Source organism: Bradyrhizobium manausense (genome assembly GCF_018130615.1).
Classification (GTDB): Bacteria; Pseudomonadota; Alphaproteobacteria; order Rhizobiales; family Xanthobacteraceae; genus Bradyrhizobium; species Bradyrhizobium manausense_A.
Genome location: NZ_JAFCKB010000014.1, coordinates 1 through 57671, shown reverse-complemented (window position 1 = coordinate 57671; position 57671 = coordinate 1). Strand labels below are relative to the sequence as shown.

46 protein-coding genes (1 of these 46 running past the window's edge) are annotated in these 57671 nt (G+C 64.5%); 22 read left to right on the top strand and 24 right to left on the bottom strand.

What is annotated here, in order from left to right; translation table 11 throughout:
• On the top strand, positions 1 to 701 hold the 3' portion of the coding sequence (locus JQ587_RS24090) for an NAD(P)/FAD-dependent oxidoreductase (RefSeq protein ID WP_212299946.1). The gene continues 625 nt to the left of window position 1, outside the view; 701 of the gene's 1326 nt are visible here — the last part of the coding sequence; its start codon lies off the left edge, out of view; it ends in the stop codon at positions 699 to 701.
• A gap of 47 nt (positions 702 to 748) precedes the next feature.
• Here the strand turns inward: JQ587_RS24090 and JQ587_RS24085 are convergent, their stop codons facing one another.
• Positions 749 to 1483 carry an IclR family transcriptional regulator gene (locus tag JQ587_RS24085; RefSeq protein WP_212299947.1) on the bottom strand — a complete coding sequence of 245 codons (735 nt, stop codon included), beginning with the start codon at positions 1481 to 1483 and terminating at the stop codon, positions 749 to 751.
• A gap of 239 nt (positions 1484 to 1722) precedes the next feature.
• Here JQ587_RS24085 and JQ587_RS24080 point away from each other — a divergent pair, with 239 nt between their 5' ends.
• The 5 genes from JQ587_RS24080 to JQ587_RS24060 all read left to right on the top strand — a co-directional run bounded on the left by JQ587_RS24080 (position 1723) and on the right by JQ587_RS24060 (position 11576).
• On the top strand, positions 1723 to 3069 hold the full coding sequence (locus JQ587_RS24080) for an MFS transporter (RefSeq protein ID WP_212426930.1): 1347 nt from the start codon (positions 1723 to 1725) through the stop codon (positions 3067 to 3069).
• Positions 3070 to 3072: 3 nt separating this feature from the next.
• On the top strand, positions 3073 to 4392 hold the full coding sequence (locus JQ587_RS24075; protein WP_212426929.1) for an NAD(P)/FAD-dependent oxidoreductase: 1320 nt from the start codon (positions 3073 to 3075) through the stop codon (positions 4390 to 4392).
• Positions 4393 to 4447: 55 nt separating this feature from the next.
• A complete protein-coding gene (locus tag JQ587_RS24070; RefSeq protein WP_212426928.1) occupies positions 4448 to 6499 on the top strand; it encodes a hydantoinase/oxoprolinase family protein in 2052 nt (683 codons plus the stop codon).
• A 12-nt stretch (positions 6500 to 6511) separates the two neighbouring features.
• Positions 6512 to 8518, top strand: coding sequence for a hydantoinase B/oxoprolinase family protein (locus JQ587_RS24065; protein WP_212426927.1), 2007 nt, complete (start codon positions 6512 to 6514; stop codon positions 8516 to 8518).
• A gap of 97 nt (positions 8519 to 8615) precedes the next feature.
• Positions 8616 to 11576 (top strand): tetratricopeptide repeat protein, encoded by a 2961-nt coding sequence (locus JQ587_RS24060; RefSeq protein WP_283815662.1) that lies wholly within the window; start codon positions 8616 to 8618, stop codon positions 11574 to 11576.
• A gap of 26 nt (positions 11577 to 11602) precedes the next feature.
• Here the strand turns inward: JQ587_RS24060 and JQ587_RS24055 are convergent, their stop codons facing one another.
• From JQ587_RS24055 to JQ587_RS24020, 8 genes are all read right to left on the bottom strand, one after another.
• Positions 11603 to 12955, bottom strand: coding sequence for a carbohydrate porin (locus JQ587_RS24055; RefSeq protein WP_212299953.1), 1353 nt, complete (start codon positions 12953 to 12955; stop codon positions 11603 to 11605).
• Positions 12956 to 13214: 259 nt separating this feature from the next.
• The gene (locus JQ587_RS24050; protein ID WP_212426925.1) at positions 13215 to 14012 is read right to left on the bottom strand and encodes an adenylate/guanylate cyclase domain-containing protein; all 798 of its coding nucleotides are present in this window, start codon (positions 14010 to 14012) and stop codon (positions 13215 to 13217) included.
• Between the two features lie 101 nt (positions 14013 to 14113).
• Positions 14114 to 15319, bottom strand: coding sequence for an adenylate/guanylate cyclase domain-containing protein (locus JQ587_RS24045; RefSeq protein ID WP_212427002.1), 1206 nt, complete (start codon positions 15317 to 15319; stop codon positions 14114 to 14116).
• Positions 15320 to 15421: 102 nt separating this feature from the next.
• Positions 15422 to 16006 carry a HutD/Ves family protein gene (locus JQ587_RS24040; RefSeq protein ID WP_212426924.1) on the bottom strand — a complete coding sequence of 195 codons (585 nt, stop codon included), beginning with the start codon at positions 16004 to 16006 and terminating at the stop codon, positions 15422 to 15424.
• A gap of 60 nt (positions 16007 to 16066) precedes the next feature.
• A complete protein-coding gene (locus JQ587_RS24035; protein ID WP_212426923.1) occupies positions 16067 to 17221 on the bottom strand; it encodes an ABC transporter substrate-binding protein in 1155 nt (384 codons plus the stop codon).
• Positions 17222 to 17249: 28 nt separating this feature from the next.
• Positions 17250 to 18083: an amidohydrolase family protein gene (locus JQ587_RS24030; RefSeq protein WP_212426922.1), complete on the bottom strand. Its 834-nt coding sequence runs from the start codon at positions 18081 to 18083 to the stop codon at positions 17250 to 17252.
• Between the two features lie 26 nt (positions 18084 to 18109).
• The gene (locus JQ587_RS24025; RefSeq protein ID WP_212299958.1) at positions 18110 to 18952 is read right to left on the bottom strand and encodes a shikimate dehydrogenase; all 843 of its coding nucleotides are present in this window, start codon (positions 18950 to 18952) and stop codon (positions 18110 to 18112) included.
• Positions 18953 to 19128: 176 nt separating this feature from the next.
• Positions 19129 to 21225 (bottom strand): adenylate/guanylate cyclase domain-containing protein, encoded by a 2097-nt coding sequence (locus tag JQ587_RS24020; RefSeq protein ID WP_212426921.1) that lies wholly within the window; start codon positions 21223 to 21225, stop codon positions 19129 to 19131.
• A gap of 307 nt (positions 21226 to 21532) precedes the next feature.
• Between JQ587_RS24020 and JQ587_RS24015 the strand changes: the two genes are divergently transcribed.
• The 4 genes from JQ587_RS24015 to JQ587_RS24000 are packed head-to-tail and all read left to right on the top strand — an operon-like array spanning position 21533 to position 24078.
• The gene (locus tag JQ587_RS24015; protein ID WP_212299960.1) at positions 21533 to 21838 is read left to right on the top strand and encodes a BufA1 family periplasmic bufferin-type metallophore; all 306 of its coding nucleotides are present in this window, start codon (positions 21533 to 21535) and stop codon (positions 21836 to 21838) included.
• A gap of 53 nt (positions 21839 to 21891) precedes the next feature.
• The gene (gene bufB / locus JQ587_RS24010; RefSeq protein WP_212426920.1) at positions 21892 to 22800 is read left to right on the top strand and encodes an MNIO family bufferin maturase; all 909 of its coding nucleotides are present in this window, start codon (positions 21892 to 21894) and stop codon (positions 22798 to 22800) included.
• The gene (locus tag JQ587_RS24005) at positions 22790 to 23572 is read left to right on the top strand and encodes an HvfC/BufC N-terminal domain-containing protein (RefSeq protein ID WP_212426919.1); all 783 of its coding nucleotides are present in this window, start codon (positions 22790 to 22792) and stop codon (positions 23570 to 23572) included. The genes bufB and JQ587_RS24005 overlap by 11 nt, the downstream gene beginning before the upstream one ends.
• Positions 23569 to 24078: a DoxX family protein gene (locus tag JQ587_RS24000; protein WP_212426918.1), complete on the top strand. Its 510-nt coding sequence runs from the start codon at positions 23569 to 23571 to the stop codon at positions 24076 to 24078. The genes JQ587_RS24005 and JQ587_RS24000 overlap by 4 nt, the downstream gene beginning before the upstream one ends.
• 10 nt (positions 24079 to 24088) lie before the next feature.
• Here JQ587_RS24000 and JQ587_RS23995 read toward each other — a convergent pair whose 3' ends face one another.
• From JQ587_RS23995 to JQ587_RS23985, 3 genes are read right to left on the bottom strand one after another with little or no spacing between them, the layout of a single operon-like run.
• Positions 24089 to 24934, bottom strand: coding sequence for an SDR family NAD(P)-dependent oxidoreductase (locus JQ587_RS23995; protein ID WP_212426917.1), 846 nt, complete (start codon positions 24932 to 24934; stop codon positions 24089 to 24091).
• A gap of 9 nt (positions 24935 to 24943) precedes the next feature.
• On the bottom strand, positions 24944 to 25495 hold the full coding sequence (locus tag JQ587_RS23990) for a carboxymuconolactone decarboxylase family protein (RefSeq protein ID WP_212299965.1): 552 nt from the start codon (positions 25493 to 25495) through the stop codon (positions 24944 to 24946).
• Positions 25473 to 26168: a TetR/AcrR family transcriptional regulator gene (locus JQ587_RS23985; protein WP_212426916.1), complete on the bottom strand. Its 696-nt coding sequence runs from the start codon at positions 26166 to 26168 to the stop codon at positions 25473 to 25475. The genes JQ587_RS23990 and JQ587_RS23985 overlap by 23 nt, the downstream gene beginning before the upstream one ends.
• A 214-nt stretch (positions 26169 to 26382) precedes the next feature.
• Between JQ587_RS23985 and JQ587_RS23980 the strand changes: the two genes are divergently transcribed.
• A complete protein-coding gene (locus JQ587_RS23980; protein ID WP_212426915.1) occupies positions 26383 to 26940 on the top strand; it encodes a VOC family protein in 558 nt (185 codons plus the stop codon).
• Between the two features lie 79 nt (positions 26941 to 27019).
• On the top strand, positions 27020 to 27832 hold the full coding sequence (locus JQ587_RS23975) for a class I SAM-dependent methyltransferase (RefSeq protein WP_212426914.1): 813 nt from the start codon (positions 27020 to 27022) through the stop codon (positions 27830 to 27832).
• Between the two features lie 195 nt (positions 27833 to 28027).
• On the opposite strand, the gene JQ587_RS23970 is transcribed toward JQ587_RS23975, so the two are convergent.
• Positions 28028 to 29584: a L,D-transpeptidase gene (locus JQ587_RS23970; RefSeq protein WP_212299969.1), complete on the bottom strand. Its 1557-nt coding sequence runs from the start codon at positions 29582 to 29584 to the stop codon at positions 28028 to 28030.
• 253 nt (positions 29585 to 29837) lie between these two features.
• On the opposite strand from JQ587_RS23970, the gene JQ587_RS23965 reads away from it, so the two are divergent.
• Both JQ587_RS23965 and JQ587_RS23960 read left to right on the top strand, forming a co-directional pair.
• A complete protein-coding gene (locus JQ587_RS23965; protein ID WP_212426913.1) occupies positions 29838 to 30092 on the top strand; it encodes a hypothetical protein in 255 nt (84 codons plus the stop codon).
• The gene (locus tag JQ587_RS23960; RefSeq protein WP_249149219.1) at positions 30089 to 30280 is read left to right on the top strand and encodes a hypothetical protein; all 192 of its coding nucleotides are present in this window, start codon (positions 30089 to 30091) and stop codon (positions 30278 to 30280) included. Before JQ587_RS23965 ends, JQ587_RS23960 begins: the two co-directional genes overlap by 4 nt.
• 52 nt (positions 30281 to 30332) lie before the next feature.
• On the opposite strand, the gene JQ587_RS23955 is transcribed toward JQ587_RS23960, so the two are convergent.
• The 6 genes from JQ587_RS23955 to JQ587_RS23930 form a co-directional block, all read right to left on the bottom strand.
• The gene (locus JQ587_RS23955; protein WP_212426912.1) at positions 30333 to 31028 is read right to left on the bottom strand and encodes an ABC transporter ATP-binding protein; all 696 of its coding nucleotides are present in this window, start codon (positions 31026 to 31028) and stop codon (positions 30333 to 30335) included.
• The gene (locus JQ587_RS23950) at positions 31028 to 31798 is read right to left on the bottom strand and encodes an ABC transporter ATP-binding protein (protein ID WP_212299972.1); all 771 of its coding nucleotides are present in this window, start codon (positions 31796 to 31798) and stop codon (positions 31028 to 31030) included. Before JQ587_RS23950 ends, JQ587_RS23955 begins: the two co-directional genes overlap by 1 nt.
• Positions 31795 to 33087 (bottom strand): branched-chain amino acid ABC transporter permease, encoded by a 1293-nt coding sequence (locus JQ587_RS23945; RefSeq protein WP_212426911.1) that lies wholly within the window; start codon positions 33085 to 33087, stop codon positions 31795 to 31797. The genes JQ587_RS23950 and JQ587_RS23945 overlap by 4 nt, the downstream gene beginning before the upstream one ends.
• Positions 33084 to 34031: a branched-chain amino acid ABC transporter permease gene (locus tag JQ587_RS23940; RefSeq protein WP_212299974.1), complete on the bottom strand. Its 948-nt coding sequence runs from the start codon at positions 34029 to 34031 to the stop codon at positions 33084 to 33086. The genes JQ587_RS23945 and JQ587_RS23940 overlap by 4 nt, the downstream gene beginning before the upstream one ends.
• Before the next feature lie 121 nt (positions 34032 to 34152).
• Complete coding sequence (locus tag JQ587_RS23935) at positions 34153 to 35385, bottom strand: branched-chain amino acid ABC transporter substrate-binding protein (RefSeq protein WP_212426910.1); 1233 nt, start codon at positions 35383 to 35385, stop codon at positions 34153 to 34155.
• Positions 35386 to 35637: 252 nt separating this feature from the next.
• Positions 35638 to 37077, bottom strand: coding sequence for a lipopolysaccharide biosynthesis protein (locus JQ587_RS23930; RefSeq protein ID WP_212426909.1), 1440 nt, complete (start codon positions 37075 to 37077; stop codon positions 35638 to 35640).
• Positions 37078 to 37333: 256 nt separating this feature from the next.
• Between JQ587_RS23930 and JQ587_RS23925 the strand changes: the two genes are divergently transcribed.
• Positions 37334 to 38422 (top strand): glycosyltransferase, encoded by a 1089-nt coding sequence (locus tag JQ587_RS23925; protein ID WP_212426908.1) that lies wholly within the window; start codon positions 37334 to 37336, stop codon positions 38420 to 38422.
• A 100-nt stretch (positions 38423 to 38522) separates the two neighbouring features.
• On the top strand, positions 38523 to 39590 hold the full coding sequence (locus JQ587_RS23920; protein ID WP_212426907.1) for an endo-1,4-beta-xylanase: 1068 nt from the start codon (positions 38523 to 38525) through the stop codon (positions 39588 to 39590).
• A gap of 22 nt (positions 39591 to 39612) precedes the next feature.
• Here JQ587_RS23920 and JQ587_RS23915 read toward each other — a convergent pair whose 3' ends face one another.
• Positions 39613 to 40407, bottom strand: a complete 795-nt coding sequence (locus JQ587_RS23915) for a protein-L-isoaspartate O-methyltransferase family protein (protein ID WP_212426906.1) — start codon at positions 40405 to 40407, stop codon at positions 39613 to 39615.
• Positions 40404 to 43868: an ATP-binding protein gene (locus JQ587_RS23910; RefSeq protein WP_212426905.1), complete on the bottom strand. Its 3465-nt coding sequence runs from the start codon at positions 43866 to 43868 to the stop codon at positions 40404 to 40406. The genes JQ587_RS23915 and JQ587_RS23910 overlap by 4 nt, the downstream gene beginning before the upstream one ends.
• A 135-nt stretch (positions 43869 to 44003) precedes the next feature.
• On the opposite strand from JQ587_RS23910, the gene JQ587_RS23905 reads away from it, so the two are divergent.
• From JQ587_RS23905 to JQ587_RS23890, 4 genes are all read left to right on the top strand, one after another.
• Positions 44004 to 50432 carry a non-ribosomal peptide synthetase gene (locus JQ587_RS23905; RefSeq protein ID WP_212426904.1) on the top strand — a complete coding sequence of 2143 codons (6429 nt, stop codon included), beginning with the start codon at positions 44004 to 44006 and terminating at the stop codon, positions 50430 to 50432.
• 140 nt (positions 50433 to 50572) lie between these two features.
• A complete protein-coding gene (locus JQ587_RS23900; protein ID WP_212426903.1) occupies positions 50573 to 50740 on the top strand; it encodes a hypothetical protein in 168 nt (55 codons plus the stop codon).
• A gap of 227 nt (positions 50741 to 50967) precedes the next feature.
• On the top strand, positions 50968 to 51699 hold the full coding sequence (locus tag JQ587_RS23895) for a 4'-phosphopantetheinyl transferase family protein (protein ID WP_212426902.1): 732 nt from the start codon (positions 50968 to 50970) through the stop codon (positions 51697 to 51699).
• On the top strand, positions 51696 to 52676 hold the full coding sequence (locus tag JQ587_RS23890) for an LLM class flavin-dependent oxidoreductase (protein WP_212426901.1): 981 nt from the start codon (positions 51696 to 51698) through the stop codon (positions 52674 to 52676). The genes JQ587_RS23895 and JQ587_RS23890 overlap by 4 nt, the downstream gene beginning before the upstream one ends.
• 43 nt (positions 52677 to 52719) lie before the next feature.
• Here JQ587_RS23890 and JQ587_RS23885 read toward each other — a convergent pair whose 3' ends face one another.
• The 3 genes from JQ587_RS23885 to JQ587_RS23875 form a co-directional block, all read right to left on the bottom strand.
• On the bottom strand, positions 52720 to 53745 hold the full coding sequence (locus tag JQ587_RS23885) for a histone deacetylase family protein (protein ID WP_212426900.1): 1026 nt from the start codon (positions 53743 to 53745) through the stop codon (positions 52720 to 52722).
• A 130-nt stretch (positions 53746 to 53875) separates the two neighbouring features.
• Positions 53876 to 54817 carry an SMP-30/gluconolactonase/LRE family protein gene (locus tag JQ587_RS23880; RefSeq protein WP_212299986.1) on the bottom strand — a complete coding sequence of 314 codons (942 nt, stop codon included), beginning with the start codon at positions 54815 to 54817 and terminating at the stop codon, positions 53876 to 53878.
• Positions 54774 to 56849, bottom strand: a complete 2076-nt coding sequence (locus tag JQ587_RS23875; protein WP_212426899.1) for a PQQ-dependent sugar dehydrogenase — start codon at positions 56847 to 56849, stop codon at positions 54774 to 54776. The genes JQ587_RS23880 and JQ587_RS23875 overlap by 44 nt, the downstream gene beginning before the upstream one ends.
• 207 nt (positions 56850 to 57056) lie before the next feature.
• Between JQ587_RS23875 and JQ587_RS23870 the strand changes: the two genes are divergently transcribed.
• Positions 57057 to 57290 (top strand): DUF6894 family protein, encoded by a 234-nt coding sequence (locus JQ587_RS23870; RefSeq protein WP_187437037.1) that lies wholly within the window; start codon positions 57057 to 57059, stop codon positions 57288 to 57290.
• Between the two features lie 9 nt (positions 57291 to 57299).
• Positions 57300 to 57473, top strand: a complete 174-nt coding sequence (locus JQ587_RS23865; RefSeq protein ID WP_212299988.1) for a hypothetical protein — start codon at positions 57300 to 57302, stop codon at positions 57471 to 57473.
• The last annotated feature ends 198 nt before the right edge of the window (positions 57474 to 57671 follow it).

The following is a 57671-nucleotide window of genomic DNA, read 5'->3' as shown; positions in this document are numbered from 1 at the left end:
TCGCCATATTGGCAGGCGGCGCGTGGTCCTCGTCCTTCTGCCATCAGGCCGGCATCCGCCTTCCGCTGGCGTCGATCCGATCGTCCATTCTGTCCGTCTCCGGAGGCGCGAAAGGTCTGCCGGACGCGCTCCACACCTCCGCCGTTTCGGTGACGAAGCGCGGTGACGGCGGCTACACGCTCGCCATCAGCGGCCGAGGCCGCGTCGATCCAACGGCGCAGCAGCTCCGCTTTGCCCCGCAATTCCTGCCTATGTTCCTGCGCCGGTGGCGCAGCCTGCTCCCCGGCGGCCTTGAAGGCGTGAGGTCCGGACATGAGACGCTCCAACGCTGGCGCGTTGACGAGCCGACTCCGATGGAGCGCATGCGCATTCTCGATCCCCGGCCCGATCAAGACACGATCGAACTCACGCATCGGCGCGCGCTGGAATTGTTGCCGGCGCTGAAGGGCACGGCCATCAGCGCAGCATGGGGCGGCTATATCGATTCGACCCCCGATGGCGTGCCGGTCATCGGAGAGGCGTCCGGCAGGCCCGGATTGATCCTGGCTGCAGGGTTCAGCGGCCACGGCTTCGGCATCGGCCCAGGATCGGGGCATCTCGTCGCGGATCTCGTCACTGGCGCCGCACCGATCGTCGATCCGGAGCCTTATCGGCCCGAGCGCTTTGCAGGACTTGCAGTTGGAAAGGTCTCGGATTTCTAGCAGGCTCGGCTGCGCGGCGCGTTGCAGCGAAGACGTGAAGCGCAGGCTCAGCCGACACTGATCTTGCGCGCCGTCGCATTGACCAATCCACCCCAGACCTTCTCGTTGTGTTCGACGTAACGGGAAGCTGGCATCGAGATGCAGAGGCCGCCGACGGGCCGGCCCTGGGAATCGAGAATGGCGGCGCCGATGGCGCAGACGGCCGGGCGATAGCAGCAAAGATTCAGCGAGTAGCCGCGCTCGCGCACACGACCGAGCTCCGCACGCAAGTCCTCGGGGTCCGTGATCGTGCTCTCGGTATAGCGCGTCAGGCCGCGGTTGATGATGGCATCGACCTGGTCGGGCGCGAGGTGTGCCATCACCGCCGTGCCGATGGCCGTGGCGTGAATCGGCGATCGATCGCCAATCGGGCTGAAGGTCCTGACATTCTGGGTACAGTCCACGCGATCGATCAGCAGCATGGCGTCGAGCCCGTCCAGGATCGACAGATGCACGGTCTCGTTCACCTGATCGCGCAACTCCTGCATCGGCTTGCGCGCCGCGACATAGAGTTGGCCGGCCTGCAGCTCCGGCACCTGAAGATGCAGCACGCGATGGCCGATCTGCCAGCGCGTCGCCTCCCCGCCGACCGGACGCAGCCAGCCGGTCGTCGCAAAGGTCTGCAGAATGCGTTGCGTGGTGGATTTGGGCAGATCGAGACGGCGCGCAAGCTCGCTCACGCCGACCGGCTGCATCTCCGCGACAGCTTCCAGAACTTCCAGGCTCTTCAGCAGACTCTTCATCACCCTGATCGCGATTTCTGCGGAGCGTCAGCCCCCGGCAAGGGGCACGAGCGCCGCCCATAGCACAAGGCCGGCTTTTCCCGACAGCGCTTGCCATCCTCCGGCTTCCTTGCTAGCTTCAAAAATGGAACGACGTACCACAATGTGGCACACTTGCCGAGCCGGGGCAACAGAAACATGCGGCGTCTGCTTCCGACGGTCCGCGCGAGCGGGCGGGCCCAACAACAGGAGTAATGGCTTTGACCCGAGATGGAGCGACCGCCCCCGGCCCAATGATCCACCGCCTGCAACTGAAGGCGATCTCCGGCGCCGTGGCCGGCAACCTCATCGACTTCCTGGATTTCGCGATCTTCGGCCTGCTCGCGAAGGTGATCTCCACGACATTCTTCCCGCCCGGCGATCCGACCGTGGCCTTGCTGCAAACGATGATGATCTACGCCTCGAGCTTCCTGATCCGGCCGCTCGGCGGGATCGTCATGGGACGCGTGGGTGATCGGCTGGGACGCCGCACGGCCCTCTTCATCTCGGTGAGCGGCATGTGCGTGGTCACCGCGATCACGGCATTTCTGCCGAGCTACGCCGTCGCCGGCAGCTTTGCCACCGCGTCTCTCGTCCTCTGCCGCCTGGCGCAGGGCTTCTTCGCCGGCGGTGAGTACACGGCCGCGACCGCCTATATCGTCGAGCAGGGAGGCAGCAAGCACCGTGCGCTCAGGGCCTCTTTCTCACCGGTCGCCGCCTATGCCGGCACCGCGATCGCGGTCGGCATCTTCACGCTCGTTTCGGCCATCATCGGCGCGGAGAGCATGGCAAGCTGGGGCTGGCGGCTGATGTTCGGGCTTGGCGTACCGCTTGGGCTGCTCGGCCTTTGGATCCGCACCCAGCTCGACGAATCGCCGGAGTTTCTGGCCATCGAGGAAGAACGCCGCCGTCTGCGCACGGAAGCACCGCCGCTCTCGGCCGTGGTCCGCAGCCAGTGGCGCCGCATGCTGTTCTTCATCAGCATCCTCATGAGCCACACGCTGTCGAACTATCTCGTGCTCGGCTTCCTTGCGACCTATCTCACCAACTTCGTGAAGATCGGCGAGACGCACGCATCCCTGGCGATCTTCATCGCCCAGCTGGTGCTGATGGCGACCACCGTCACCTACGGCTGGGTCAACGACACCGTAGGGCGGCGGCCGACGCTGCTCGCCGGCTGCATCCTCGTAATCCCCGCGATGTTCCTTTCCTTCTATGTCGCGAGCTTCGCAACGCCGGCGAGCGCGATGGCCGCCGCCGTCATTCCCGTGCTGGTCTATCCGCTGATCACCAGCGGCATGACGATCGGGCTCGTCGACATGTTCCCGCGGGAGATGCGGGTGACCGCGAGCGGAATCGCCTACAACACCGGCACCGCGCTGTTCGGCGGCACCGCCCCCCTGGTTGCGGCATTCCTGATCGAACGCACGGGAACACCCTACGCCGTTCCCTGCTATGTCGCTGTTATCGCGACCATCTCCTTCGTCAGCGTCTTGCTCTACTACGACCAGCGTCGCTCCACGCCCTACGTGGTCCCGGCGGTCGCGGTCGCCGATCCCGTGGCATAGACGATGACTCAATCCTCCATCTTCGCTCCGGATTTCTCCGAGACCCCCTATTGGTGGGATGGCTGGCGTCCGAACGACGCCAGCGACAGCGGTCTGCAGCGCGAGGTCGACGTCGCGATCATCGGCGCCGGCTATGCCGGCCTCTCCTGTGCCCTCGAACTCGCCGCGCGCGGGACCGAGGTCATCGTGCTGGAGGCCGAGCTTCCCGGCGTCGGCGCCAGCACGCTGAGTGGCGGCCAGGTCACCGGCGGCGTCAATGTCGGCAAGAGCATGTCCAAGCGCGTCAGTGCGGCGGCCGGCAATACCGCGATCGAGGACAGGCTGCGCGAGGCGGCGGCCGGCTACCGCTTCCTCGAGACGTTGATCGCGCGCCACAGTATCGACTGCGACTACCGCCGCAACGGCCGCATCGCCGCCGCCTGGACCGCGGCGCAGGTCCGCAGCTGGGAAGGACGGATCGCCAGGCTGAACGCACATACCGACAGCGACGTGCGCATCCTGGACCGCAATGAGCTGCGCCGCGAAGTGGCGAGCGAGGTCTATGTCGGCGGCGCGCTGATCAACGGAGCAGGACATCTCCATCCGGCGAAATTCTTCGGCGGGCTGCTGGCGGCCGCGCTCGCCGCCGGAGCGAAACTGGCTTGCCATGCGCCCGTCACGTCGATCGCGCGCGCGGGCGCCGCCTACCGGATCGCGACCGGCCGAGGCGAGATTTGCGCAAGACGCGTCGTGATCGCGACCAACGGCTACACGGGCCCGGCGACGCCCTGGCTCAAGCGGCGACTCGTTCCGGTCACCTCACATCAGATCGCGACCGAAGTTCTGCCCGCGGAGCTGCGGACATCCCTCATCCCCGGCGATCGCGGCGTCGCCGAGGCGAACCGGGTGACGGCCTATTACCGCTACTCCCCCGACCGACAACGATTTTTGTTCGGGGGCCGTGCGCGCTTCTATCCGCTCGACCGCAAGGCCAGCGCCAAAATCCTGTTTGCACAGATGACGGAACGCTTCCCGCAACTGCGCGACGTCAGGGTGAGCCATAGCTGGGGCGGCAAGGTTGCCGTGACGCTGGATGCCCTGCCGCATCTCGGACGCGATCCGCAAGGTTGCTACTACGCCGCCGGCTGCAACGGCAGCGGCGTCACGACAATGACCTGGCTCGGCCATCGGCTGGCACGTCATCTGCTGGGCGAGCACGATCTCGCGTCGGATGCCTTCGGCACGCCGTTGCCGTCCCATCCGCTCTATCACGGCCAGACATGGTTCATGCCGATCCTCGGCAGTTACTTCCAGCTGCGCGACCACATGGAGAAGCGCCGCTGACGCGTTGCCCGCCCCCGCGGGCATGTTCGACACGATGCAGGGAGACACCTGGACGATGGGTTTGAGAATTGGCGTCGATATCGGCGGATCCTTCACCGACTTCGCGGTCCTCGACGAAAGCAACGGCACCGTGCGCAGCCTCAAGGTGTTCTCGCGGCCCGACGCGCCGGGCCGCGAGGTCGCCGACGGCATGCGCATGCTCGGCGAACGCTACGGGATCGACCCGGCGGAAGTCGTGCATTTCACCCACGGCACCACGGTTGGCGTCAACGCGGTGGTGCAGCGCAAGGGCATCCGTCTCGGGCTGATCACCAACCGCTATTTCGAAGACGTCCTGGTGCTGGCACGTCTCAAGACGCCCGACATGTATCACCTGATGTCGTCGCGGCCCGAGCCGCTCGTGCCTCGTTACCGCACGTTCGGGATCGACGGACGGCTGGACGCCGAGGGCAAGCAGCTCGAACCCGTCGACGCAGCGAGCGTGCGCGAGGCGGTGGCAGGATTGAAGCGAACCGGCTGCGAGGGCGTCGTGATCTCGCTGCTGCACGCCTACCGCAATCCCGAGCACGAAAGACAAGTGCGGGCGATCGTCGCCGAGACCGCGCCGGAGCTCTTCGTCTCCTGCGCGAGCGAGGTGTGGCCGATTATCCGCGAGTATGAGCGCACCAACACGGCCGTGATCGGCGGTTACGTGCAGCCGGTGGTCTCGAACTATCTGACCTCGCTGCAGGAGGCACTGCGCCACTCCGGCGTCACCGCGGATCTCAAGGTCACCAAATCGAACGGCGGCGTGATGAGCGCCGAGCGCGGCAAGACGGACTGCGTCCAGATCGTGCTGTCGGGCACCGCGTCCGGCGTGATCGGCGCCGCCTGGGTCGCGCAGCTTTGCGACCTGAAGAACGTCATGAGCCTCGATATCGGCGGAACGACCGCGGACGTCGCGCTGATCGCCGGAGGTGAACCGCAATACGCGACGGGCGAGTATATCGGCGATCACCAGATCCACATCCCCTCCGTCTCCGTCACCTCGATCGGCGACGGCGGCGGCTCGATTGCGCGTGTCGATCCATTCGGCGTGCTCAAGGTTGGACCCGAGAGTGCGGGATCGACGCCGGGCCCGGTTTGCTACGGGCGCGGCGGGCGCGAACCCACCATCACGGACGCCTTCGCCGCCATCGGCGTGCTCGGCCAGACGGCGCTCGGCTATGATTCAGTCCGGCTCGATGTCGCAGCCGCGCGCGAAGCGATCGCTCCCCTCGCCGCCCGGCTCGGCGAATCCATCGAAGCCGTTGCCGAAGCGATCATCAATGTCTCGATCTCGGGGATGTATTCCGGCATCAGCCGGCTGATCTCGCGGTTCGGAATCGATCCCAGGGAATTCGCGCTGATGGCGTTCGGCGGCGCGGGTCCGATGCTGGCCTGTCACCTGGCGCGGGCCCTCAACATGGAACGAATTACCGTACCCCTGACACCCGGCGTGCTCAGTGCGCTCGGCGGCCTGATCGCAGACACGCGCAACGATTTCGTCGCGGTCGCCTGGTGCGCGCTCGGGGATGAGGAGTGGGCCTCGCTGGAGCGCACGCGGCAGGCACTGGAGCAGGAAGCGATCGGCTGGGTACGCGCCGAGGTCGGCGCCATGGCGCAGCCGGAACTGACCTATACCGCCGAGATGCGTTATCAGGGCCAGTCCTTCGAGATCGAGACCGCCTTCGACGCGGAGGCCATGCGCACGAAGAACCTAGCCGCCTTGCGCGAAGCCTTCCATCAGGCCCATGAGCGTCTCTATCGCTACCGCGACGAAGCGGCCGTGATCCAGGTGGTGGCGCTGCGCGTCGTGGCCAAGGTGCGCACGCCACGTCCGGTGCTCACGCCGGTCCCGGATATGGCCGAGCCCGCGAAGCCCGCCGCCGTCGTGCCGTGCTGGATGGACGGCGCGATGCGGCAGATGCCGCTCTACCGGCGCGACGTGCTGCGCGCCGGCGACCGCTTCGTGGGTCCCGCGATCATCGCGCAGGACGACACCACCACCTGCGTACTCCCCGACTTCGAGGTGAACGTCGACCGCTGGGGCAATCTTCACATCATCAATCTCGCCGCGGCGACCTAAAGGATTCGGATTATGGCACTCAGTGGTTCCGCTCTTCAGATCTTCGCCAATTACTGCGTCGCTGCCGCGGAGAGCATGGCCTACACGCTGATCCGCACGGCGCATTCGACCTTCGTGAAGGAGACCGAAGATTTCTCTTGCGCCCTGATCACCCCGGAAGGACTCGCTTTCGCCTCGCCGAAGACGCTGGGAGCGACCTGGTACATCGGCCTCGACTACGGCCCGGTGCTGGGGTTGATCAAGGAGTATCGCCCCGGCGACATCTGCATGACCAACGACGCCTATAGCGGCAGCGTGGCGACGCATACGCCCGATATCCTGATGTGGAAGCCGGTCTACTACCGCGGCGAGATCGTCTGCTATGTCGGCGGCCACATCCACAACACCGACATGGGCGGCGCGGTCCCGGCATCGCTGTCGCGGAGGCTGACCGAGATCCAGCAGGAGGGCATCCGCTTTCCGCCCTGCAAGATCGTCGATCAGGGCGAGCTCGACGAGGGCCTGCTCGACATCATGGCCATGAACGTGCGCGCGCCGTCGCAGAATCGCGGCGATCTGCAGGCGCAGATCGCCATGCTGGTGAACGGCGAGAAGCGCGTGCTGGAGATCATCGAGCGTTTCGGCATCGACGACTTCAAGGCCGGGATGTACCAGGTGATGAACTACGCCGAGAAGCAGGCCGAGGCGGTGCTGAAGACCATTCCCGACGGCGAGTACTTCTTCGCCGAATATGCCGACGAGGACAGCGAGAACGGCAAGCCGATGCGGCTCGCGCTGACGCTGACGATCGACAACGGCCGGGCCGTCATGGACTATACCGGCAGCGACCCGCAGCTCGCCTCCTCCCTGAACATGCCGACCGGCGGCATGCCGCGCCATGCGCTGGCGCTGGTCGGATTCCACTACGTCCTCTACACGCTGAACAGCGACATCCTGCTCAACTCCGGGCTCGATCGCGTGGTTCGTTGCATCCTGCCGGAAGGCACGGTCGTCAATGCGACGGCACCGGCAGCGGTCGGCATGCGCAGCCTGACCTGCAAGATCACGCACATGCTGACCTTCGGCGTATTCTCCCGCGCGATCCCCGAGCGCATGCCCGCCTGCTCGGCCGGCGGAATGGCGATCGTCACAGTCAAGACCATGGACCACGCCGGGCGCGGCGTGATGGCCTCGCTCGGGCCGGTCGGCGGCGGGGCGGGCGGCGTGGCCACAGGCGACGGCAGCGACGGCTCGGGCGCCAACAACGCCTTCCTCCGCAACACGCCGGTCGAGATCAACGAGCTGGAAGTGCCGATCCGGATGCGGCGCTATTGCCTCGCGCCCGACTCAGGCGGCGCCGGAACCCATCGCGGCGGGCTCGGCCTCACGATGGAGTTCGAGGTGTTCACGCCGGGTACCACCGTGACCGCGCGCAATCGCGATCGCACGTATTTCGCCTCTTGGGGCGTCCTCGGCGGTGGCGCCGGCGCCAACGCGATCTTCACCAGGAATCCCGACGGGCCGGACACCGAGGCGCTGGGCAACACCGATGTCGTGCCCTGCAAGCCCGGCGATCGCATCCGTCTCGTCGGCGCGGGCGCCGGAGGATTCGGCGATCCGCTGTTGCGTGAGCCGCGGCGGGTGCTGATCGACGTTCTCTCGGGTTACGTCTCGCTCGAGGCCGCGCGCCGTCTCTACGGTGTCGTGATCGACGGCAGCCGCATCGACGAGGACGGCACGCGCAGGCTGCGCCAGGACATGCAATGCGCACGACCGGAACGCCAGGCGGACGTTTTCGATTTCGGCAGCTATCGCACCGCCTTCGAAGCACGCTGGACCGAGGCCCGCTATCGTGAGCTCACCACCATCTTGGCACGCCTGCCGGTCGCATGGCGGTTCTTCGTCAAGCACCAGCTGTTCGATGCGCTCGACGCGCGCCTCGAGGCCGGCGGGCAAGAGGACGATGCCGCCCTGGTGCAGGAACTCTTCGCGGACTTGGCGAAGCGCTACCCCACGCTGAAGTCGCAGGCCACCGGCTAGCCGAAGGAAGCCATTGGAGGTCACCCGCGCCAGCTTCGCACCAGCTTCCCACCAGAAATTGCCCTGACGGGACGTCGTCCTCATTTCTGGTCAGCTTATGAATCACCAAGAGCGCCCGGCCGCAGCCGCGGGGACGATTGCACCGCAAGATCTGGAGGCCGTGAGACAAAGCCTGGAGGCTGCGAAGCAGGGCCAGGCGCTGTTCAATCTCGGCCGATATGCCGAAGCGCTGGAATGCTTCAATATATTTGCCAGGCTCAATCCAAATGTCGCTCCCTTGTATCAGACGCGCGGCCTTTGCCTGCAACGGCTCGGCCGGTTCGAGGAGGCGCAGGCCGACTTCGAGCGGTCGATTGCGCTGAATCCCAACGAGGCCGAGACGCACAAGAACCTCGGCACGCTTCATTCGAGATTTGGCCGGATGCAGCAGGCCTTCGCGAGCTTCGATCGCGCGCTCGCGCTTCGGCCGGATTTTTCCGCAGCGCTCAACGAGAAGGCGCGGGCGCTGTGGAGCGTGCAATTGCTGGATGAGGCTTTCGCGGCCTTCCGCCGATCGCTGACGCTCGACCCTGGCAATGCAGACACGATCTGGAATCTCGCGCTGCTCCAGATGCTGACCGGAGATTTCGAGCAGGGCTGGGCGGGACGCGAGGCGCGCTGGAAGGCGCCGTCCCTCGGCCTCCCCGGCCGCGGCTTCTCGCAACCCCTGTGGCTCGATGACCGGCCGATCGAAGGCAAGACCATATTGCTTCATGCCGACGAGGCGTTGGGCGACTCCATTCAATTTGTGCGCTACGCACCCATGGTGGCCGCGCTCGGGGCAAAGGTGATCCTGGAGGTCAGGCCTGCGGTCCGGCCGCTCCTGGCGGGGTTGAGCGGCGTCGCACATTGTGTCGACCGATCGTCGACGCCGTCGCTGGCGTTCGACCTGCATTGTCCTCTCGGTAGCCTGCCGCTGGCATTCGGGACACGGCTCGATACGATCCCGCTTGCGGAATCGTACCTTCCTGCACCTCCGGCGGCGCGCGTGAAGGCGTGGGAAGACCGGCTGGGCCCCCGCACGCGTTTCCGCGTCGGCCTGGTCTGGTCGGGAGATCCGGGGCACAGCAACGATCACAACCGGTCGATGGCGCTGCGCGCACTTGCGCCTCTGCTCGATTGCGACGTCCAGTTCGTCTCCTTGCAGAAAGGCATCAGGGATCGGGACCGCGCCTTCCTCGGCGAACGCAAGGACATCGTCGACCTGACGGACCAGCTCACGGATTTCAGCGAGACCGCGGCGCTGATGAGCTGTCTCGATCTGGTGATTTCCGTCGACACCAGCGTCGTTCATCTCGCTGGCGCGCTCGGCGTCCCGGTCTGGACGATGTTGCCGTTCAATCCGGATTGGCGCTGGCTGCTCAACCGCGACGACAGCCCGTGGTATCAATCCATGAGGCTGTTCAGGCAGCCCAAGCGGGGCGACTGGACGAGCGTCGTGGACAGCGTTCGCCTTGAACTCGAGCGGTTGGTTTCCGCATCGCGGTCAGGCGCACAGCAGCATCAGAGCAAGGCCGCGACCACCACATCGCAGGACGCGATCCTCTCGAATTGTCTCGGCAAACTGCTCTGGCAGCGCAAGCGGATGGAAGAGGCTGTGCGGCATTTCGAACGGGCGTTGAAGCTGGATTCGCAATACCTGGAAGCCGCGAACAATTGCGGTAGACTGTTGTTCAATCTCGGCCGGTATGCGGAATCCCTCGAATGCCTGAACGTTGCCGAGCTACTGGAATCAAAATCCGCAGCCCTGTATCAAATGCGCGGCGCGTGCCTCCAGGAGGCGAACCGGTTCGCCGAAGCGGAAGCCGACTACGAGAGGTCCATCGCGCTGGACCCCAGCCAGGCCGAGACGCACAACAACTTCGGCCTGCTTCATGCGAGGTTAGGCCGAACCGAGCAGGCAGTTGTGTGTTTCGACCGCGCGCTTGAACTTCGACCGGATTTTTCTGCCGTGCTCAACAACAAGGCACTGGCCTTGATGAATCTTCAATTGCTGGATGACGCCTTCGCGGCCTTTCACAGATCGTTGGCGGTTGATCCGGGCAACGCGCCGACGACTTATAACCTGGCGACGCTTCAGCTGTTGACCGGAGATTTTGAGCGAGGCTGGCTTGGACGCGAAGCACGTTGGAAACTTCCTGTCGGCTTGCCCGAACGCGGTTTCTCCCAACCGCTCTGGCTCGGTGACCGGCCGATCGAAGGCAAGACGCTGCTGCTTCACGCCGAAGAGGGATTGGGTGACGCAATTCAGTTCGCGCGCTATGCGCCCATGGCGGCCGCGCTCGGCGCGCGAGTGATCTTGGAAGTTCAGCCGCCGATCCGGCAGCTCCTCGCTGGCGTGCCTGGCGTCGCCGATTGTATCAATCGACCATCTGCATCGTCGCTGGCGTTCGACCTGCACTGCCCTCTTGGCGCCCTGCCACTGCTGTTCGGGACGCGGCTCGATACGATCCCGCTGGCGGAGTCCTACGTTCCAGCGCCTCCGGCGGCGGATGTGAAGGCCAGGCAAGACCGCCTTGGCCCCCACGATCGCTTCCGTGTCGGTCTTGTCTGGTCGGGAAATCCGGACCACAAGAACGATCACAACCGCTCGATGGCCCTGCCTATGCTCGCGCCTCTGCTGGATTGCGACGCTCAGTTCGTCTCCTTGCAGAAGGGCATCAGGGATCAGGACCGGGCCTTCCTGGGCGAACGCCCGGATATCGTCGACCTGGCGGCGCAGCTCACCGATTTCAGCGAAACAGCTGCGCTGATCGGCTGCCTCGACCTGGTGATCTCGGTCGACACCAGCGTCGTTCACCTCGCCGGCGCGCTTGGCGCGCCGGTCTGGACGATGTTGCCGTTCAACCCGGACTGGCGCTGGCTGCTCAACCGCGACGACAGCCCATGGTACCGGTCGATGCGACTGTTCAGGCAACCCAAGCGCGGCGACTGGGCGAGTGTCGTCGACAGCGTCGGGAGCGAACTGGAGAGGCTGGTTTCCGCGCGGCGCGGCAGCGACAAGGCGACCGGCGCCTGACCTCCCCGTCGCAGACGATCCTCGCCTCAGAAGTGGACCAGAGTGCGCAGACCAAGCACCCACGCATTCTCGGTCTTCACACCGGCGGCATTGAACCCGCGCCCGCCGGGATTGATCACGTATTGCGCGTCGAACTTGAGATTCATCCAGCCGGTTGCCTGCAATCCGTACCAGACTTCGAACGGAACCTCGTTGCCGCCTGCATTCGGACTGAGGGCTGCCGAATTCACGTGGGTCGTGCCCACGGCGAAGCCGACTTCGTCATCGGGTCGCGAGGCGAACGTTCCGGTGTGCTTGACGCCCCAGGAGATCTGGTAGTCCTGGAACGAGGTCCGGTGGTCGGCCACGGTCGTATTGAAGAACGTGTACCAACCCTGCGCCTTGGGGCCGTCGACGGTCAATCGCTGCAGGATCGACTCATAAAGGCCGAAGCGACCTCGCTGATTTCCCAGATTTTGATCCGGGACACCACCGACGCCCGGAACGGTCGCAATGATGCCGGGAAGACCGCCATCGATCGTCGACGCACTGTCATACCAGCCGCCGAATCTCCAGGTCCCGTTCAGGGGACCACCCGGTGTCCAGGTCAACTCCACCGGCACCATCACGCCCGCCGCAGGATTTGAGGCGGGAATGCCGGGCAAGAAGTAGACGGTGGAGTCTGACGTCGTCAGATAATTCGGATTGGCGTCGTAGACGCCGACTGAGATCTTCCATTCCTTGGTCAGGTTGAAATGAGCGAGAGCAGCCCATTGGCTCACGGGCCAGTTGAAGATGTAGCCGCCCTGGATGTTGCCGGGTTGACCGCCGCAGAAGGTCAGGTTGATGAACTCGCACTCGCCAAAGAAGAAGTCGGAGCCGACAGGAAGACGGCCGCCCTTGAGTTCAAGGCGACCGTCGAAAAGCTTCTGCGAGTAGTAGAGTTCGGTCAGGCGCAGAATGCTTCCGCGGCCAAAAACTTCATTGGTGAGCTGCAGGGCAGGAATATCCGCCTCGGTATTCAGATTGTGGCCAAAGCGGTCGACCAGCGTGAGGCCGACCGTGCCGCCCTGGAGGCCGGCCAGCTTCGCCAGGTCGAATTTTGCCTGAAACGCCAGCTGACCGGCGTTAGCGGCGGTGTTCCTGGCTCCGCCCGACAAATTCGTAACGGCTTCGTCGCCGAGCGTCAGCGCCAGAGAGATGCCCTGCTCCTGCAGCCTCGTCCTGCCGAGATCGCCGAACAGATACGGTCTCGTCCAGACATCGTCGGCCGCGGCATAAGGAACGGGCGGAGCTTTCGTCCAAAGATCCGCCGCATGGGCTCCGCCGCCCAACAATGATGACAAGATAATCCCCGCGCCGCACACGCGTGCGGCGCTTGCAGACCGATGCAACGACATTTTCCGGTACTCCCAGGGTCTCAGGCTTCTTCTGTTTTGTGTCGCGTTCCTGCCCCGTCGCGACACCGCGCACGTCAAATCGCGCCGCTGCCACGCCGGCCCTTGGTGAGGATCGATTCGATATTGTGTTTATTCCCGGCCGGCAGCCGTTCGGCTCACGGCACGTGATCGAGGCGTATTGGACGCCGCGATGGCGAGAGAACGCATCGAGAAGGACGCCAGATGGGCGAAGAATACGGTGAGTGGGGCATCGCCCCCTTCAACCCTCCACGCGATACAACCGCCACCGCGCCGGCACGCCCTTGAGCTGATGGCTGCCGTGATCCCTGAGACGGATCTGGGATTGCGCCGCGAGCAGCTCTTTCACGGCGCTCGAGACCAGGACTTCGCCGGCCCGCGCCTTCGCCGCGATGCGGGTGCCGATGTGGAAGGCAAGACCGACCATCTCGCCGCCGCTCACCGTGTATTCGCCAGCATGCAGGCCTACCCTGATATCGAGGCCGAGCGTGCGCACGGACTTTTGGATCGCGGTCGCGCAATTGATGCCGGCCGCCGGCGCCTTGAAGGTCGCGAGCACGCCGTCTCCGGTCGTCACGACCTCCTTGCCGCGCGAAGACTTCAGCTCTTTGCGGACCGCCGCGTAGTAGAGGCCCATCACCTTGGTCCAGCGCGCATCGCCGAGCTTCGCGGCCTTTGCCGTGGAACCGACGATATCGACGATCAGGATCGTGGCGAGCGCTTGCTTGAGGTCGGCACTCCCGTTGGCGGATTTGCGCCGGTTTGCGATAGCCCCACTCAACGGCTCATAATCATGGCTGCGCCGCCGCGCGATCGCAGACTTCGTGTAGTCCTGGGCGCGCTGCGCGGTGCCGCAACGAATGGTTTTCTCTTGTGGCAGGCGTGTCCAGTAAACCTGGCGTCCCTTGCCGGCGCCCTGCACCTCCACGGCGCCCCATTTCAGGAACACCGCCGAGCCGACCCGCCGCACGCACCACGCCTTTGACGTGTATCCGGATACATTGGACTGATGCAGGCCGATGCGAAGAAATTTTGGCATGAACTTGCGGCCGATCGCTGGACCATTTTGGCGGACCTGAGACTTGAGCGTAATTGGACGCTCGCGCCTTGGCAACAGCGTGCGATCAGGTCACCCGGCCGCTACGCGCCAGCGCCCGGCTGAAATGCGAACAGCTCGATCGGCTCATTGAAACCCCGCACGGCGTGCTGACCGACCCGCTCAAGCTCGAACTCCGGCGTCACCAGCTCCGCAAAATCGCGCGACAGCAGCACCGGCTTGCCGATCTGCTTGGTGAGCGCCTCGAGCCGAGAGGCCATGTTGACGGCGGGGCCGATCACCGTGAAATCGAGCCGGGTGGTCGAGCCGATATTGCCGTACATGACGTCGCCGACATGGACGCCGATGCCGTAGTTCAGCGGCGCGCGGCCTGTGCCGTTGTTCCGCTCGTTCAGCGCGGCCATGGCCTGCCGGGCCTCGGTCACGGCACGCAGCAAGTTGGCGCAGGCATTGGGCTGGCTCAGCGGGAAGATCGCGAGCAGCCCGTCGCCAATGAATTTCAGGATCTCGCCGCCATGCCGCGCGATCGGGTCGGACATCGCATCGAAATAGTCGTTGAGGAGATCGATGACGTCGTCGCGCGGCCAGTTGTCGGAGATTTTCGTGAAATCGCGCAAGTCGCAGATCATGATCGCGGCGCGCACCGTCGTTCCGGTGCCGCGTCGTGTGGCGCCGGCAAGAATGAGCTCGCCGGCATGAGCGCCGACATAGGTTTCGAGCAGCGTGCGTGCCAGACGATTCTTGATGCGGATCTCGCTGACCAGCGCCAGCACCGGCAACACTTTCTTCAGCGCAGCAATATGCGCGTCGTCGAAGCCGCCGGGTCGGTCGGTCGCAAAGGTGATGAGATGGCGCTTGCCGAGGGTATGGTAGAGCGGCCAGGCGACATAGTCCGTCAGGCCCGACGCCCGCATTTCGTCATAAAGCGCATGCTTGCGGCCAAGCGCCGGATCCTGCTCCAGATTCTCGCGCACTTCGATTGCACCGTCGAACATTTCGTTGGCGGGGCTGCCGATAAATTCGGGGCGTCCCATGACATCGAAGTCGACCCGCCCGATCTCGGCCTCACGCATGCCGTCGGACCACATGAAGCGAGCCCCCAGCCATTGCGGATGCTGGATGCGGACATGAAGCGTGGACCGCTTGAGCGGAACTCCGGCCTGCTGTAGGCGGATGCACATCTCGGCAAAAATATTGTCGATGAAGCGCTGGTCGCGTGTGCCGTTGGTCAGCCAGTCGACGACGCCGTCGGCTTGTGTGGCAGCGGGAAACTTGTCTGGCGCGTTCATATCCTGGCCTTCGGCGGTACTCTGCATCGCAGCAGATATCGTGTCCCGGATCGGCCGCGTCAACCTAGCCAGTTGCACGGATTGTGCGCAAGCATCCGCCGTCTAGCCTATGAGCTGGATCGACCCCAGCACGGCCAGTCCCGAAATCAGCGTCAGCCTGGACGCTGCGGTCAGCTCGGCCTTCAGCGTGCTGCCGCCGGGAATGATGAATTCCTCGTTATTGAGACGAATGCCGCAATTGCCGGACACCGCGTAAAGCAGATGGGTGCCGGCGGACAGCGGTCTCTCGCCGGGCTGCCTGAGCGCGGTAAGCTCGATTTCCGCCGCACCGCGCCGCGCCATCAGATTGACGACCTCGACCGGGCCGGCTTCGAGCGCGGTCACGATCTCCATCTCCCCGGTGAAGCTGACGGTGGTGAAGGGCTCACGTTCGTCGAACTCCTGCCCGGGCGCTTTCAGCACTAGCCCGCGCCCACGGACCACCATCTGCAGGCGGTCGATGCCCGGCATGTGCGAGAATGGCCCCGGCGCCACAATCGGCGTGGAGGCAAAGCGCCACAGCAGGCTGTCCCAATCCTTCGCCGTCGCGCCGGGACGATGCGCATCCGCGATATCGGTGAAGATGCCGCCGCCGTTCTTCCAGGGTGAGCGGGTGTAGTCCTGGGAGTTGAGCAGCTTGGTCTTCATGTCTGGGATCTGTTCCGGAGCGACGCGTGTGCCGATGTGTTAGCACATCATCGTCGCTCCTCACTCGCCCTTTCTGCTGTTCAACTTCGGCAGTGTCTCGACGATCTTCTGCTTGCCGTCGACGATCTCGGCCAGAAAGCTGGCGCGATCGATGTCACCGTTCTGGTCCCAGCTCGCTTCCATCAGCATGCCCGGAGCCTTGTCGGGCGTCAGTGTCAGGCCCTTCATCGCCGCGCCAAAGGCCTTGCTGTCGAACTTGCCAATCTTCTCGGTGACGTATTTGACGAGATACACCGCGGTGTATCCCTTGATGCCGTTGTGGTCAGGCAGATATTTGAAGCGCGCGGAAAACTTCTTCGCAAACTCCTCGATCGCCGGCACCGGCGCATCGGCGGAAAGTCCGACATGGCCGCGCACGCCATTGGCGGCAGGACCGGCGAGCTCGACCACCTTCTGGCTGAGCAGCGTGGTCTCGCCGAACAGCGGCGTCGAGAGGCCCTGCCGCTTCGCCTCGATCAGGAAGCGGGCGCTCTCCTCCTCATTGGTGTAGACGAAGACGGCATCCGCCTTGGCGCTCTTGAGCTTGATGACGTCGGAGCCGAAATCGACCTGGCCCTGCTCGGTGGAAATATCGACAGCGACCTCGATGTTGCGCGTCTTCATCTCCTTCACGAAATTGTCGTGGCCGCCCTTGCCGAAATCATTGTTGACCCAGACCACCGCAACGTTCTTCACCTTGAGCTTGTCGTGCAGATAGTTGGCGATCTTCGGCATGGAGAATTGCTGGCCGAAGGCGGTGCGGAACACCCAGGGGTTGCCTTGCGTGGTGATGTCGGCGGCCTCGGCGCCGACGATCTGCGGGATCTCGGCTTGTTGCGTCAGCGCCATATTGACCTTGACCGAGCCGGAATAGATCGGCCCGAGCACGACATAAGGATCCTTGTCCAGGACCTTCTGCACCTGCGCGCGCGAAATGCCGGGATTGCTCTGGGTGTCCAGATGCTCGGTCTGGATCTTGCGGCCCAAGATACCACCGGCGGCGTTGATCTCGTCGACCGCGAGCGCGACGCCGTCACGCCAGTTGGTGCCGGAGACGGCGCCGGGACCGGAGAGCTCGACGACATCAGGGATGTAGACGGTGCTCTGCGCGCGGGCCGCGACCGTCGTGAGCGATGCGGCCAAGGCAATCGCGAGCGTCCCTGCAAGATGCCTCATAGTGTCCTCCTCCCCTTTGCTTTCGTTTTTATGATCCATCGAAGCCGAGCAATTTCGCCGGCGTTCGCCACAGCAGGCGATGCTGATCGCGCGGATCCGGAAACAGCTTTGTCAGTACCGCGAGCAGTGGCCCATAGTCGAGCCGCTCAGCTGCGCGCAGGAACGGATAGTCCGATCCCCAGACGCAACGATCGAGCGTGAAGGCCTCGACCAGCGCTGCGATGAACGGCCACGTGTCCTCATAGGGATGCGGCTGCTGCGAGAATTTGTAATAGCCGGACAGCTTGATATGCGCGTCGCGCTCGCGGCCGATCGCAAGCAGCGCCTGGAAGGACTTGCCTTTGAGCCCCTGCGTGACCGCCGGCCGGCCGCAATGGTCGAACACCAGGCGCACAGGCGACTTGTCGATCAGCGGCAGCAGATCGAGCAGCTGGTCCTGCTCGACCTGGATCTGGAGGAACAGGCCGAGGCTCGTCAGCTTCTCCAGAAGCGGCGCGGCGTTGCGATAATAGCCGGCGCCGTGGAACGGCACGTTGAAGGCGACGCCGATCACGCCAGCGGCTTTCAAGCGTTCGAGCTCGCGGATATCGACGTCGTTCTCGACGACGGCGACGCCCCTGAAGCGACCGCTACCCTGCCTCAAGGTGTCGAGCAGGATGCGGCTGTCGCTGCCATAGCCGGTGTTGGTGGCAACTACGAGCGCATGGCTGACATCAAAGACGTCGAACACGCGGAGAAGCTGCGCGGCCGGCGCGATCTCCTGCCCGCTCGGCCGATACGGCGTATCGGGACCGTAGGGAAAGCGGACGGGATCGATGGCATGGATGTGGCAATCGATCTTCGGGCCGGCCGGCAAGGACATGGCGAAAGACTCCCCCGGCGCGCGGTTCAGAACGTGGCCTCGATGGCCTTGATCAGCTCCGATGTCACATCCGGCATGACGCCGAACCAGGCCTTGAAGGCGAGCCGCGCCTGGTTGAGCAACAGGCCGAGCCCGTTCACCGTGACGCAGCCGCGCGCGCGGGCGGCGGCCAGGAATGGTGTTTCCAGCGGCGTGTAGATGAGGTCGGCTGTCAGCGTTTCGCTCTTCAGCCGCGACAGGTCGATCTCCAGCGCGCTCTTGCCGACCATACCGCGATCGGTGCAGTTGACGAGCAACGCGACATCACTGAGCGCCGCAGCGCGATCGTCCCACGCAACTGTCTTGATCGCGGAGCCGAATTCCCTGGCGACCGCCTGCGCCTTCTCGGCCGTGCGATTGGCAATGCGGATCTCGCGCGCGCCGTTTTCGAGCAGTGCGACGACCACCGCGCGCGAGGCGCCGCCCGCACCGAGCAGCAGGATCGGGCCGGCATCGCCGCGCCAGTCCGCCTTGGCGTCGCGCAGGCTCTGCACAAAACCGTTGCCGTCATTGTTGAAACCGGACAGCGTGCCGTCTGCCTCGACCACGATGGTGTTGACGGCGCCGATGCGCTTGGCGGTCTCGTTGACCCGGGCGAGCAGAGGCATCGCCGTCTGCTTGTGGGGCATGGTGACGTTGCAGCCGCGAAACCCGAGCGCGACAAGCCCGCGAAGCGCATCCTCCAGCCGCTCCGGCTTTACTGCGAGCGGCACATAGGAGCCGCGGATGCCGTGCGCCTTCAGCCAATAATTGTGAATGACCGGCGAGCGCGAATGCGCGACCGGCATGCCGATGACCCCCGCCAGCCCAAAACCATCCGCTTGCGACATGTTGCGTTTCCACCCTCGAGCCTCCCAGCGGTACGCGCGCCGGCGGCTGCTCCTCCATGGCGGCACCTTTCGGTACTCGACCATGCTATTTGGTCATTTGTCCAATTCTATTAGGAGGAATGGCCATCGCGTGCAATCTGAATCTGGCGATCGCGCGAAACGCCGGCTTGCCGCCGCTATTTCGACGTCAACGCCGCCACGGGCCGCCAGGTCGCATCAGGGGCGGCGGCGGCGAGATGTCGGCAGCGGTCGCGCATCAGCTCGGCCGGGCGGTCGTGGCCGCGCTGCTGCAACACGGCTTCGAAATCGGCGAGCGCGGCGACAAACCGGCGTGCGCGATAGCTGGCGAGCCCCCGCTCGTAGTCCGCGATCCAGCCGATCGCTTCACCGTCGACAGAGCCCTCGTTTGCGACCCCGATCAGCTCGTGGACGGAAAGGCCCTCCTCCCGTCCGTACACCGCGATACTGTCGATCTCACGGGTAATGACCGCATCCCGTGCCAGACGTACCGTGGCTTCGCCGACCAGAATCTGCGTTCGATAGGATTTGTTGGCGCCTTCCAGCCGGCTTGCGACGTTCACGGCATCACCGATCACGGTGTAGTTCAGCCGCAGTTCCGAACCGATATTGCCGACCAGCATACGGCCTGAATTGATTCCAATCCGGATCTGGAGCGGCTGGCCGAGATCGTCGGCCAAGCCGGACTGCTCGATCGCCTTGCGGCACGCGAGCGCCGCGCGACAGCATCGCACGGCATGATCCGCCTGCGGCTGTGGCGCGCCCCAGAACGCCATGACGGCGTCGCCGATGAACTTGTCGATGGTGCCGCCATTGGCGACGATGATTTCCGAGGTGATATCGAGATAGCGCGACAGGAGCGGCACGACGCGATCGCCGAGTCGCTCGGACAGTCCAGTGAAACCGGCGATGTCGATGAACATCACGCTGAGCTCCTGGATGCTGCCGCCGGGCCTTGCCTCGACGCCCTGGCGCAGCAGGGCACGGACCAGGTCTGCCGGGATGAACTTGCGGAAAGCGGAAAGGCCGGCTGCCATCTCGGCGATGGCGCCCGACAGGCTCGCAATCTCCTTGAGGCGAGACGGATGGCGGCGGACCTGCTCCAGCGCGAACGCTTCGACATGACGAAGCTCGCCGGCGACGCGTGACAACGGCGCGGCGATGACGGAGCGCGCCAGCACCGCCGACGCCAGTGCTGCGAGCACGACGCCGACGGCCAAGCCGAGGATCAGGCGATGAAGCGTCGTCTCGACCGGACCGAGGAATTCGGCTTCCGGGATCACAGTCGCGAGCGACCAGCCGGGAAACGGCAGCGGCGTCAGCGCAACCTCGTACGCCGCACCGCCCGATGTCAGGCGGCTGCGCCACGCCTCCTTGCGGCCGGACTCGCCCGCATTTTCGAGCGCGAGGCGTGCCAGCGAGAGCAGCGTGGTGTCACCGCGCGCAGAGTGCAGCTCGTCGGCATCCTTGTCCGGCGCGGCGACGAGTTCGCCGCTGTCGTCGACGATGAAGGCGGTCCCCGTGCGCCCGACCTCGAGCTGCGACAGGAAGCGCGCGAGCCTCGTATATTCAATGATGACGGCCAGAACGCCCTGCCGCTCCTGATAGACGTCGATCGGGCCGGCAAAGGCGATCGACGGCCGCTCGCCGATGGGATGATCTACCACCCTGAACCATTGCGGGTCGTCCGCGGTAAGTCCGGCCTTGAACCAGGCCTGATCGGCGACGTGGAATTCGGTCGGCTCGAACCGACGATTGGCGAATTCGATATCGCCGGGCACGACGTCATATTCATCGACGCGACGCTGACCGGGATGATCGGTCAGCGAAATCTCCATCATTTCCAACCGGCGATCGCCGAGCTTGTGCGCGGCGAAGAAGGATCCGTCGGGCCAGCCGAAGGCGACCCAGGAGATCGTCGCCTGCGACTGCAACTGCGACAGAAAGACGAATTCGCGCTTGTCGGCCTCGCGGGTATCGAGCACGTTCTGGAGGAACAGCGTGCGGATCGCCGTATGCGCGGCGCGCGCCTCGTCTACGATGGCGGAGACCTCCTTGCGCACCGCCGCCACGATCTGCTCGTTGATGGTGGAGGCAAGTTGCCGGCTGGTCGCCTCCGCCGTGCGCCACCACAACAGACTGGAGAGGGCAGCCGTCAGCAGGATCGCAGCCAGGACCAGGGCCGACACCGCGAGGCGGATGCTGACTGTCACCCTCGCAATGGCCGCAAGCCGCCTTTCGGGATCTACAATCATTACGGTTTCGCCTTCGCAAGTGTGCGCATCATCTGCAGCGCTCTACGCCGCCGACCGTGCTTCGTTACGTCTGGCAGCTGCGGGCCGTCCCCACCAATGCCCTGCGGCTAACATCTCGATAGAGCCAAGGCATTGGATTTGCGCCGGCGCTTGCCCGTTAATCCCTGCCAAGCGCACCACCGTGCGCCCGATCAACCGGTCTCACGGACTCGTGAGCATGCCGGCGGTAACGCCGGTTGCGTACGGGGCGAACGAGACCATGCGCCCTCGCCTGCCAGGCGATGCCATCTCGAACAGGAGAACTCCAATGTCTGCCAAACAACTTGTCACAACGCTCGCCCTCGCCGGCGCCATGTCGACCGCGCTTGCGACCCTTGCCGCCGCCGGCCCGCTGACCAAGGCCGAGGCCGATGCGGCCATCGCCGCCAAGAAGGAGAAGTGCTTCGGCGTCGCGCTGAAGGGCCAGAACGATTGCGCGGCAGGCCCGGGCACGACCTGCCAGGGCACTTCGACCATCGATTTCCAGGGCAACGCCTGGAAATTCGTCCAAGGCGGCACCTGCACCAACATCGACCTGCCGGGCGGCAAGAAGGGTTCGCTCAAGCCGGTCTGACGCGGCCGGCCGACCGGAACATCACGCCAACAGTGAGGAAGCGGAGAAGCACCATGATCCCGGCCACCAAGCCCGCCACCGTGCCGATCCGCTTTTCGCTGCCAATCGGCGGCGTCGCCGGGACCAGTTTCAAACCCGAGCACCTTCCGGCGATTCTCGAAGCCGGCTCGCAAGCCGGCTTCTTCGAGGTGCACGCCGAGAACTACATGGGGGCGGGCGGAGCGCCACATCGCGCGCTGGAAGCGATCCGCCGCGACCACCCGCTGTCCCTGCACGGCGTCTGCATGTCGATCGGCGGGCCACAGCCGCTCGACAGAACACATCTGGCGCGCTTTCGGAGCCTGGTGGCACGCTATCAGCCGGCGCTGGTCTCCGAGCATCTCGCCTGGTCCACGCATGAGACCAGCTTCTTCAACGATCTGCTGCCCCTGCCCTATACCGAGGCGACGCTGGCTTGCGTCTGCGATCACATCGACGAGGTGCAGGAGGTGATCCACCGCCCGCTGCTGCTGGAGAACCCATCGACTTACGTCACCTTCCGCGAGTCCACGATGAGCGAGACCGACTTCATCCGCGCCATCACCAAGCGTACCGGCTGCGGCCTGCTGCTCGACATCAACAATTTGTTCGTGTCCGCCACCAATCACGGCTATCCCGCGCTGGACTATCTCGCCGATTTTCCGCTTGCGCACGTCGAGGAGATTCATCTGGCCGGCCACGCGGAGCAGACCGACGATGACGGCAATCGCCTCCTGATCGACAGCCATGACGGCCCGGTCGCGGATGCCGTATGGCAACTATTCGAGATCATCGTGGGGCAGCGCGGCCCCGTGCCGACGCTGGTCGAATGGGACAGCAGGATCCCGGAATGGCCGGTTCTGTTGGCCGAGGCCGCCGCCGCGCAGGCGATCCTCGATCGCGGCCAGACGGCCTCAGCGGCGGAGGATCGCCGTGCGGCCTGAAGCTGACCTCGGATTTGCCGCGCTCTTCGCGCCGTCGCTGCTCGACCCCGCTCGCGACGCTCCATCGACCGTCGCCGGCCGAAACGGCGCGCCGGCGGGCCGACGCTATGATGTTTACCGCAACAACGTCACGGTCAGCCTGATCGAGGCGCTGGTTGCGATCTATCCGGCGGTGCAGCGCATCACCGGAACCGATTTCTTCCGCGCTATGGCGCGCTTCCACGTTCGCAATACCCCGCCGAGCTCACCGCTGCTGTTCGATTACGGCCGCGACTTCCCGGAGTTCGTCGCGAACTACGCGCATGCGCAAAACATACCCTGGCTTGCCGATGTCGCCCGCATCGAGCGCGCCTGGCTCGATGCCTATCATGCCGCCGACGAAGTGCCGCTGGCACCAGTGCGGCTGTCCGCCATCGCGACGGAGCGGCTTGGTGATCTCGTCTTCGCGCCGCACCCCGCCGCACGAATCGTGCGATCGCAATATGCGGCCGTGACAATCTTTGCAGCTCATCGCGACAGCGCGCCGGTGGCACGCATCGACGCGTCCACTCCGGAAGACGCCCTGATCACCCGGCCCGAGTTCGACGTCGTCGTGCGCCACCTTCCGCCCGGCGGCGCCGTCTTTGCCGCGAGCCTGATGTCCGGCCAGCCGCTCGGCGCAGCCGCGGCGGCCGCACTCGAGGCATCGGCCGAATTCGACATCGCCACGAACATCGCCGGCCTGATCGAGGCCGGCGCATTCACCTCGATTGCTCTTGGAGATGCAGGATGATCACGGACCAACGCGTGACCGCAGCTAACGGCCTTCCACCGCTCGGGCTGCTCATCGACAAGGCAAATCATCTCGTGCAGATGCTTGCCGCGCCCTCCCTGGCCCAGCTCGTGCTGCGTGTCGCGCTGGCCGTGCCGTTCTGGCGCTCGGGCATGCTCAAATGGGGCGGCTTCCTCAAACTGAATGACACTGCGGTGACGCTGTTCAGTGACGAATTCATGCTGCATCTGCCTGGCGGGCCGTATCATTTTCCGGCTCCGACGGTGATGGCCTTCCTGTCGGGCTCAGGCGAGATCGGGCTTCCAATCCTGCTCGTGCTCGGACTAGGCACGCGGTTCGCAGCGCTCGGACTGTTGTTCATGACGGTGATCGTCGAGCTCACGGTGCCCGACGGATGGCCGATCCATCTCACCTGGGCGTCGATGGCGCTCGGCATCATGGCTTACGGACCCGGGCGCGTCTCGCTCGATCATCTCCTCGGGCACGCGGTATCGCCCGGGCGATAGTGTCGTTCGCTCACATCCCGCTCAAGCCGCTATCCACCGCGAGCGTTTGCGCGGTGACGTAGACGCTTTCGTCGGAGAGAAAGAACAGCACGGCATAGGCGACCTCCCAGGCGGTCGCCTGGCGGCCGAAGGGGATGTGGCCCTTGCCGCGGTTGGGACGACCGGCGCCGGCCTCACGGCCGTTGGGGGTGTCGACGAGGCCGGGATAGACGAGATTGGCGCGGATGCCGCGCCGAGCGCCGAGATGGGCGATGTTGCGCATCAGGCCACCGAGCGCGGCTTTCGAGGAATCATATACGGCCATCTGCGATCCGGCCTTCAGCGCCGCGATCGAGGAGATGAACACGATGGCGCCGCCATCGTCGAATTTTGGCATCGCGGCGCGGCAGCACAGCATGGGACCACGAACATTGACGTCGTAGATCCTGTTCCACTCCTCCGGGCTGACATTGTCGAGCCCGGTCTTGCCGAAGGTGCCGATGTTCAGCACCATGCCGTCAAGACCGCCCGTGGCGCGGTGAGCTTCCTCGATCATCCGCTGAACGTCGGCCTCGCTCGTGACGTCGGCCGCAATCGCAAAGCCCTCGCCGCCTTCGTTCGTGATGTGCTTGACGGTCTGCTGCGCGGAAGTGCGGTTGAGGTCGGCCACTGCGACTTTTGCACCCTCCCGCGCACACAAAATGCTCATGGCGCGGCCGTTGCCGATGGGGTCGGTCGCGGCATCGAACACGCGCTGGCCGCCGCCGACGATCAGAATGCGACGGCCCTTGAGGCGGCCTCTGCCCGGCGCTTCGCCCAATGACTCTGCGCTCGGCGGGCGGACGTAGCGCTCCGGTTTGATTTCGGTCTCCGCCATCTCAGCCGCCTACTTCTTGCCGCCGTCATAGACCTTCATGCCGGCCGCGGGATCGAGATCGGTTTCGGTCGCTTCGGTGACGCGCGCCATCATCATGTAGAAGCCGAGTGCGACGATGGCTTCGACGATTTCCTGGTCGCTGAAATGGTTTCGCGCGGCATCGAAGATGGCCGCTTGGACGCGGACATTCTCGACCACCTCACGGCCGAACTTCAGCAGCGCGCGCTCTGCTTCGTTGAGCGCGGCGGCGTCATAGTCGCTGCGCCCCACCGCATCGATCTGGGCCTGTGTGCAGCCGACGCCGAGCGCGATCGGCACGTGCTGGCGCCATTCATAGGCACCCCCTTCGAGCTGAGCCGCCAGGAGGATCAGGAGCTCGCGGTTGACGGCCGAGAGCTTCTGCTTGTGCAGGATCGAATTGCCGAGCCGCATCGCCGGGATCATGTTGGCCTCGGCATGGGCCATCATGCGAAAGATGTTGAGCTTGACCGGCATGCGGTCGAACGAGGCGCGGATGTCGCCGCTCGTCGTGTCCGGATCAATCAGGGGCAGCCTTGCCACGGTTCTCTCCCTTGGGTTTTCTCTTCTTGTTGTTGTCAGCACCCGCCGCGATCAGCGACAGGAAGAAGGCGAGATAGCGGTCGATCGCCTCATTCACCTTCGGCCGCGGCGACGGCGCCGCGCCCATCACATAATGCTCGAGGCGGATGTAGATGAGGCCCGCCGCGAACAGCCGCGCGGTCTCGCGCGGGTCCGGCGTCATGATCAGGCCTGCGCGCGCGAAGCCGCGGAAATAGTCGGTCATCATGCTCTGTTCGCGCGCGTAAAAGTGGTCGGCGAATTTGGCACGAATGCCCGGCACGCGATTGCGCTCGGCAGTGATCACCTTCTGGAACTGATGCTCGCGTGGATCGGACCATTGCTCGACCAGATCGCGCGCAAACTGCCGACAGAACGCTTCGGGCTGGCCCGCGAGCTGCTCGTAGCGCGGCTCCTCCAGGCGACTCGCGGAGCTTGCCGGGCCGTGCTCGCTGACGATCGCTTCCAGGATCGCGGCCTTGCCGGAGAAATGATTGTAGAGGCTGCTCTCGCGGATGCCGACGCGGCGCGCGAGCTCGCGCATCGAGGCGCCGCCATAGCCGCTCTGCGCGAACAGATTCAGCGCTTCGTCGAGAATGCGACGGCGCGTCGTGGGCGCAGCCGCTTCAGCTGCGCTGGAGGTGTGGACAGCCATGTGCTTGACTAACGAACGATCGTTCGCTAGTCAAGCAGACGAACGATCGTTCGTCTTATATGGCGATCGTCGGTCGCGGCCGCACGACGCTGCAAGAGCGGGCCGCATTCAACTCCGCTCGACATCAATGCGCGCGACATCACGGCCTGGAAGCGGGTTGCCAAGGACGCCGGGATCGAAGTCAAGTGAGCAGGCTGAGAAGAGGAGCGCGGGCATGAGCCGCATCTTCGGCGCGGTGCGCCAGAACGGATATGTGGTGCGGGACATCCAGGCCGCGATGAAGCACTGGATCGAGGTGATGGGCGTTGGCCCCTGGTACTACATGGACCGCGTCACAACCGACTGGTTCCGCTATCGCGGCCAGGATTCCGCGGTCGAGATGAGCATTGCGCTGGCCAATTCCGGCGATCTCCAGATCGAGTTGATCCAGCAGCGCAACGAGGTACCCTCGCTGTACAAGGAATTCCTGGACGCCGGCCACGAAGGCCTCCAGCACATGTCCTATTGGAGCCACGACTATCAGGCGCTCTACGACAAGGCGATCAGGATCGGCTACAGGATCGGCCACGAGGGGCAGATCGGTGGCGACAAGGGACGCTTTGCCTATTTCGACACGCAGGCCCATCCGGGCACGATCATCGAGATCTCCGACATCAGCGGCACCAAGGGGCCGTTCTTCGAAAAGGTCCAGCAAGCGGCAGCGAACTGGGACGGCACGCGGCCGATCCGCGAGGTCGGGAACGCGAAGCCATCGACTTCCTCTGCTGAATGACAGGACGAGCCACGCCGTTGCGGCCCCGACGATCCGTGGTAGCGTAGCCCGTCCTGTTCCAGTGTTCAGCGAGGCAATCATGTCCAGCACTGACAAGGTTTTCGCGGGCTCGGTTCCAAAGCTCTACGACGAATATCTGGTTCCGCTGATCTTCTCCGTCTATGCCGACGACCTTGCCAGGCGCGTTGCTGCGCTCTCCCCCTCGGACCTGCTCGAAATCGCCGCCGGCACCGGCGCCGTCACGCGGGCCGTGGCGGCGCTGCTGCCTGCCGGTGTCCGCTTCGTCGCGACCGACCTCAACGAGCCGATGCTTGAAGTCGCGAAGCAACGCCAGGGCGATGACCCGCGCATGACCTGGCGTCAGGCGGACGCGCTGACGCTGCCTTTCGACGATGCCGCGTTCGACGTCGTCTGCTGCCAGTTCGGCGCCATGTTCTTTCCGGATCGCAGCAAGGGCTACGCGGAAGCGAAGCGGGTGTTGAAGCCTGATGGCACGTACCTGCTCAGCATCTGGGACCGCATCGAGGACAATGTGTTCGCGGATGACGCGACGACCACGCTCGGCACGATGTTTCCCGACAATCCGCCGCTGTTCATGGCGCGAACACCGCACGGCTACCACGACAAGGCCGTCATCAAGGCCGACCTCGAACGGGCGGGCTTCGGGGACATATCGATCGAAACAGTGACAGCGACGAGCCGTGGACCTTCGGCCGAATACGTGGCGATCGCGTACTGCCAGGGAACGCCGCTACGCGGCGAGATCGAGGCCAGGGATGCAAGCAAGCTCGAGGCTGCGACCGACGCCGTTGCGCAAGCGATCCGAAAACGCCACGGCACTGGACCGGTCGAGGCCAAGATTCAGGCTTTGGTGATCACCGCCCGGCCGTAGCGACAGGAGCCGCTAGACCAAATAGGTCGGATTGCTCAGCAATCCCGGTAAGGGGCCGCAGCGATCAGTGAGACTGTAACCCCTCACCGGGATGGCATTTTCAATGCGATCCGACCTCTCCCTTCGGGAGAGGTGCCCCTCTGGCGCGCATCGCTTCAACCACAACTCATCCCGCTTTAGGCTCCCGCCTCATCCTTACCAGAAGCTCCGCTGCATCGGCTGCGCCGGTTGATAGTACTGGTACTGGCCGCTGCGGCGGCGCGGATTGACGGGTTGCGGGATGGGATCGCGCTGCCCAAAGAAGAAGAAATTGTTGCCGCCCCAGCCGTCGTCGCTGGCCATCTCCACCGGCGGCGCGGTCGGCTTACGGGTGATGAAACCACCCTGAGGATGGTTGCTCAAGACAGCGACGAACTCGGTGCGGTAGTTGGTCTCGGCGCTCAGCGGCTCATCCGAGATGATGATCGACGAGCGCGGCAATGCGGTGGGTCCGATGCGATCCCACACCTCCTGCGGGATGGTGACGCGGTCGAGCGCGTCCTTGGCGCTGTCGCCATCGTCGATCGTGACCACGCTCCAGCGCAGGCCGGTATCGTTCTTCGCCATCGCAGTGAAGATGTGCGTGCCGAGCGGCTGGTCCGGATTGCGGATGGTGACGGGAACCTCGATGCTGGTGTCGAACACCTCGCCGCCGCCATCGGGCGCCGGCTTGTGGGTGTTGCGCCGAACATAGAGCTTCTGTGTCGAGCGGCTGATGTAGACCGAGACCGGCTCCAGCGCGAGCTTGGCGTCGGTCGCAGCCTTGACGGCCTCGGCCTTCTTGGCCGTGGCGACCTTGGCCGCTTCCTTGGTGGCGGCAACCGCATCGCGCTTCGGCTGTGCCGCGGCCTTGGCGGCGTCCAACTGAGTCGCTGCATCCGCGGCCTTGGTGGCGGCCTTCTGCTTCAGCTCGTCGGCCTTTGCCTTGGCCTGGTCGTTCTTGGCGTTGGCGACCAGCTTGTCGGCATAAGCGTTCTCGGCGTCGGCGCGGGCCTTCTGCTGCTCGAGCTTGCGCAACGAAGCGGGAAGCGATTGAGCATCCTTGGCGGCTGCCGTCGCGGCCTTCTTGGCATCATCGGCCGCGCTCGTGGCTTCCTCCGCCTGAGCGGAGAGCCTGTCGGCACGCGCGGGGGCCGCCGAAATAGCCTCCTTGCTGGGCACGAACAGCGAGGGATGCGAGAAATCGACGGGGGCGGCGTCATTCGGCGAGATGATCACCCGCATGCCGATATTGGTCTTGTCGAACAGGCTCTCGGCGAAACCGAACGGCATGCGCACGCAGCCGTGCGAGGCCGCGTAGCCGGGCAGCGGTCCGCCATGCAGCGCGATGCCGTTCCAGGTGATGCGCTGCATGTTCGGCATCCAGGCATCGTCATACATGGTGGAGTGATGGTCCTTGTCCTTCTCGACGACCGCGAAGACGCCGGCAGGCGTCTCGCGTCCGGTCGTGCCGGTCGAGACCGGCGCGCGCAGGATCCAGCCCTCGGTGTCATAGAACGTGACCTGTTGGCTCTTGATCGACACGATCGCCATGATCGGTTCGCCCGCCTCGCGCTGCGCCACCGCCTCGGCAGTCTGCCGCGGCTGTTTCGCGGCCATGGCGCCCGAGGTCAGCGCAGTCAGCGCAATTGCCGCCGCGAACATTGCAATTCCCGGAGGCCCCCAACGCCGCATCGCTCTATTGGATTGCGCCGTCGTCATCAGGTCTTTCATGCCATTCCCCGGTTGCCTGTCCGCACTTTCGATCATCGATCAGATTGCGATCTTTGGATTAAGAATTCGCAGCCACCATCTGTTCCGTTTCCGGCAATATTCGGTCCGTTCCGGCGTCGAAACTCTCATATACGACGGTCCACGCGGGCGGAAGGGCGGTCCGTGGCCGGGCCTGGCCTAGCGCTGGCGAACGCGCCGCGGCGGAATGGTCCGCCCTGGAGGGCCGCAGGGGTGTGACGGGAATCACAGAGCATTGCTTCATATCCCGGCAACGGTGGCCGTAAGCTCGATCGCCAGCGCATCGGAGGATGAACGGGTGTCCTCAACTCTCTCGCAGATTGCCGCGGCAGTGGCCGGACTGGCGCTCCTCACCACAGGCTTCGTTGTCTTTCCCGAAAGCCATACCAAGGGCTTGGCGAAGGGCCTGACCATCTCAGTCTCGCTAGCCATCCTCGCAGCCGTCCTGATCACCTTCGCGCGCGACCTTGGTTCTTGGGCGGGCAGGTGACTGCGAGCGCGGACTGGACGGCGGACAAGGATTTCCATCGCGTCCTCACCAACGCGCCGTGCGAGGATGCCGATCCGATCACGGCCACGACATTCATGGTGATGACCAGGCAGCCGAAATCGCCGGAAAGATCAACCGCAGCCATCGACTTCGTGCGCTGGACGGCGTCCGCCGGCGCCAGGCGATAGCGTTCGAGGCGATGGCGCTCGCCTTACGCCAGTTCGCCGTCTGACAACGGCGTCAGACTTCGAGCCATTCCTGCCGTACGGCCGCGTTGGCCTTGAGCTCGTCCGGCGTGCCTTCGAACACGACGCGGCCGTGGCCCATGATGTAGACGCGCTTGGAGATGCGCATCGCGATCGAGAGTTTCTGCTCGACGAGGAGAATGGCGACGCCCGCCTGCGCGATCCGCGCGATGAGGTCGCCGACCTGCTGCACGATCAGCGGCGCGAGGCCTTCGGTCGGCTCGTCGATCATGATGAGGTCCGGATCGCCCATCAGCGTCCGGCATGTCGTCAGCATCTGCTTCTCGCCGCCGGACAGCACGCCCGCGGCCGTATCGGCGCGCGCGGCGAGATTGGGGAACATGTCGAGCATGTCCTGAAGCCGCCATTTGCCGGGATGGCGCGTATCCTTGATGCCGAGCAGCAGATTCTGGCGCACCGTCAGGCTTGGAAAGATATCGCGATGCTCAGGCACATAGCCGAGCCCAAGGCGCGCGATCTTGTAGCTCGGCAGGCCTGCGATGTCCTTGCCCTTGAAGCGGATCGTGCCTTGCGGGGCGACCTCGCCCATGATCGCCTTGACCGTGGTGGAGCGGCCAACGCCGTTGCGACCGAGCAGGCTGACGACTTCGCCGGCGGCCACGTCGAGATCGACGCCCTGGAGGATGTGGCTCTTGCCGTAATAGGCGTGGAGATCCCTGACCTCGAGCATCAGTGCGCTTCCTCGCCGAGATAGGCTTCCTTGACCTTGGGATCGCGCCGAATCTCTTCCGGCGTGCCCGAGGCGATGATGTGGCCGTAAACCAGGACCGAGATGCGGTCGGCAAGGCCGAACACGACGCTCATGTCGTGCTCGACGATGACGAGCGTCTTGCCCTCGGTCAGTCGTCGGATCAGCGATACCGCGCGGTCGGTCTCGGCGTGGCTCATGCCCGCCGTCGGCTCATCCAGCATGACGACGGTGGCCCCGCTCGCGATCGTGATGCCGATCTCGAGCTCGCGCTGTTCGGCGTAAGTGAGCAGGCCCGCCGGAACATCGCGACGATGCGTGAGATGAATGTCGTCGAGGATCTGCGCGGTACGCTCGCGCACCTCGGGCAGGCTGTCGACGTTCTTCCAGAACGCGTAGCGATGGCCCGTCGCCCACAGCACGGCGCAGCGCACGTTTTCCCAGACCGTCATGCGCGCGAACACGTTGGTCACCTGGAATGAGCGCGAAAGGCCACGACGGTTGATCTCGAAAGGCCGCAGGCCCGAGATCAGATCGCCGTTCAGCTTCACCTCACCCGAGGTCGGCGCGATATGGCCGCTGATCAGATTGAACGTCGTCGATTTGCCGGCGCCGTTCGGCCCGATAATGGCGTGCCGCTCCCCCCTGGCGACGCTGAGATTGAGGTCGCGAATGATGCCGACATTGCCAAAGCGCTTTTCGACGGCGCGAACTTCAATGGCTGCGGTCGTGCCAGATACCGCTTCGCTCATGCCAAATACCCCCGGTCACGCGCCACCGTAGCGGCGCGATCCCATGCGTCCGCGATCCGCCGCCAGGTCAGCCGCGCGACGTAGAAGCCGCCGGCCACCAGAACCGCAGCGGTGAGCCAGGTCACCGGCGATGTCGCGTTGAAGGCAACGCCGAACAGATTGATAGGATCGCCACCGGAGAAACGGGCGACGGTCTCGATGGTCAGGATCACGCCGCAGGCCAGTGCGACCGTCGGTACGATCGCAACGAGATAGGACGGAATCACCGTCCATAGCGTCCCGGCGCGGATCAGCGGCCGATGCATCATCAGCAGGCCGGCAATGCCGCCCGGCGAGTACATCACGATCCCGATGAAGATGATGCCGAAATAGAGCTGCCAGACCGTGGTCAGGCTGGTCAGCCCGAGCTGCAGATAGGTGACGAGGATCGCGCCCAGGATCGGGCCGAAGAAATAGGCGGTGCCGCCGATGAAGGTCGAGAACAGCACGAGACCGGACTGGATCGCGCCGAGATAGGCGGAGTTCGCGATCTCGAAATTGATCGCGGCGAGACCGCCGGCAACGCCGGCGAAGAAGCCGGCAAAGCAGAATGCGATGTAGCGCACGACGTGCGGATCGTAACCGATGAACTGGACGCGCTCCGGATTGTCGCGGACTGCATTGCAGATCCGTCCGAGCGGCGTGCGCGTCAGCGCGTACATCGCAATGGCAGACAGCACGAGCCAGAAGGCGATGAGGTAATAGACCTGAAGCTGCGGCCCGAACGACCAGCCGAGCAGCTTCGGCAGCGCGGTCCGGTCCGTGGTGATGCCGGCCTCACCGCCGAACACCGAGCGCAGGATCAGCGAGGACGACGCCACCAGTTCGCCGATGCCGAGCGAGATCATCGCAAACACGGTGCCGGCACGCTTGGTCATGACCCAGCCGATGATGACAGCGAAGACGAGCCCGCCGAGCCCGCCGAACAGCGGGATGAACGGCAGCGGGATCGGCCAGCCATGCGACACCACCGCATTCATCATGTGGCAGGCCGCGAAGCCACCGAGGCCGTAATGAACAGCGTGGCCGAACGACAGCAGCCCGGTCTGACCGAGCAGGATGTTGTAGGACAGCGCGAACACGATCGCGATGCCGATCAGGCTGAAGGAGGTCAGCGAGCCGCCCGACGAGAAGAGCATCGGCAGCACGATCAGTACGATGATGCCGAGCGCCCAGACGCCATAAAAGCGCAGGCTTCCGCCGGCAGGATCGGCAACCGCCTTGGAGGTCGAAGTCATTGCGGTGGTCATGATTCGCGCGTCCCCATCAGGCCCATGGGGCGTACGATCAGAATGATCACGAGCAGGACGTATGGAACGATCGGCGCGACCTGCGCGATCGTGACGTTCCAGATGTCGGTGAGAACGGACGGCCCCGCCGACGGATCGAGCGGCCCGAAGGCGCTCGCCAGCGAGCCATCGAGCGCCACGGCGAACGTCTGCACCAGGCCGATGACGAGCGATGCGATGAAGGCGCCAGGCAATGAGCCGAGGCCGCCGAACACGATGACCACGAACAGGATGGGTCCGAGCGAAGCGGCCATGTCGGACTGCGTCACCAGGGCGGGACCTGCAATGACGCCGGCAAGGCCGGCGAGCGCGCTGCCGACCCCGAACACGGCCATGAAGACGCGCCCGACATTGTGGCCGAGATGCCCGACCATGTGCGGATGCGTCAGCGCCGCCTGCACGATCAACCCGACGCGGGTGCGCTTGAGCACGATCAGAAGCGCCACGAAAATGATGATCGAGACGGCCAGCATGAAGATCTTGTAGGCGGGGTAGTTGGTCGAGAAGATCGTGAAGGCCGGGAAATCCAGGAGCGACGGCACGCGATAGTCGAGCGGGCTCTTGCCCCAGATCATCGAGACGATCTCTTCGATCGCGAACGCCAGACCAAAGGTCAGCAGCAACTCGGCGACATGACCATGCTTGTGGGTGTTGCGCAGACCGTAGCGCTCCACCGCCATGCCGATGGCGCCGACCAGAAGCGGCGCCAGCACCAGCGCTGGCCAGAAGCCGATCCATTTCGTGAGCTGGAAGCCGAAGAAGGCGCCGAGCATGTAGAAGCTGGCATGCGCGAAATTGAGCACGCCCATCATGCTGAAGATGACGGTCAGCCCGCTCGACAGCAGGAAGAGCAACATGCCGAACAGCACGCCGTTCAGGGTCGAAATGACAACGAGTTCAAGCACAGCGCACTCATGAATGTCCGGGGCCACATGGCCCCGGCGAACATCGTCCAAGCTATCAAATGCATTCCGGCCGCCGCCGTCCCGCAAGCAATGGCCGCGAGACGGCGACGTGCTTTAGAGATTACGGCCGCACCATCTTGCAGGTGGTGGAGACCATGGCCTGCGGCGTATCGACCCTGGAAACCAGATGCCAGCCCCAACCGGTGTTCTCCTCGTCGAACGGCTCGTTCGCGGCGAGCTTGCCGAAGGAGGAGACGTAGATCGGCTGGAAGAACTGGTGATCGTCCTTGCGCATGACACCCTGGCCACCGTCGAGGACCTCGAACTTCATATCCTCGAGCGCCGCCGCCACCTTCACGGGATCGATCGAGTTGGCCTTCTCGGCCGCAGCCTTGAACATGCGCATCTCGTTGACGGCACGCGGATACCACAGCGACAGGTTCACCTTGGCGCGGAAGGCCTTCTCGAAGTCCATCGCACCCTGATTGCCGGAGTTGGGGAAGCCTTCGGTGATCTGGAAGACCTGGTGATCGAGACCGGTCTGCTTGATCGCGGTCGGACCGCCGGCGCCACCGGCGTAGTACGTATACCAGTTGACCTTCAGGCCGGCATCGGCCGCGGCCTTGAGCAGCAGCGCGAAGTCCTGACCCCAATTGCCGGTGACGACGCTGTCGGCGCCGGACGCCTTGATCTTGGCGATGTAGGGGGAGAAGTCCGTGACCTTGAGCAGCGGGTGCAACTCGTCGCCGACGATCTGGATGTCGGGCCGCTTCGCGCCGAGCATCTTGCGCGCATCGGCGCGCACGGACTGGCCGAACGAATAGTCCTGATTGATCAGATAGACTTTCTTGATCGACTGGACGTCCTTCATATAGTTGGTGAGCGCCTCCATCTTGATGTCGGAGCTGGCATCCCAGCGGAAATGCCAATAGCTGCATTTCTCGTTGGTCAGGCTCGGGTCGACCGCGGCATAGTTGAAGTACAGAACTTCCTTGCCGGGATTGCGCGTATTGTTCTTGGTGATGAAATCCGAGAGCGCCGCGGCGACGGAGGAGCCGTTACCCTGCGTGATGTAATGGGCCCCGGCGTCGATCGCCTTCTGGGCCTGCACCAGGCTTTCCTGCGGATTGGTCTTGTTGTCCAGCGGCAGGATCTCGATCTTGTGGCCGAGAATGCCACCCTTGGCGTTGAGCTTGTCAGCCAGATATTGGAACGTCTTGAGACCGCCCTCGCCGACACTGGCACCGCCGCCGGAGAGCGGATCGATGTAGCCGATCTTGATGGTATCCTCGGCCGACGCGGCATGACCGAGCATCGGGGCGATCACGGCAATGGCCAAAGTGAGCTTGCGCATTATTTCGTTTCCTCGCTGGCTAACGACTTTAGTCGGTGGGCTTTTTTGCGCATGATTCAGCGCAATTTCAAAACCCTTATGAGCAGAACGAACTTTGCTTTTCAAGCGTAACAGAGCATGGTCAGGGGCAGCCGCGACGAAATGTGACGCGGCTGCCCTGCTCGTCCGCAACATTCCGCGGCAAGGAATAGAACGCAAGGGGAAACTTGTGCAGCGCAGGCGTCGCTCTGGACCAGGCTGCGCTTCGTCAGGCTATTGGACGCCCAGCGCCCTGCGATTGAATGTCCGCAGGAAGCGCAATGACAGCGTCCGCACGTTCGCGACATTCAGCAGCCACGCCGCCGCGACGTAAGCGAGACCGCCTGCAGCGCTCACGATGATCAGCGCCACGATCCCGGTGCCGCTCACCTGCGAGCGCGCGAACAAGATCGCCCCAGCCATGGCCGCGGCCGATGCAGCGACTCCGGCGAGCCTGATGACATCGAACGGCACGGGATGGGCCCGGTACGTCAGCACGACCGCGACGCCAAAGCCGATCGCCTCGGTCGCGAGCGTCGCCAGCGCCGCGCCATAGATGCCGTAGCCCGTGACCAGCGCGAACATCAGCGTCACGCCGACGATCAGCGTGAGGAACGACTGCGCCGCCAGCATGAACGGCCGCTCGGCGAGCTGGAAGCTGATCTGGACGTAGAACTGATTGGTAATGCCGAAGAAGCGGGCGAGCACCAGCGTCGGCAGCAGCGCGGACACGCCGGCGCGAAAATCGACACCGACGAGGGTGCCGGCGACCTGGTCCGCCGCGAGCGCGAGCCAGACCGCGACGGGTGCAACGACGACGAGCAGCAGCTCGAGGCTCTCGGTCAATCGTTCCCGCGTCGTGGCGTCGTTCTTCTCCGACAGCGAGCGGAACACCAGCGGCACGGTGGCCGCGGCAACGCTGCCAGCGATCATGACCATGAACTGGCGCGGCAGTTCGGCGGCGACGCCGAAAATACCGGCGGCATCCTTGCCAAGCAACCAGGCGACGACAAGCCGGTCGCTGGCCGAGTAGACCGCGACCGAAAGCCCGGCCAGCGTCAGCGGCAGGCCGTAGCGCGCGAGCTGCATGAACTGGCTGCGCGAGAAGCCCGCGATCCTGGTGCGATCGCCGACGAGATTGAGAACGATGCCGGTGAGCGAGCCCAGCCCAAACGCCGCGAGCAGGCCCATGCCACCCCAGCCGAGCCAGATCCCGAGCAGGCCGAAACCCACGCTCGACACGCTGCGCACGATCGAGATCGCCGCGAAGCGATAGGGCCGCAACTTGGCGCGCTCGAACTCCTGGCCGACATCGACCGCATTCGACATGATCGCGACAAACATGCTGGCCAGCACCAGCTCGACACTGACGTCGCTGCGGAACAGGAACACCAACGGGGTCGCGGCGCACATGGCAACGACCGTGAGGGCAAAGGCGACCATAGCCGTGCCGCGAAAATCCACATCGCCCGACATCGCCTGATAGCGCGACACCGAGAGCTTGATCCAGACGAAGAAGATCGCGCCCAGAATGCCGGCGATGCTCATGCCGACGACATAGACGCCATACTCCGCCGGCGTCAGCAGCCGCGTGTAGGCGGTGACCGCGAAGAAACCCACCGCCGCAGGCAGGATATGGGCGACGAGATAGATGGAGAAATGGCGATTCAGCATGCGTGCACGGGACCGGCGGCCTTGCAATCAGGCCGTTCATCAGTTGGCCTTGGCGTGGCGATTGGACTGCGCCGCAGCATCCCCCAAGGTAGTCATTTAAGTCTGCAAATCGGCCGCCGAATGGGTGCGGCTCCGCCGGTTTCGCGCGTTAGCGTTAAATTTGCCCTGTCCTTGAACGGGTCGCCTCGATCACGGAAAAGAAACCATGATTTCAGGACGTCGCCCGAGCTTTGGTTAATGTGTGGACGTGACTAAGATGGACGTTGTCGAACGTTTGCGGGCAAACCCGGCCTCCCTGCCCCATGGCGGGACGGATGCGTCCCTGGTCCCGGCCTCTCCTGCTGACGGGGGCGAGCGGATGACGCTCAATTTGTTCTTCGAGGAGAGGGACGACCGCTGGTTTCCGGGCGACCGCCACGTCCGGCCGCTGCTGCGGCGCATGCTGCTCGGCAAATCCTGGATCAGCGGCCAGCGGCGCGTGTTCCTCAATCTCTGTGCCGGGCTCGACCGGGTCGGGATCCGCTACCGCGTCAACGATTACGGCCATGCCCGCAAGCACCCGGAGGAGCTCGCCTGCATCATCGGGCGCCCTTTCGTGCTCGACTGGTTTGCATGGCAGAACCCGCTCCTGCTCGGCGTCGTCATGTACAACCATCCGATCGAAATGCCGGAGCGTCTCCAAGACCTGAACACCAAGACCATGTTGGTGCCCTGCACTTGGTACGCGGAGATGTGCCGGCCGTATTGGCCGCATGTCGAGGTGTGGCCGGTCGGCATCGAAACCGACTTGTGGACGCCAACGCCGGCCGCGCAGAAGAGCGTCGACGTGCTGCTCTACGACAAGGTGCGCTGGGAACACGCGCGCTATGAGAGCGAGTTGATCGGGCCGATCCGCCGGCATCTCGAAGCGAGCGGCCGCTCGGTCGAAGTGATCCGCTACGGCCATTACAAGGAAGACGACTACAGGACAGCGCTGGCGCGCTGCCGCAGCATGGTCTTTCTCTGCGAGCACGAGAGCCAGGGCATCGCCTGCCAGCAGGCGCTGTCGAGCGGCGTGCCCGTGTTCGCCTGGGATCGCGGCGGGCCCTGGCAGGACCCGGAGTATTTTCCCGACAGGGTGAATTACGAAGGCGGCGTGTCCTCGGTGCCCTATTTCGATGCACGTTGCGGCCGCAAGTTCATCGACGCGACCGGCTTCGTCTCTGGCTGGAGCGACTTCTGGTCGCACGTGAGTGCGGGCGACTTCGCGCCTCGCGATTATGTGATGGACAATCTCACGCTCGAAAAGGGCGCGCTTCACTATTACGGCATCGCCGAGGCGGCGATGCAGCGCCAGGCGCGCTGACAGGGCCGTTCGCGAAAGTTAACCCAACAAAGGGAAACCCAGGCGTCGCAAGGCACCGCTTGGTACGATGGCGCGTTGGTTCCGGAAGGACTGCCGCCGCGTGACGAAGCTCGACAGACGACAATTTCTCCTCGGTAGCGCCGCAACACTCGCGGCGAGCACCTCGGCGTCAGCACTGCCGGTGTCGAAGCTTGCGCAGCGTCGTCCGGGCTATGGGGCGGCCGCCACGCTCTGGGACCTGCAAGCCGACCCGCGGGTCGGCGAGGCCATCAGCACCTATTGCACCCAGGTGGTGCCGGTGCTCGAGCTGAAATGGCCGATGCTGCGGCCGGACGCGCACACCTTCGCCTTCGAGCGCGCCGATGCCATCTGGGATTTCGCGCAGAAGAACGATCTGGCCATGCGCGGCCACACCCTTGCCTGGTATCACGACATTCCAGACTGGACCAAGCAGATCAAGGATTCGAAGGGTATCGAACGCGCCTACGTCGATCACATCTCGACCGTCGTCTCCTATTACAAGAACAAGCTGACCTCGTGGGACGTCGTCAATGAGCCCATCCCCGACAATCCCAGAGGCGTCACCGACCGGCGCGATACGTTCTGGACGCAACATCTCGGCGACCGCTGGATTCCGCTCGCCTTTCGCACGGCGGCCGCGGCCGATCCCTACGTCAAGCTCGCGATCAACGAATACGATATCGAGTCGGCCAAGGATTCGTTCATCGCCAAGCGTGCGGCCTTCCGCAATCTCATCATGAGCCTGCTCGACCAGGGCGTGCCGCTGCACGCGGTCGGACTGCAATCGCATCTGCATGCCGAGCTCGAGATCGATACCCATGGGCTCGCCGAATTCGTCACCGAGCTCCGCGCATGGGGCCTCGAGGTCTACGTCACCGAACTCGACGTCGACGATCAGAAGCTGACGGGAAGTCCTTCGGAACGCGACGCCATCGTTGCCAAACGTGTCGACGATCTCCTGACGGCGATCTCGACCAGCGGGCCGGTACGCTCGATCCTGACCTGGGGCATTTCTGACCGCTACAGCTGGATCAACGGCATCGTCACTCGCAAGGACAAGCAGCCCAACCGTCCGCTGCCGCTCGATGGCGAGTTCAAGCCGAAGCCGTTCATGGACGTCATCAGCAAATTCACGAAGGACGTCTAGGACCTAACGCAGGAAGGCATTGTTAGCCATCCGACGGCAGCCCCTGCGCGATGCCGCGAAAGCGCAGCGGCGCCAGGGTTGATGCCCGCTGCCACCAGTCGGCAACGCGATCGTCGAGCGCCGTGAGCCCACGGCCCTGACCAGGGAAGATCCGGATCTGCTGCACCGCCTCGGCCTCGAACGCCCTGCCCTTGCGCGTGATCTTGAGGGCGGCACCTTCACGGTCCCGTTGCGTCAGCGGCACCAGCAGGCGGCCGCGCGGGCGGAGCGATTGAAGCCAGAGCGGATGCGGATGCGAGAAGCCGGCATGCACGAAGATGACATCGGCCGGCTCGCTGATGTCCCGGCAGCCATCGCCGCTGATAACCCCGACATTCGGATAGGGGCGAAGATAAGCCGCTGCGCGCGCTGCGAGCCGCTCATCGCATTCGATGGCCTCCACCCGGCCCCTCGGGCCCACGATCTCCGACAGGATCGCCGAGAAATAGCCGAGCCCGCAGCCGATCTGGACCACACGGTTCTTCTCTCCGACGTCGAGCACATCGATGAAGTGCGCCCACAGGCTCGGCAGTCCGGTGTCGAGCTTGCGGCGCGCGTCGACGGCGACCAGCACATTGTCGTAGAGATGGACGGGGTCAGCATCGGGTGTCAGGCGATAGCTGCGCGCCGCCTCGCTCTTGATGCGCCACGGCCCCTTCGCCAGAAAGTTTTCGCGCGGCACCGCCGCCAGGGCTGCGAGGAGGCGCGCCGAGGAGATCCGTTCCCGCTTTGCAATCAGTTCGACATAGCGCGCCCGCGCAGCGGACAAATCGCTCATTTCACCGGATCGGCCTGCGGACGAGCGGGTGTGTCGCCACCGAGCTCGTGCACGAGCTGCATGGCGAGCTTCAGGTCCGGCGTCAGGAAGCCCTCGTTGAACTTGCCGACGATCGGCAGGAGCAGAAGGCTCGCATGCTCGCGCTTGCCGGCCTCATGCGACAGACGCGCAAGGCTGATAGCGGTCCTGAGCTCCCAGGACAACGCGCCCTGCTTGCGCGCCGTCTCCAGCGACAGGGCGAACAAATCTTCGGCATCCTGCACCGAAGCCGGATTGCCGTCCGACAAAGTGATCTCACCCTGCAGGCGATAGACCTCGGCAAGGTAGGAGTGATCGCCGGTCCGTCTCGCGGTCGCCAGCGCACCATCCAGTGCGCGCAGGGCGGCATCGCGCATGCCAACCTTGGCATAGGCTTCCGCGAGCAGGCAGCGGAACCAGCAGCCGGCAAGCCAGGAATCCATTGCCTCGTATTCGTCGAGGCCGGAGCGCATCTGGCTGATGCCCTCTTCGGCCTCGCCGAGCTGCGCAAGCGCCCAGCCGCGCAGGATCGTGGCCTGCTGCTTCCAGTGCAGGAAATTGTGCTCGGTGGCGATAATCATGGCGCGGTTGGCATGATCGCGCGTGCCCTCGATATCGCGCAAGTGCTGGCAGAGATAGGCGCCGAACACCAAGGCGAAGGCAAGCGAGAAGGGATGGCGGATCTTCTCCGCATGCTGGATCGCCTGCTCGCTGTGCTGGCGCGCCGCATCGGGCTGGCCGAGGAACCAGAGAAGGTAGCCGAGATAGGACAGCGAGACGACGCCGGGATCGGTGCCGTGACGCTCCATCAAATCGGAGTGCAGATCGGGACTGTAGAGATCGATGCAGCGGTGCAGATGATGCTGCGCGGCCGCGAAGCGCCCGCGATAGAGCATCGTCATCGCGATCGAGCGGTGCGCCTCGATCAGATAGCCGGTCTGCTGCGCGGGCTCCGCCCGCTCGTTCAGTCGTTCGCGCTTGGCGAACTTCAACAGCTCGACGCTGAGATCGTGCGCGCGGGTGAGGTCGGCGCGGATGAAATGGCAGACCCAGAGCCCACGGGTGGCGGCAAAGGCCTTCTCGTCGTCGTCGAGCTGCTGGCCAAGCTCGAGGGCGCGGATGTAGTTCTCCTCGACCTCCTGCACGGCGTAGCCCTTGGCGGCGATCAACGCATTGCCGAGTGCAATGCGCAGCTCCAGCTCCATCTCGTCGGCCCCCTGCATGCGCGCATTGGCCTGCACCACGCTCAAGCCCCGGCGCAGATGGCCGATCGCCTCCAGGTTAGCGCCGCTCCTCGCCGCCTGCTTGCCGGCCTTGAGCCAGAAGCTCGCCGCGCCCTCGCTCTGACCGGATTCGGTGAGATGATAAGCGAGCAGCTCCGGCTCGCGCTCGGTCTTCTCCGGATACATCTCGGAAAGCACCTGGGCGATGCTGGCATGCAGCTTGCGACGCTCGCTGTGCAACAGGCTTGCATGCGCCGCGTTCTGGATCATCACATGCTTGAAGGAGTAGAGCGCGTCAGGCGGATGGCCGCGGCGCATGATCAGCCCCGCCTCCTCCAGATGCGTCAGCGCCGCCTCGATCTGCTCCGCCGGCGTGCTCGCGACCGCGTGCAGGGTCTCGTAGGAGAACTCGCGGCCGATGGTGGCGCCGATCTGCGCAATCCGCTTGAACGGCCCCATCCGGTCGAGCCGCGCCATCAGCGAGTCCGTCAGCGTCGCCGGGATCGCGAGCTGCCGCCACGGACCCGACAGCACGTAACGCCCGTGACGCTCGGTCAGGAGATTGGATTCAAGGACCGTTTTGGTCAACTCCTCCAGGAACAGCGGCACGCCATCGGTCTTGACGATGATCTCCTCGACGACCTCCTTGGGAAGCTCTCTGCCGGCAACGCGCTCGACCAGCGTCGTGCGCAACGGCCGGCTGAGCCTGTTCAGCACCAGCGTGGTGATATGCGAATGCGCGTTCCAGCTCGGCTGGAATTCGGAGCGCGCGGTGATGATGGCAAGGATCGGCCGGTTCTGCACCCGGTCGACCAGGAGATCGACCACCTCGCGGGAGGTCGGATCGATCCAGTGCAGATCCTCAAAGGCCATCACCAGCGGCATCTCGCGCGCGAGGCCCAGGAAGTGATTGACCAGCGCCGCGACAGTCGCGTCCTTTTGCTGTTGCGGCGACAGATCGAGCGGCGGATAGCGCTCCCCGGTTGGGATCGACAACAGGGCAGCAAACAGCGGCGCCACCTGCTCGATATCGCCGTGGGCCGCAGCAATCGCCGTCTCCAGGCTCGCCAACGACAACGCGGACGCATCTTCGCGGTCGAGGCCGAGCGAGAATTTGAGCTGCTCGACGAACGGATAGAAGGCCGTCGAGGTGTAGTAGGGCGAACACTGGAACGAGACCTGCCCGTGCCGGTCGCCCGAAATCCGCTCAAAAATCTCCTGGATGATGCGCGACTTGCCGATGCCGGGCTCGCCGAACTTGACGACGACCTGGCCGTCGCCGTCCTTGACCTGCTGCCAGCGCCCCATCAGCAGCGCGATTTCCTCCTCGCGATTGACGAGCGGGGTCAGCCGCGTGCCCATGGCAGCGGCAAAGCGGGTCTCCACGCGCGTGGCCCGCACGACGTGCCAGGCCTGGGCCTTCTCCGAGATGCCCTTCAGCGCATGGGCGCCGAGATTGCGATAGTCGAACTTGCCCTTCAGAAGCGACTGCGTCGAGGCGGAGATCACCACGCCGTTGGGCGGCGCCAGCGCCTGCAGACGCGCGGCAAGATTGACGGTCTCGCCGACCGCGGAATCGCGTTCTTCCGTGCCATGGCCGACGAGGTCGCCGACCACGACGAGGCCGGTCGCGATTCCGATGCGAACGGCGGGAGCATGGCTGAGCGCACCGCGCGGCTCGATCGCGCGCGCCGTCGAGAGCACCCGCACGATCTCGAGCCCGGCGCGCACCGAGCGTTCGGCATCGTCCTCATGCGCGGTCGGATAGCCGAAATAGACCAGAATGCCGTCGCCGACGAAGCGGGCGGCAAAGCCTTCGTAATGCTTGACCACGCGCACGCAGGTTTCGCGGAAGCTCGCGATCATGTCGCGCACGTCTTCGGGGTCGAACTGGGCCGAGAGCGCGGTGGAGTCCACCATGTCGCAGAACATGGTGGTGAGCTGACGCCGCTCGGCGCCGACCTCGGTACGAGCCGGCGGGCGCGCGGGTGCGACCGGCGCCTCCGCCGTCTCGGCCTGAAACAGCGCGGCCATCGCTCGCTGCAGCCGCTTGCGATCGCCGAGCGGCAGTCCGAGCTCGGCAAGATCCGCCTCGGTCAGGTCCCCCATGACGTCCAGATCGAGGCGGTGCTGCGCGAAAAGGTCGGTGTAGTGGCCAAGACCGACGCCTTCGAGCCAGCGCTTCAATCCGACTTCCGTCTCGGCCTCTTTCTCCAGCATGGTGATCCCGCCCGACACTCTCTCCGTCGAAGGGCTTAAGGTCCCTCAACCACAGATTTTGGGGCCCAAACTTCACCTCGGACTGGACGCATTCCCTAACTCTTGGGAAGAATAGCCCAATCGGATCAAAAAGGAATGGCATTGTCGGGGATTGCATCCCGGGAGCAAGAGGGATCGGACGGCCTCGGCGCCGAAGCCGTTACTGTCGGCCGCCTTCTCGCCTTCCACGCCCGAACGACGCCGACGGCGCCCGCTCTGCTCGCCCCCGGCCGGCCGCCGCTCAACTATGGCGCGCTCGGCGCCAGGATCGAACATCTCGTCCAAACGCTGCGCGGGCTCGGCATTGCATCTTCCGACCGGATCGCTGTTGCGCTGCCGCGAGGAGCCGACAGCGCGCTGGCTCTGATCGCGGTTGCCTCGGCCTGTGCCTGCGTCCCCGTCAATCCCGATCTGACGGCGGACGAACTGCAACGCTATTTCAGCGAATTGAAGCTGACGGCGCTCGTGACGCGGGCCGACATGAACTCAGCAAGCCGCGACGTCGCCAAGACGCTCGATATCGCTGTGATCGACTTCGTGCCGGGGCCGCAGACGGATCTCGGCGGCTGCGAATTCACTGGCCCGACGATCGGTCCGGCCAGCACGAATGGCGGCGCGAGCGCCGAGGACGATGCGTTCATCCTGCTGACGTCGGGCACGGCGGCACGGCCGAAGATGGTGCCGCTGACGCACCGCAATGTGTGTCTCTCCGCACAAAATGCCGGTCGCGTGCTGTCACTCGTTCCGCATGATCGCCTGCTCAACGCGCTGCCGCTGTTTCACGCCCATGGATTGATCTCCGGCCTTCTGACCGCACTCGCGGCGGGCTCCAGCGTGATCTGCACCAATGGTTTCGACGCGCCGTCCTTCTTCGGCTGGATGCGGGATCTGCAACCAACCTGGTACACGGCCGTGCCGACCATTCATCGCGCGCTGCTGACAGCGGCCGAAGCCGACCCCGACCGCGTCCGATCGTCATCGCTGCGCGTGATCCGCTCTGCCTCGGCCTCGCTGGCACCCGCGATCCTGAACGGACTGGAGACGACGTTCGGCGTCCCCGTGCTCGAAACTTACGGGATGACCGAAGCGGCCTCGCAGATCGCAGCCAATCCGTTCGAGCTGCGCAAGATCGGCTCGGTCGGCCGCGCCGCGGGTCCCGAGATCGCGATCATGGACGAGACCGGCCGCGCGCTTGCAAGCGGCGAGCGTGGCGAGATCATGCTGCGCGGGCCGAACATGAGCCGTGGCTATCACAACGACGAGGCTGCGACGCAGGCCGCGTTCCGCAATGGCTGGTTCCGGACCGGAGATCTCGGCTATCTCGATGCCGACGGCTATCTCTTCATCGTCGGCCGCATCAAGGACGTCATCAACCGCGGCGGGCAGAAGGTGTCGCCGCTGGAGGTGGAAGAGGTGCTGCTGACCCACCCGGCGGTGCTGGAAGCCGGGGTCTTCGCCGTTCCCCACACAAAGCTCGGCGAGAACGTCGCCGCCGTCGTGGTGCTGCGTTCCGATTCCGGGGCGACCTCCGACCAACTGCGCCAGTTCGCGCGCAAACGTCTTGCCGCCTATAAGGTTCCGAGCCTGATCGGCAGCGTCGCCGCGCTGCCGAAGGGCGCCAGCGGCAAGGTCAAGCGCAACGCGCTGGCCGCGCTGATTTCAACGGAACATGGCGACGACGAGAAGCAGCAGCCGGGCAACGCGCTGGAGGCCCAGCTCGCGGAGATCTGGTCCAATCTGCTCGAGCTTCCGAGAGTAGGCGTCGATCAGGACGTGTTTGCACTCGGCGCGGATTCGCTCGCGGCGACGCAGATGCGTTCGCGCCTGCGCGAGCGCTTCAACGTTGACTTCTCCTTCGAGGACATCTTTGATTGCGCCACGGTCAGGGCCCTGGCGGCCCGGATCGAGGCCACGACGCATCGCGATCCGATGCTGCCGGCGTGGCGCCAGACGACTTCCGGGGAAGACGCGCCGCTATCGTTCCAGCAGCAGCGGATGTATGTGCTCTCACGTCTGGACCAGACGCGCTACAATTACAATGTCGTCGAGGTCGCTCTGCTCAAGGGCGTGGTCGACGTCGCAGCGCTACGCGCGAGCCTCGCGTCGATCTGCACAAACCAGGAAGCTCTGCGCTCGGTCTTCGTCGAACGCGAGGGCGAGCCTGTGCAACGCGTGCTTCAGACGCTGCCGCGGTTCGAGCGCATCAAGCTCGAACCCTGTCCTGCGCACCGGCTGCCGGCGGTCGTCAGGCGCGAGGCGCTGAAGCTCGCGCAATATCCGTTCGATCTCGCCCGCGAGCCGCCGTTGAAGGTCACGCTGCTCTCGTTCGACAAATCAAGCCATGCGCTGGTGGTCAACGTCCATCATCTCGTCACCGATGGCTGGTCGCAGCGGCTGTTCTGGGAGGCGCTCGCCGCAGCGTATTCCGGGCCGCGCAAGCAAAGCGCGGCGGAGCTGCCCTCACCCAGCTTCCAATATCGCGACTTTGCGCGGTGGCAGCAGAGCTGGGCGCAATCTCCCGCAGCGAAGGAGCAGCTCGATTACTGGCGGGCGCAGCTCGACGGCGTCACCACGCTGCCGCTGCGGACCGACCGGCCGAGGCCAGAGGTCTGGAGCGGCCACGGCGCTCGTCATTATTTCGAATTCTCCAAGCCGCTTTCGGCCGGCATTCGCGCGCTGAGCCAGGATCAGGGCGTGACGCCCTTCATGACGCTGCTCGCGGTGTTCCAGTGTCTGCTGTTCCGTCATACCGGGCATGAGGACGTCGCGACAGGATCGTTGATCGCAAACCGCAACCAGATCGAAAGCGAGCGCCTGATCGGACTGTTTGCCAACACGCTGATCCTGCGCAACGATTTTGGCGGTGATCCGACCTTCGGCGAAATGCTGCGGCGGGTGCGCCAGGTCACGCTCGATGCCTTTCGCAACCAGGACCTTCCGATCGAGGAAGTCCTCCGCGTGTTGCAGATCGCACGAAGGACGGATGGCAATCCGTTGTTCCGGATCATGTTCATCCTCCAGAACGCCTCGATCGAGGCCGCGCGGTTCTCCGGCCTGTCGACACGCCGGCTGGAGGTCGACCCAAGAGTCGCGCGCTTCGACATCACGCTCGAGCTGGTCGAGGCCGAGGGCCGCTTCACCGGCTTCTTCGAATACGCCAGCGATCTGTTCGACGCGGTGACGATCGAGGGCATGGCCGCTCAATTCAAAACCCTGCTCAAGGCGGTCATCGCCAATCCCGAGCAGCGCATCTCGCGCCTGCCGCTGCTGACGGACGCGGAACGCCGGAACTTGCCCGCGAAAGGCCGGACGGCCAATTTCACCACGCGCGGCAATCTCTGCGAACGCTTTGAGCGGCAAGCAAAGAAGACGCCGAATGCCATTGCCGTATCCGATGGACATCTCGCCCTGAGCTATCGCGAGCTGGCACGCCGGAGCCAGGCGATCGCGCGCTGGCTTACCCGCGAAGGCGTTGGCGCGGAGGCGGTGGTCGCACTGCTGGCGGATCGCGGCCCCGACCTGCTCGCCGCGATGATTGGAGTGCGGCGCGCCGGCGCGGCCTTCCTGAACCTCGATCCCGAGCAGCCACCGGCACGGCTCGCAACCATCCTCGGATCGAGCTGCGCAACCGTACTGCTGACGGGGCGCATGCAGGCCGCCATGGTCGACGCACTGCTCGAGCCGCTGGTTGCGCGCATCCAGGTCGCCGAGATCAAGGATGCGCTGGCGCGGGACTCGGTCAGGCCGGTGCGCGCGGTGCGGCGCGCGAGTTCGAGCCTCGCCTATCTCATCTACACGTCCGGCTCCTCCGGTGCGCCGAAGGGTGTCATGATCGAACAACGCGGGCTGTCGAACCATCTGGCATCGCTCATTTCCGAGCTGGGCCTCACGCCTAAGGACGTGATCGCGCAGACCGCGCCGCAGAGCTTTGTCATCTCGGTCTGGCAGTTCCTTGCCGGTCCCATGGCCGGCGCACGCGTCCATGTCTGCGGCAATTCGGTCGTGCAGGACCCGATGCTGCTGGCGCGGGAGATCGAACGCGAGGGAATCACGGTCCTCGAGATCGTGCCCTCGTTGCTCCGCGTGATCCTCGAACGCCTCGACGAGGCGCCCATGCAGCGCGCCTTTGTCAAGCTACGGCTTCTGATCTCGACCGGCGAGCCGCTGCCGGTCGACCTTTGCCGCGCGTGGTTCGCCCGCTGCCCGAAGGTGCCGCTGATCAACGCCTATGGCGCTTCTGAATGTTCCGACGACGTCTCCCTGCATCGGTTGACCAAGGCGCCCGCCGCAACATCGATCAACGTTCCCGTCGGTGCGCCACTGCCCAATACCCAGCTCTACGTGCTCGGTCCTCATCTGGAGCCGCAGCCGATCGACGTGGTTGGCGAGCTCTGCATCGGGGGCGCCGGCGTCGGGCGCGGCTATATCAACGATCCCACCCAGAGCCGGCAACGCTTCATCCCCGATCCGTTCGCGCGCGCAGAGGGCAACCGGCTGTACCGTACCGGTGACCTCGCCCGGCGCCGCGCCGATGGGACGATCGAATGCCTCGGTCGCGCCGACCTTCAGGTCAAGGTCCGCGGCTACCGCGTCGAGCTCAAGGAGATCGAGGCTGCGCTTGCCGACCACGAAAGTGTGCGCGCCGGCATCGTCGAGCCGCGGCGCGATGCCAATGGCGATGTCAGGCTGATCGCCCATATTGTCGCCCAATCCGGCAGCCAGACCAGCGCCAACGAGCTGCGCGACTTCCTCAAGAGCCGGCTGCCGGGCCATGCGATCCCGTCGGCGTTCCTGTTCCTGGATCAGGTGCCGCTGAATGCCCATGGCAAGCTCGATCGCTCCGCCCTGCTCGCGCCCGCGCAGCACGAAGCCGCAGGGACCGAGGCGGCCGTGCCGGCGCGACGCTTCACCGAAAAGGTGCTGTCCGACATCTGGATTGATCTGCTGAAGGTCGAGAACCTCGGTGTCACCGACAATTTCTTCGACCTTGGCGGCCATTCGCTGTTGGCTGGCCAGGCGATGGCACGCGTTGCCCGTGCGCTCGGGGTCTCGCTGCCGATCAAGACCATTTTCGAGGCGCCGACGATCGAGGAACTCGCCCAGCGGGTCGACGAGGCCGTGGCCACGAAACTGCAAAAGCCTGTGACGGCCGTCCCGCGCCTGTCCGAAACTGGAGCTCCAAGGCTGTCGATCGCGCAGGAGCAGATGATGCAGATCGAGCAGAACCTGCCCGACTTGCCGCTGTTCAACCTGCCCTTCGCCTTCCACCTTGAGGGTCCGATCGATCCACGCCTGCTGGCGCAGGCGATCGACGACATCGTGCGCCGCCATGAATCATTGCGGACAGCGTTCGGCTGGAACGGCGAGGAACCGGTTAGCCGCATCGATGCGCCAGCCATGTTAGGCCCTGTCCTGACCGTCGAGACCATCGGTGACGGGCTGCCCCACAACAACAAGCGACGCAGGGCGCTCGAGCGCAGGAAGATCGAGCTCCTGATTGCGCAGGAAACTTATACCCCGGTCGACGCCGCCCGGGCGCCGCTGCTGCGGGCACGGTTGCTGCGCCTTCACGCCGAGGATCATATTTTGCTGCTGACGCTGCATCACGCCATTGCTGATGGCTGGTCGATCGGCGTGCTGTTCGAGGAATTGTCGAGCCGCTACGCCGCGCTGATGGGCCATCCGTCGGCGCCTTTGCCGAAGATGCCGCTCGCATTCTCCGACGTCGCACGCTGGCAACGCTGGTGGTGCGGTACCGAGGCGGCCCGCCGGCAGGCTGCCGACTGGACCGAGAATTTGCGCGGTGCAGCTCCTCTGTTTGACGGCAAGGCCCGCCCGGGCGCATCGAGCGGCCATCATCCGCTCAGCCTGAAGCACGACCTGGTCGCCCGCCTCACGGCCTATGCGCGCCAGCACAACGCCACGCTGTTCATGTGTCTGCTCACCGGCTTGAAGGCGCTGCTGCTGGCGCAGACCGGACGCACCGACATCGCGGTCGCCACCGCCATGGCCGACCGCGCCCAGCCGGACACCGAGCGGATCGTGGGCCCGTTCGAGAACACCGTGATCGTCCGCAGCCAAATCACGCCGGATCTGTCGTTCACGCAGGCCTTGGGCCGGGTGCGCCAAAGCGTGCTCGATGCGCATACGCGGCAGGAGCTGCCGTTCAACATCCTCGCCGATCATCTGGAGCAGGAAGGCATCGATCCGGCCTCGCTGCTCCAGGTCTATTTCACGCTGCAAAATCCGCTGCGTCAGCCGCTCGACCTGCCCAATGTGACGGTGCGATCAATCGGAAACGTCGCGCGCGAAGGCCAGCCGGTGCTGCCGGTCGACCAAACCTGGCTGTCGCTGATGCTGAAGGAGCGCCCGAACGGAATTACGGGTTCATGCAATTACAAGCGCGAGCTGCTCGACGGCGGCGTGGTCGGCGCCTGGATGGAGGATCTCGTCACGCTGCTGGAGGACGCCCTCACCCAACCCAATGCGCCGCTCCACCGGCTGCTCGATCGCCGAGCGGCATGACCGGTTGTGCAGGACAGACGAATAAGGGTTCACGCGCCAGAACTGTGAATGACCAAGTTGCATCTTGATTATTTGGCGCCAGCGCGCAAGATGATTCTCGCGTTTTGATTTGGACGATTATTTTCAACCGGGGGAGCGTTATGGGTTTCATCAAATTTACCAAGGGCACCTCGTTGAGTGACAAGGACCGCAAGGCCCTGCAGAAGCTGCTCACCGACGAGAAGAAGAAGCTCCAGTCCGCACTGAAGGACGTCGACGCCAGCCTTTCGATGCTGGGCGGGAAGAAAAAGGCCAAGAAGAAGAAGTAAGATTCGTCGGCCGGGACGCTGCACGAATCTTCAGATTTCATTTTCAAGTTGGCCGCTCGCCTGTCGAGTTGGGGTCTCGCACAAGCTTGCGCCTGTAAACCGGCCAGCAATCGACAAGAATTTGCCGGAGTGGGCCGCTAGAAGCGGTTCGCTCAGTTGCTCTCTGGTCGCTTGATTCTTCGGTCAGGGCCGGATTTGGCCTCCACCTGACGCTATGGGCCCATTTGATGGCAGACGACGGAATTGAATTGTTTGTCGGACTGATCGAGAGCATTGACTCGCCGGGCGCGGTTGATGCGTGCCGGCGGCTGCTCTCGGTCGACGAACGAATCCGCGCTGACCGCTTCATGTTGGAGCGGCATCAGCGGCAATATATCTTCGCGCATGCGATGTTGCGCATGGCGCTCTCGTACGCGGCTCCCGATGTCGCGCCGACCGATTGGTCGTTTTCGACGGGCCGCTACGGGCGGCCCTTTGTCGCGGCGCCCAAGAGTTCGGCGCCGCTGCATTTCAGCCTGTCCCACGCCGACGGCTGCGTTGCTTGCGTCGTATCGAAGCATGAGGCGGTCGGTGTCGACGTCGAGACCGTGTCGCGGCGCGTCGCGCCGCTGTCGACCGCGCTCCGATTCTTTGCGCCGGAAGAGGTCGAAACGCTGCGCTGCCTGCCGGAACGCGCTGCGATCGAGCGCTTCTTCGACTATTGGACGTTGAAGGAAGCCTATCTGAAGGCCAGAGGGTTTGGGCTCAATCTGCCGCTCGATGCATTTGCGATGCAGGTGTCGCGGGAGACGATCGAGATCAGCTTCAAGCCGGATATCGCCGACGATCCCGCCGGCTGGCGCTTCTCGCTGTGCTCGCCCTCACCCTCGCACCGCCTGGCGATCGCCGACGGCTCCCGCGCGGCCGGCGGCCTTCGCATCACCCGCAACGCTTGGCCGCTCCAGGAAGCGGCGGAGTGATGGTGGCGCGGCTGCGCGTCTTTCCCGCAATCTCGCGCAACCGCGATCCCCAGAAATATGTCGGCGAGCTGATGCGGGTGGCCGAGTTTGCCGACCGCAATGGGTTCGAAGGCATTTTGCTTTTCGAAGGCAACGACGTGTTTGTCGAGCCTTGGGCGATGGCCCAGCACATCATGGCAGCGACGACGCGATCTTCGCCGCTGATCGCCGTCAATCCGGTCTACATGCACCCGTTCACGGTGGCGAAGTTCGTGTCGTCCTTTGCGCAGCTCTACGGCCGCAAGATCTATCTCAACATGATCACGGGCACCGCGATCAGCGACTTGCAGGGGCTCGGCGACGAGCAGTCGCATGCCGACCGCTACGTCCGGCTCGGCGAGTTCGTCGCATTGATGCGTGAGCTGCTCGCGAGTCCGCGCCCGGTGAATGTCAACGGCCGGTTCTACCGCGCCAATAATCTGCAGCTGCGGCCGCGCCTGCCGGCCGAGCTGATGCCGGAATTTCTGATCGCGGGGCAATCGGAGGCGGCGCAGCGCGTCGCCGAGGAGACCGGCTGCATCAAGATGCAGATGCTGCCGCCCGACCTCGATCGTGGCCTCATCGCATCAGGAATGAATTTTGGAATCTTCGCACGCGAGAGCAGCGAGGAGGCACGGCAGGCGGCGAAAGCCCGCTTCCGCGACAATCCTGACGATCGCGAGCTGCTCGCGCTCACCGTAGAGAATTCGGATTCCGTCTGGAAGCGGCAACTATATGAGGGCCAGAGCGGCGAGCTCGCCGACAATGGCTATTGGCTGCTGCCGTACCTCACCTTCCAGGCCGACTGCCCCTATCTCGTAGGCAGCCATGCCGAGATCGGCGCGAAGCTGGAGCAGTTTGCAGCGAAGGGCCTGACCACGGTCATGCTCGACATGGTCGCGGACGAGACCGAAATGCAGCACGTCTGCAAGGCGCTGGCCGCGAGCGGGATGTTCTAGTTTTTGTCCCTCGCCCCGCTTGCGGGGAGAGGCAAAAGAGACCTCACCTTGCTTCTTCAAACCCCGCCAGCGCCGAGGTCAGATTGGCGCCCAGTATATCCGAGAGATAGCCACCTTCCTGCACGAACACGGTCGGCAGGCCCATCTTCGCAATGGCCTGCCCGATGCGGCGGAAGCCGGGCGTGGTGACGGCGAGGCCCTTCAACGGATCGTGCTCGGAGGCATCGAGACCGAGCGCGATCACGAGGGCGCCGGGGGCAAAAGCCTCGATCGCCTTGCGCGCGACGTCCATCGCCTGGATATAGCCATCGTCGCCGGTGCCGATCGCCAGCGGAATGTTGAGATTGGCGCCGAGGCCGGCCCCCTCGCCGCGCTCATGCGCATAGCCCCACACGAAGGGATAATAGGCGGTCGGATCGGCGTGGATCGAGATCGTGTAGACATCCGGCCGCGCGTAGAAGATTCCTTGCGTGCCGTTGCCGTGGTGGACGTCGACATCGAGGATCGCAACGCGCTCGTGCTTCTGCCGCAGATGTGCCGCGGCAATCGCGCTGTTGTTGAGGAAGCAGAAGCCGCCGGCCATGTCGCGATAAGCATGATGACCGGGCGGACGGCAGAGCGCGTAAGTCGCATCTTCACCGTCCATCACCATCTGCGCCGCCGTGACCGCGACATCCGTCGCCGCGCAGGCCGCGGCCCAGGTGCCCGGGCCGATCGGCGCTGCGGTATCGGCGGTGTGCCAGCCGAGCTTGCCGACAATGTGGGTGGGATAGGTCGCGGCATGACGTACGGGATGGATGTTACCGATCATCTCCGGGCCGGAATCGCCGAGCGCGGTCCAGGCGTCCCAGGCTTCGCTCAGGAACGACAGATATTCCGGGCTGTGAATACGGGCGCGCGGGCCCTGCCCGAATGTGGCCGGCTCGACCAGTTGATGCTTGCCGTCCTTCAATCCCTTGAGCAGACGATCGGCGCGCTCAGGCTGCTCGGTGGTGCGCTTGACGACGCCGCGAACCAGGAAGAATTGCGGATCGTGGCTGCGATGCAGTTCGGTATGGACGGCTTTCACTCAAACACTCCGTGGTCGCTTTTGACGATGCCACAGATTGTCTTGATCCCTGCAGCCGCCGGAAGCAAGCAAGAAGAATGCCGCCCTCGTGGCACCGCCCTGCGCGAAAAGCAGGTCGCCTCTGAATTGCTCAGCAGCGGCCACGCTGGAGACAGTGCTCGCGGCCCTGCTGGTCGGTACGGAAGGATTCGATGAAGCCGCCCTGGCGCTGGGTGACGAAGACGGTCTTGCCGTCGCTGCCGCCGAAGGCGAGATTGGTCGGCTCCTTGGCCTTGAGCGCAATCTCGCGCTCGACTGCACCATTGGGCTTCATCAGCGCGATCGTGCCCTTGAGAATGCGCGCGATGTAGAGGCGGCCGGCGACGTCGGTGCGCAGGCCGTCGATGGTGTCGGGCTGGAACGCCTTGACCAGTTTCGCGTCGATCAGCTCGTTGCCACGGATGCTGTAGGACCAGACCTGGCCATTGCTGGATTCGCCGACATAGAGCGTCTTGCCGTCGGGGCTGAGATCGATGCCGTTGGTGGTACCCATCGCGCGCGGCGCTGGCATGATCTGCCCTTGCACCGAGCCGTCGGCGGCTTTCGCAATGCGCCAGATGTGGCCTTCGCGGCCCTTCCAATTCGGATCGCTCGCATAGATCGTGCCATCGCGGGCGACCGTGATGTCGTTGGGCTGGCTCATCTCGTCGGAGTGAAACCAGACGCCGGGTTCGGTGCCGCCTTTCGGGATCGCAAAGATGTTGTGCTTCTTGTAGTCGGCGATCAACATCGTGCCGTTGCGATCGAAGCGAATGGCGTTGCCGACGCTGCCCTCGGGCAGCTGCGTGAAGGCTTCCGAGGCCGCACCACCCGCGGGCAATCTACCGATCGTGCCGGGTTTGCCGAAATTGACGACAAAGAGGTTGCCATCGAGATCGGCGGCAGGCCCTTCAATACCGAAGGTGTATTCGCTCGCAGGCGTGACCTGCACACTTTCGAACAGTTTCGTTTCGGCTGCCGCCAGCGGCGCGGCAACGGCGAGCAGAAGGCTACTGCACAGGCACCAGAAATTCCTGCCGGATGTAATAGCCATCGTCGTCGCTGCACTCGCCATTCAGGTAAGGATCGGCCGGCCGGAAAAACCGGCTGAAACCCGGTTTGTCTACAGCGTTCCTTTGTGTCACGACGACGACCTTGGCGGCCGGTATTTCGCCGCATTCCTTGTTCGTCTTGCTGAAAAACTTGCGCTGCGGCAGACCGGGCTTGATACGCATCGGCGTTCCCGGAACCATCTTCGCGACGAACAGGTCAGCGGTATTGAGCAGAGCTGCGTAACCGGGCTCGGTCTTCGGCAGGCTCTCGCCGCCGGGCGGCATCAGCTTCTCCGCGCCGATACCGCGCAGCCGCGTGCGCAGCTTGCCGGACGCCGGATCGCCCGGATAAATCCAGCCGTCCTGCGACAGCATGAAACGGAGCATGGTCGCGTCCTTTTCTGCATCGGACTGACCGGCCTTCAGGCCGAAATCGGAATGGCAGCCGACGCAATGCTTTTCGACGAGGTTTTTGCGCAAGCTGGTGAGCCGGATCTTGTTCTGTGCATCCTTGGCGACGAAGGAGGCAAGCTGGTCAATCAGCGCCTGGCTGCGCGTATCGCAGGGCAGCGGCGGCGACGGATCGCCCTCGGCGCGATCGATGCGGATGACGGTCTGGTTCTTGTCCTCGACCAGCCAGATCGCACCGTCCTCCGCGATAGTCATGCCGACGGGGGCGCCTTGCGGCCGCGCGCCATTGACGCGGTGCCAGCCTGCGATCAACTCCTCGAACGGTGCGGCGGCGACATCGCCGGCCTCGGTCTGAAAATTGTGGGTCGGATCGGCCGCACAACTGACATGGTAGCGCACCGGGGCCGGAGCGGACTTTGGAAAACCGTGGTCGTCGACATCGTAGACGAGGATGCGACTGCCAGTCGGGCGATAGCCATGCAGGCCGACCAGCAGCTTGCCTTCCAGCTCCGGAAATTTCGCCCCGTGATAATACAGCATCGCGAGCGGTGCACCGTGCGGCGGCAACAGCGAGAACGGCGGCTTATAGAGCGCATTGGCCGAGCACAGCGATTTGTACACGCCGGATTGCAGCACGAGCCTGAACTCGGGGCTCGGCGTCGACAGGTCGTAACAATAGGGCCAGCCGTAATGCCTGCCCTGCTCGATCGCGTTAATCTCCTCGTTCGGCTTGAAGATATCAGGCAGGTCGCGGCCGTTCTCTCCTTGCAGGAAGGCGTAGCCCGCGTCCGGGAAATTCGGATGCAGCGCCAGCGCCAGCGAATTGCGCAGGCCCCGCGCGTAAATCGTATGGGGTGGATCGGGATCGTTCGGCCTCAATGCCGGGAAGACGCCGCCTGATGGCGGTGTGAACAGCCAGATTGCAGCCATCGCGGAGGCGCCTTCGGCCGCGGCGCATGGCCTCGTGATCGGCGCCGGCGTGATGCAATCGTCGCTATGGGCGCCGACATTGACGAACAGCCGCCCGTTGCGATCGAACACGAACTGCTTGAGCGGATGTGCGGCCTCGTCGAGCTTGGTCCCATCCGGCAGAGTGATGCGGCGGCCCGGCATGTGACGGATGATGGTCTCGACCGTGCCGCGCGGATTGTCCGCGAGCGGATCAAACCGGAAGATGGTCTCGGCGGTCGAAGCGTAGAGTTTCTTGTCCGGACCGATCACGAGGCCGAACGGATATTCGATCCCGGTCAGGAGCTCCTTGAACCGCTGGCCGCCGGCCGCGCGTGGATCCAGCAGAAGCAGCCGGCCATCGGCGTGGCCCCAACCGCCCATGTCGGCGACAACGAACAGGTCACGGCCGGGTACCTGGATGATCGACCGCGGAAATTTGAGATGGTCCTCCTCGCTGGCAACGAGGCCGGCGCAAAAGCCCGCCTTCATGTCGATCCGGAGCTTGGGAAAGGCGAGATCGCCGCTGCCGCAGGTTTCCGCTCCCACCGCGTAGCCGCTTTTCCTCACCGGTTCGGACGCGGACGGCGAGGCGAAGCCGAGAATGATCGCGGCCAAAGTGGCGATACCTGCACGCAAGCTTCGCCGTCCATCCTGGAATGTGAGCTGATTCACAGCGGCGCCCCCGACTTTCGGTCGAAGGTTGTTCCACGCCGTGCAGGCCCCGTCCAGTTGGACATCACCGGCCTGTGATCAAACCTGCAGGGCGCATGGAGCCGACCAACCTCCGTAGATTCCCTTACCGGGCTTGGCCCGAATATTTTTCGATCGTTTCGGGTGGTACCGATATGCCGTCCAAATCGCTTTCCAGAGGAGGCGTCTATGGTTCAGATGTATTTCCACTGCTCGAATGCCGAAGGCACGCTGATCGATCGCTACGGCACCGCAGTCGCCAATCTGACCGAGGCGCGCGACCGCGCCGCCCAGATCATGCGCTCGATGATCGAGACGCCCGGCGCAGAAGACTGGCGCGATTGGGTGATCCATATCAGCGACGACGACGGCGAGGAAATATTCGATCTCCCCTTCACCGCCATGCTCGGCAAACCCCATTGAGGTGATGCCATGTTCGCTTCATTGACCCTGCTCCGCCAGCCCTTCACCTTCGTCGCCAGCAAATGGCAGAAATTGGTACAGATCGCGGGCAACCCTTATCGTCCCGAACTGCACTACATGCGTGGCCCTGGCCCGAAATGGCACGCCAAATATCAGGCCAGCCGACTGAACCGCGGGCTCTGAGTTTCTGCGGCCTTCGCCGCCCTTTCCTGAAAATTAGCCTCTCCATTCGTCATGCCCGGGCTTGTCCCGGGCATCCACGTTTTCGGCCTCTGCATGAAAGAACGTGGATGGCCGGGACAAGCCCACGGCTGTCCGGTTTAAATTTATTGGACGAAGCGCATGGCGTTGATTCTACTCGATCCTGGACGTCTGCAAGCG

Bases quoted from the DNA above. Each gene is read 5' to 3' on its own strand.
- JQ587_RS24085 (WP_212299947.1), bottom strand. From the start codon at position 1,483: ATGAAGAGTCTGCTGAAGAGCCTGGAAGTTCTGGAAGCTGTCGCGGAG.
- JQ587_RS24075 (WP_212426929.1), top strand. From the start codon at position 3,073: ATGACTCAATCCTCCATCTTCGCTCCGGATTTCTCCGAGACCCCCTAT.
- JQ587_RS24070 (WP_212426928.1), top strand. From the start codon at position 4,448: ATGGGTTTGAGAATTGGCGTCGATATCGGCGGATCCTTCACCGACTTC.
- JQ587_RS24065 (WP_212426927.1), top strand. From the start codon at position 6,512: ATGGCACTCAGTGGTTCCGCTCTTCAGATCTTCGCCAATTACTGCGTC.
- JQ587_RS24060 (WP_283815662.1), top strand. From the start codon at position 8,616: ATGAATCACCAAGAGCGCCCGGCCGCAGCCGCGGGGACGATTGCACCG.
- JQ587_RS24055 (WP_212299953.1), bottom strand. From the start codon at position 12,955: ATGTCGTTGCATCGGTCTGCAAGCGCCGCACGCGTGTGCGGCGCGGGG.
- JQ587_RS24050 (WP_212426925.1), bottom strand. From the start codon at position 14,012: ATGCCAAAATTTCTTCGCATCGGCCTGCATCAGTCCAATGTATCCGGA.
- JQ587_RS24045 (WP_212427002.1), bottom strand. From the start codon at position 15,319: ATGAACGCGCCAGACAAGTTTCCCGCTGCCACACAAGCCGACGGCGTC.
- JQ587_RS24040 (WP_212426924.1), bottom strand. From the start codon at position 16,006: ATGAAGACCAAGCTGCTCAACTCCCAGGACTACACCCGCTCACCCTGG.
- JQ587_RS24035 (WP_212426923.1), bottom strand. From the start codon at position 17,221: ATGAGGCATCTTGCAGGGACGCTCGCGATTGCCTTGGCCGCATCGCTC.
- JQ587_RS24030 (WP_212426922.1), bottom strand. From the start codon at position 18,083: ATGTCCTTGCCGGCCGGCCCGAAGATCGATTGCCACATCCATGCCATC.
- JQ587_RS24025 (WP_212299958.1), bottom strand. From the start codon at position 18,952: ATGTCGCAAGCGGATGGTTTTGGGCTGGCGGGGGTCATCGGCATGCCG.
- JQ587_RS24020 (WP_212426921.1), bottom strand. From the start codon at position 21,225: ATGATTGTAGATCCCGAAAGGCGGCTTGCGGCCATTGCGAGGGTGACA.
- JQ587_RS24015 (WP_212299960.1), top strand. From the start codon at position 21,533: ATGTCTGCCAAACAACTTGTCACAACGCTCGCCCTCGCCGGCGCCATG.
- bufB (WP_212426920.1), top strand. From the start codon at position 21,892: ATGATCCCGGCCACCAAGCCCGCCACCGTGCCGATCCGCTTTTCGCTG.
- JQ587_RS24000 (WP_212426918.1), top strand. From the start codon at position 23,569: ATGATCACGGACCAACGCGTGACCGCAGCTAACGGCCTTCCACCGCTC.
- JQ587_RS23995 (WP_212426917.1), bottom strand. From the start codon at position 24,934: ATGGCGGAGACCGAAATCAAACCGGAGCGCTACGTCCGCCCGCCGAGC.
- JQ587_RS23985 (WP_212426916.1), bottom strand. From the start codon at position 26,168: ATGGCTGTCCACACCTCCAGCGCAGCTGAAGCGGCTGCGCCCACGACG.
- JQ587_RS23980 (WP_212426915.1), top strand. From the start codon at position 26,383: ATGAGCCGCATCTTCGGCGCGGTGCGCCAGAACGGATATGTGGTGCGG.
- JQ587_RS23975 (WP_212426914.1), top strand. From the start codon at position 27,020: ATGTCCAGCACTGACAAGGTTTTCGCGGGCTCGGTTCCAAAGCTCTAC.
- JQ587_RS23970 (WP_212299969.1), bottom strand. From the start codon at position 29,584: ATGAAAGACCTGATGACGACGGCGCAATCCAATAGAGCGATGCGGCGT.
- JQ587_RS23955 (WP_212426912.1), bottom strand. From the start codon at position 31,028: ATGCTCGAGGTCAGGGATCTCCACGCCTATTACGGCAAGAGCCACATC.
- JQ587_RS23950 (WP_212299972.1), bottom strand. From the start codon at position 31,798: ATGAGCGAAGCGGTATCTGGCACGACCGCAGCCATTGAAGTTCGCGCC.
- JQ587_RS23945 (WP_212426911.1), bottom strand. From the start codon at position 33,087: ATGACCACCGCAATGACTTCGACCTCCAAGGCGGTTGCCGATCCTGCC.
- JQ587_RS23935 (WP_212426910.1), bottom strand. From the start codon at position 35,385: ATGCGCAAGCTCACTTTGGCCATTGCCGTGATCGCCCCGATGCTCGGT.
- JQ587_RS23930 (WP_212426909.1), bottom strand. From the start codon at position 37,077: ATGCTGAATCGCCATTTCTCCATCTATCTCGTCGCCCATATCCTGCCT.
- JQ587_RS23925 (WP_212426908.1), top strand. From the start codon at position 37,334: ATGGACGTTGTCGAACGTTTGCGGGCAAACCCGGCCTCCCTGCCCCAT.
- JQ587_RS23915 (WP_212426906.1), bottom strand. From the start codon at position 40,407: ATGAGCGATTTGTCCGCTGCGCGGGCGCGCTATGTCGAACTGATTGCA.
- JQ587_RS23910 (WP_212426905.1), bottom strand. From the start codon at position 43,868: ATGCTGGAGAAAGAGGCCGAGACGGAAGTCGGATTGAAGCGCTGGCTC.
- JQ587_RS23905 (WP_212426904.1), top strand. From the start codon at position 44,004: ATGGCATTGTCGGGGATTGCATCCCGGGAGCAAGAGGGATCGGACGGC.
- JQ587_RS23900 (WP_212426903.1), top strand. From the start codon at position 50,573: ATGGGTTTCATCAAATTTACCAAGGGCACCTCGTTGAGTGACAAGGAC.
- JQ587_RS23895 (WP_212426902.1), top strand. From the start codon at position 50,968: ATGGCAGACGACGGAATTGAATTGTTTGTCGGACTGATCGAGAGCATT.
- JQ587_RS23880 (WP_212299986.1), bottom strand. From the start codon at position 54,817: ATGGCTATTACATCCGGCAGGAATTTCTGGTGCCTGTGCAGTAGCCTT.
- JQ587_RS23870 (WP_187437037.1), top strand. From the start codon at position 57,057: ATGGTTCAGATGTATTTCCACTGCTCGAATGCCGAAGGCACGCTGATC.
- JQ587_RS23865 (WP_212299988.1), top strand. From the start codon at position 57,300: ATGTTCGCTTCATTGACCCTGCTCCGCCAGCCCTTCACCTTCGTCGCC.